The sequence below is a fragment of the Meiothermus taiwanensis WR-220 genome, from assembly GCF_003568585.1.
In the GTDB taxonomy this organism is placed as follows: Bacteria; Deinococcota; Deinococci; order Deinococcales; family Thermaceae; genus Meiothermus; species Meiothermus taiwanensis.
Map to the genome: position 1 here is coordinate 163,444 of NZ_CP021130.1, position 54,178 is coordinate 217,621.

The following is a 54,178-nucleotide window of genomic DNA, read 5'->3' on the forward strand; positions in this document are numbered from 1 at the left end:
AGGCCGATGGTTATCATCATCTATTCAAGGAAATTCTCGATAACGCGGTGGACGAAGCCCTGGCCGGCTTTGCTACCGAGATCATCACCACCCTGCACCCCGACGGCTCCATCACCGTGGAGGACAATGGGCGCGGGATTCCAGTGGACATCATGCCCGAAGAGCAGAAACCTGCAGTAGAGGTGATCTACACCGTGCTGCACGCCGGGGGCAAGTTTGAAGAGGGGGCCTACAAGGTTTCGGGCGGTCTGCACGGGGTGGGGGCCAGTGTGGTGAACGCCCTGTCCGAGTACACCCGTGTGGAGGTCTTCCGCGATGGCAAGCATCACCTGATCGAGTTCAGCCGGGGGGAGGTCACCAAGCCCCTGCAGGTGGTGGGGGAGGCCCCCAAGGGCAAGCGCGGCACCCGTGTGACCTTTCTGCCCGATCCCCAGATTTTCGGCAGCGAACAGAAGTTTGAGGCCAGCCGTCTACGGGTGCGGTTGCGCGAGGTCTCCTTTTTGGTGGCGGGTCTCAAGCTGGTTTTCAAGGACGAGGTTCACCAAAAAGAAGAGGTCTTCTACGACAAAGGCGGGGTGGCCTCGTTCGCTAAATTCCGCGCCGACGGCGAGGAGCTGCTTTACGACAAGCCGGTGCTGTTGCAGGGTCAGGTAGATTCAGTGGGGGTCGAGGTGGGCCTGGTGCACACCAAAGGCTACAGCGCCGACCTGGTGAGCTTTGCCAACATGATTCCAACCGTGGATGGGGGCACCCACGTTTCGGGCTTCAAAACCGCCTACACCCGCGCCATCAACACCTACGCCAAAAAAGCCGGCCTGGTCAAGGATCTGGAGCCCACTGGCGACGACCTGCTGGAGGGCCTGTCCTGCGTAATCTCGGTCAAGATTCCCCAGCCGCAGTTTGAGGGCCAGACCAAGGGCAAGCTCCTCAACCCCGAGGCCGGTACTGCCGTAAGCAAGGTGGTGTACGAGAAGTTTTCCGAGTACCTCGAGGAAAACCCCCGCATCGCCAGGATGATCTACGAAAAAGCCCAGCGTGCGGCCCAGGCCCGTGAGGCGGCCCGCAAGGCCCGCGAGCTGGTGCGCCGGGCCAACCCCCTCGAGTCCGACGACCTGCCCGGCAAGCTGGCCGACTGCCAGTCGGAAGACCCCGCCGAGGCCGAGCTCTTTATCGTGGAGGGGGACAGCGCGGGCGGCAGCGCCAAGAGCGGGCGCGACCGCCGTTTCCAGGCCATCCTGCCTTTGCGCGGCAAAATCCTCAACGTCGAGAAGGCCGGCCTGAACAAAGCCCTCAAAAACGCTGAGGTGCGGGCCATGGTGGCGGCCATTGGGGCGGGTATTGGCGGCAAGGACAACGAAGAGGCCCACTTCAACATCGAAGACCTGCGCTACCACAAGATCATCATCATGACCGATGCCGACGTGGACGGCTCGCACATCCGCACCCTGCTGCTCACCTTCTTCTACCGTTACATGCGCCCCATCATCGAGCGGGGCTACCTGTACGTGGCCCAGCCCCCCCTGTACGGCCTGCGGGTGGGTAAGAGCAAGCACGTCGAGTACATCTTCGATGATGAAGCCCTCAAGAAAGCCCTGGCCAACATCGGCGACAAACCCTACGAGATCCAGCGCTTCAAGGGCTTAGGCGAGATGAACGCCGAGCAGCTCTGGGAGACCACCATGGATCCGGCAAGGCGGGTTTTGAAAAAGGTGGATATGAAAGACGCCTCCTACGCCGCCCAGATTTTTGACGATCTGATGGGCTCCGACGTGCAGCCCCGCCGCGAGTTTATCGAGGAGAACGCCCGCTTCGCGCAGATTGAAATTTAGCCCCAACCGCGCGGTAAGTGGGTTCCGCTGGATGCATGGGCCGGGAAGTGGTGGTGGGTTGCGATCCTAAAGCAAGCGCTCCGGATTCCGCCACACGATAAACACCCCGTAGTTGCCGCAGCTGGGGTCGTTGAGGTAATCCGGCATAATGCCCCACACGCAGTAGCCCCGCTTGAGCTGCACCGAGAGCACCGGGTCGAACATCTCGCCGCGCACCACCTTTTGCACGTACTGCTCGATGCTCAGGTCGCGCTGGTAGGGGGCGTAGCCCTTGGGCATGGCCCCGGCCACGTGGCCCTTGAGGCCCAGGCGGCGCACCAGGTTCTGCCGGGCGGTGTAGAGCAGGGTGGATAGCCTAAGCCCGCGAAACTCGGGGTGGACGCCGATGTCGGCGCCGTAGAGCCAGTCGCCGGAGGGGTTGTGGGTGGTGAGCCAGTTGCCCCCCACGGCCTCGAGGTAGCGGTGCTGGTAGTGGCTAAAGTCCACCTGGGTGCGCAGGTCGGTGGAGCAGGCCACCACCCTGCCGCTCTGGCGCTCGAGCACGGCGTGCTGCCCTTCGGGGAAGACCTGCATGTGGGCCCGGTACTGCTCGGCGCTGATGAGCTCGTGTTGGGCCAGCGAGGGGAAAGAAGCCCGCTGGATGGCCTCGAGCTCCTGGGCCATCCAGGGTTCGGACTGCACCACGACAAAGCGCTTATCGGGGCTTTGAAGGAGTTCGGTCATCGGCGGTTTACCTACAGCTTTTCCGTCAAAATACTGTGTCTGCGGCTCCCGCGCAACTAACACAACACCGTTTGCAGGGCCGATAGCCCGATGTTGGCCCCGCAGATAACCACCACCACCCGCTGCCCCCGGTAGCGCGCGGCCTGTTTGAGAAAAGCGGCCAGGGCCACGCCGGCGGCCCCTTCCAGAAGCTGGTGCTGGGTCTCGATAAAAAGCCGCATGGCCGCCCTGATTTCCTCCTCGCTCACCGTAACCCAGTCGTCCACCAGGGTTCGGCACAGCTCGAGGGTGATCGCGCCAGGCTCGAGGCCCCCCGCGCTGCCATCCGAGAGGGTGGGCCTGGCCTCTACCTTTACGATTTTTCCCGCCCGCACCGAGGCCAGCATGGCCGCGTCGTTTTCCGGCTGGCAGCCGACGATTTTGACCTTCGGGCTGACCGCCTTCAGATAGGCCGCCACCCCCGAGACCAGCCCCCCACCGCCCACCGTCACAAACACCGCGTCCGGCGGGTTGGCTATCTGCTGGGCAATCTCCACCCCGAGGCTGCCCTGCCCGGCGATCACCTCAGGGTCGTTGTAGGGCGAGATGTAGGTCAGGCCGTGCTGGGCGGCGTAGCTCCGGGCGTAGGCTTCGGTGTCGTCGCCGCTCTGCCCGTAGAACCGCACCGCTGCCCCATAGCGCCGGATGGCCTCGAGCTTGGTGGGGCTGGCCCCCTCCGGCACGAACACGATGCCTTGTGCGCCCAACTTGGCCAGGCCAAAGGCCACCCCTGCCCCGTGGTTGCCGCTGCTGGCCGCCACCACGCCTTTTTGCAGTTCCTGGGGGGATAGCGAGAGCAGCTTGTTCAGGGCCCCCCGCACCTTGAAGCTTGCGGTGTGCTGGAGATTTTCCAGCTTCAAGTAGACCTCGGCCCCGGTGGTTTGAGAAAGGGCCAGCGAAAGCTCCAGCGGCGTCTCGCGCACGTGGGGCCGCAGGCGGGCGTGGGCCTGCCGGATGACCAGGGGCCAGTCCATGCTGGCCTCAGGCCCCCACCGCCAGGGTCTGGTAGGTCTCGCGGATGGCCCCCGCCACCACCCCCAGGGCCTCGCGCAGCATGTCCTCGGGGATGTCGAGGGCGGGCAGGAAGCGGATGCAGTTGGTGTAGAGCCCGGCCCGGATCAGAATCACCCCGCGGCGGGAGGCCAGCTTGATGGTCTCCATGGCGAACTCCTGCCAGGGTTCTTTGCTTGTGGGGTCTTTGACGAACTCGAGCGCCATCATGGCCCCGAGGCCGCGCACGTCCCCCAGCACCGGAATCTCTTTTTGCAGCGGCTCGAAGGTCTCGCGGATGATCCGCTCGATGCGTTGGGCCTGCTCGAGGAAGCCCGGCGACTGCAAAATCTTGAGCGACTCCAGCGCGGCCACACAGGCCAGGGGGTTGCCCCCGTAGGTGCTGCCCACCCCGCCCACGTGGGGGCTGTCCAGAATCTCGGCCCGGCCCGTCACGGCGCTGATGGGCATCCCCGCCCCCAGGCTTTTGGCACTAATCAGCAGGTCGGGCACCACCCCGCTGTGCTCGATGGCCCAGAGCCTGCCGGTGCGCCCCGAGCCACTCTGGATCTCGTCGGCGATCATCACCGCGCCCGTGGCATCGCAGACCTCGCGAATCTTGCGTAAAAACTTGTGCGGCACCGGGATAAAGCCCCCCTCGCCCATCACCGGCTCGATCACGATGGCGGCCAGGGCCGAGGGGTCGATGTGCGCGGTGAGGGCGTTTTCCAGATTCCAGCAGGCCCAGTCTACGTACGCCTCGGGGGTCATGCCCGGCGGTGTGCGGTAGAGGTTGGGCACCGGCAGCCGGTAGACCTCGGGGGCGAAGGGGCCAAAGCCCTTCTTGAACAGGCCCCACTTGCTGGTCATGGCCATGGTCAGGTTGGTGCGCCCGTGGTAGGCCCCCTCGAAGACGATAATCCCAGGGCGTCCGGTATAGCGGCGGGCAAACTTCACGGCGTTTTCCACCGCCTCGGCCCCGCCGTTGGCCAGAAGGGTCTTTTTGGGGAAGTCGCCGGGGGTCAGGCGGTTCAGGGCCTCGCAGACCGCCACATAGGGCTCGTAGTTGGCCACGATGCTGCACATGTGCAAGAGCTCGTCGGCCTGGGCTTTGAGGGCTTCCACCACGCTTTGGGGGGTGTGCCCCACGGCCAGTACGCCAATGCCACCGGCCAGGTCAATGAGGGTGTTGCCGTCCACGTCCTCCACCAGCGAGCCGTGGGCTCTCTTAACCGCGATGGGATTGGCCTGGGCCAGCGCGCCCGAGACGGCGGCGGCCCGGCGGGCCTGGAGTTCCTGGCTTTTAGGGCCGGGGATGGGGGTTTTGAGCTGGATATACGCCATAGATTCCTCTAATGGTTGCTAGTCGCTGGGCCGACCCCTGCCTGGGTCGGCGCATGGTTGCTGAGCTTGTCGGAGCAAAGCCTACCGGAAGAGACCGGGGCTCACCAGGCCTGCGGGGGGCGGGATGCACGCCTTTTGCACATCCATCTGCTTCTAGCTTAGCAGACCGTACAGCGCGCTTAGAACCTGCTCTTCCCAGCGGGTGTAGGCCGAGTAGAGGCCCCTGTGCTGGGCGGGGTCACAGCCCTGGCCCCCCAGGATGTACACCAGCGCGTGCCCGGCCTCGAGGTCGAACAGCAGGCCGCTCAGAAGGCCATAGGCATCGCCTAAATGGCCGAACCAGGGCCGGGGGTAGCCCTGCACCGGGCAGTCCTGGCCCGGCTGGTTGGTAAAACGCCAGACCCCCAGCCCCCAGCTTTGGGCCTGGCCTTCCAGGGTGTCGCCGTTGGTGCCATCGAACGTCCATTGGGGCTGCAGCATCTGCTCGAGGGTGTGTGGTTTTAGCAACTGAACTTCCCCAACCCTGCCCTGGTTCATAAACAACCGCGCAACCTGGGCCAGCTCGAGGGCCGAGGCCCGCAAGCCCCCTTGCGGCGAGAAGAAGGTAGCGTTGGTTCCTGGCCGGTAGGTATTTAGATCGACGGTAATAAAGCTATCGTCGGGCAGCTCGGGGTTTTGGATGACGGGGCCCGCGGGAACCACCATGCGGTAATCGTCCACCTGGGCCACCCAGGGGCCACGGGGGTTCCATACGGCGCCGGTTCGCTTTCGGTATAGCACGGCTAAATTGCCGATCTGCTCAGGTGTAAACCGGCTCACATTGAACCCGCCCCCCATCCCCAGCGGGTGCAGGACTTCCTGTTCCATGAACAGGTCGAAGCGCCGGCCCGACACGCACTCCAGCAGGGTGCCCAGCACGCCGGTGTTGAGGTTGGCATAGCAGGCGTAGCGGCCGGGGGGGTGGGCCGGGTCGAAGTGGGCCCCGGCCTCAAAAAAACGCCCCTGGGGATGAAAAAAGTCCTGAAGTGTGTAGGGGCTGGGAATGGCGTAGCGCGAGCCGTCGCGCAACGAGGAGGTATGCGAGAGCAGATGCCGAACCCGAATGGGCGCCTGCGGAAACGCCGGGTTGCGCAGGGGAAAGCCCAGGTACTCGCTGACATCGGCCTCGAGGTCGAGCTTTCCTTGTTCCACAAGCTTCATCGCCCCCAGCGCCACCACCAGCTTGGAGATGGAGGCCACCCGGAAGCGGGTCTGGTTGTCTACTGGCAAGTTTTTGCTGGGGTCGTCGGGGTCAAGGTAGCGATGTCCAAACGCCTCAGCGTAGACGATTTCCCCGGCCCGGATCACCGCTACCTGCAGGCTGGGAACGGCGTGTAGGGGGTCGTCGAGCAGCGATTGAAGCACGGCGGTTGGCCTCATGGTAAAACAAGGACGCGGCGCAGAGCGCAAGGCACCGCGTTCCTACAATGCAACCCCAACTACCGGCTCTTGACGGCCGTCCAGACCTCGTCGTAGATGCGGGTGTCGCGGCCTAAGTCGAGCACGAACTCGAGCTTCTGCATGGTCGCAGCGTCGGGGTAGATGGCCGGGTTCTTGCGGTCTTCGGGGTTGATGAAGGGCAGGGCGGCCTTGTTGGGGGTGGCGTAGCGGTTGTAGTTGGAAAGCTGGGCTCCAATTTTGGCGTCCAGAATAAAGTTGATGAACTGGTGGGCGGCCTCGGGGTTGGGGGCCCGGGCGGGGATGGCCATGTTGTCGAGGAACAAAGCGGCCCCCTCTTTGGGCACCACAAAGCCCACGTTCTTGTTCTCGTCGGCGGCTTTGAGCGCATCGCCGTTGTAGACCACGGCGTAGGTGGCGGTACCGGCGACCAGGCGGTTCTTGGCCCCCACCCCTCCCTCGAAGCCCAGGAAGCGGGGGTTCTTTTTGGCGTTTAGCAGCACCTGGCCGGCAGCCCGTACCTCGGCGGGGTTTCTGGTATTGATGGACTTGCCCTGGTAGCGCAGCGCGGCCCCTAGCATCTCGCGGATGGAGTCCATCAGCACGAAGGGCTTATCGGCCCCTGGCCCCAGGATCACGCTCCAGCTGGTGGGGGTGGGGACGCGGTCTTTGCGGTACATGATGCCCGACATGCCCCACTGATAGGCTACGCTGTAGCGGTTGCCGGGGTCGAAGGGCGGGTTGGCAAACTTGGGGTCGAGGTTTTTCAGGTTGGGGATCTTGCTGTGGTTGAGGGGCTGGATTAGCTTGAGCTGGATCAGGGTGGGGATGATGTAGTCGCCCGGTACGATCACGTCGTACTGCGAGACCCCCCCGGCCTGGAGCTTGGCCAGCATGTCCTCGTTGGACTCGTAGAGGTCTATGCGCACCCGCAGGTTGAACTTTTGCTCAAAGGCTTTGATGATGGCCGGATCCATGTACTCCGACCAGATAAAAAGCCGCATCTCGCGGGGCTGGGCCAGGGCGAAAGAAAGAGCCAGCAGGCAGAGGGCAAACAGGCGTTTCATGATTCCTCCTGATTGGCGCCAGTTTACCGTAGTTTTCAACGCCGTGTAAGGCGCTCGGAGGCCAGCACCAGGAGCACCGTAACCAGGAAAATCAGGGTGGAGAGGGCGTGAATCTCGGGGGTGACCCCCCGCCGCACCGAGGCGTAGATGAGCAGGGGCAGGGTTTGCGAGGTGGGGCCGGCGGTGAAGAAGCTAATCACGAAGTCGTCGAGGGAGAGGGTGAAGGCCAGCATGGCCCCGGCCACGATGCCAGGGGTGAGCAGGGGTAAGAGGACGCGGCGCACGTAGTAGCCGTAGCTGGCGTAGAGGTCGCGGGCGGCCTCGTCGAGCTCGCGGCCCAGGCTTTTGAGGCGGCTGCGCACGGTGAGGGCCACAAAGGCGATCTGGAAGGTAACGTGGCCCAGAATCATGGTAAAAAGGCCGGGTTCGAAGAGGCTCGAGACCGCCCGGAAGGCCCCAAAGGCCACCACCAGGGCCACCGCGAAGATGATGTCGGGGGTGACCACCGGTAAGTAGAGCAGGTTCTCCAGAAAACCCTGGACTCGCCGGGGCCAGGGGTAGCGCTCGAGGGCGATGGCAAAAAGCGTGCCCAGCACCGTGGCGATGAGGGTCGAGACCAGCGCCAGCACGAAGGTGTTGCGGGCGGCCTCGAGGATCTCCGGGTTGTTGAAGAGCCGCACATACCAGTCCCAGGTGAAGCCCGACCACTGCAGGCCGTAGCGGGTCTTGTTGAACGAGAGCACCGCCACCGCCAGCATGGGCAGGTACAAAAAGGCCAGGGTGGCCAGGGCCACGCTGCTGATGAGGGGGTTCAGGCGCAAGCGTCCCTCCTGCACGCTTGTAAGCCAGGGCTGCGGGTCATACCAGGTCCACGTCCTTTCCTCGGCGGCGGTAGATGGCCAGCCCAATCAGGGTCAGAACCATCAGGCCCAGGCTGACCGCCGCCCCATAGGGCCAGTCGCGGCTGGCGTAGAACTGCTGCTGGATGAGGTTGCCCACCAGCAGGTACTTGGCCCCGCCCAGCAGGTCGGGGATCACGAACATGCCCATGGCCGGGATAAAGGTCAGGATGATGCCCACCGTGAGGCCCGGCAGGGTCTGGGGCCAGATGGCCTGGAAGAAGGTGCGGATGCGGCTGGCGTACAGGTCCTGAGCAGCCTCCACCAGGCTCCAGTCCAGCCGCTCCACGCTGGAGAAAAGCGGCAGCACCACAAAGGGCAGAAAAGCCGTAATCATGCCAATATAAACCGCCAGTGGGCTGGGGTAGAGGCCGCTGTCGGGGGCCAGCAGGCCCAGGGCCTGGGCCAGCCGGGCAAAGGGAAAATCGGGGGCCAGGAGCATCTGCCAGGCGTAGGTGCGGATGACCAGGTTGGTCCAGAAGGGGATGATCACCAGGGCCAGCCAGAGGTAGCGGGTGCGGGGTGGGCGGCTGGCGATGAAGAAGGCCAGGGGGTAGGCCAGCACGATGCAGATGAGGGTGGTGACGAAGGCCACCCAGAGGCTTCGCAGCAGGATCAGGATGGTGTCGGGGCTCCAGCCGAAGAGGCCGTAGCCCAGCAGGCGGCGGTAGTTTTCCAGGTTGAAGTTCCAGACCACCTCGCCGTACGGCCCCCGCTCGGCGAAGGAGAGGGCCACCAGCGAGAGGCCCGGAATGACCAGCAGGCCCAGGATCCAGATGGCGGCAGGCAGCAAGAACCACAGCCCCCGGCGGTAGAGCCGGGCCGGGGTGGTCAGCTCGCCGAACCAGACAAGGAGCCTATTCATCCAGCACCACCAGCGCATCTATCGGCAATTCGGCCCAGAGTTCCTGCCCGGCCTGCAAGGTGGGGTGGGGGGCGGTGCGCACCCGGATGTCGCAGGGCTCGAGCCAGGCTTCCTGATAAGCCCCGCGGTAGACCGCCTCGCGCACCCGCACCCGCAGGCCGTTCTGCCGGGGTTCTACCTCGGATAGCCGCACCCGCTCGGGCCGGATGGCCACATAGCCCTCGTCCCAGGGTGGGGTCTGGCCCAGGGCCAGTTTGCCGAAGGGGGCCTCGAGGCCCATGGGGAGCCGCTTGCCCCGGATCAGGTTGGCCGCCCCCAGGAACTCGGCGGCGTAGCGGGTGCGGGGCCGCTCGTAGACCTCGTCCGGGGTGCCGACCTGCTCGAGGTGGCCCATGCGCATCAGGGCGATGCGGTCCGAGACCGCCATGGCCTCGTCCTGGTCGTGGGTGACCAGGATAAAGGTCAGGCCCAGCTGCTGCTGGAGCCGCCTGAGCTGCACCTGCACCTCGGCCCGGAGCTTGGCGTCGAGGGCGCTCATGGGCTCGTCCAGCAAAAGCACCTGGGGCTCGTTGACCAGGGCCCGGGCCAGGGCCACCCGCTGGCGCTGCCCCCCCGAGAGCTGGTGGGGCAGCCGCTCGGCGAAGCGCTCGAGCTGCAGCATCTCCAGCCCGTACCTCACCCGTCGTTCCACCTCGGCCTTATCCATACGCCGACTCTTGAGGCCAAAGGCGATGTTCTCCCGCACTGTAAGGTGGGGGAACAGGGCGTAGCTCTGAAACACGGTGTTGACCGGGCGCCGATTGGCCGGGAGGGGGGTGAGATCCTGGCCCCTCAGCACCACCCGGCCCTCGGTGGGCAGCTCGAGGCCGGCAATAATCCGCAGCAGGGTGGTTTTGCCACAGCCCGAGGGCCCCAAAAGGGTGAAGAACTGGCCCGCAGGCACCTCGAGGCTCACCCCGCCCAGCGCGGTAAAGTCGCCGAATTTTTTGACCACGTTCTGTATGGAAAGGGACTCCCCCGTGGCCGGAGGCCGTATGGCGGCGGTCATGGTTGGCGAACAGATTACCAGAGGGGGCCGGGGGTTGACCAGGGAGGCGATCGAAAAAACACCCGCCCCCTGCAGGAGGCGGGCCAGGCAAACCTTGGGCTATCTGGCTTCACTCAGGGCCTGCTCGAGGCTGGCCTCCAGAATCTCCAGGCCCTTGCGGGCCTCGGCCTCGCTCACCACCAGCGGTACCAAGCAGCGGATCACGTTGGAGTGCATCCCGGCCTTGAACAAGAGCAGGCCCTTCTCGCGGGCGACCTCGAGCAGGCGGTTGGTGAGCTGCGGGTTGGGGCTCTTGCTGCTGGGATCCTTGACCAGCTCCATGGCGATCATGGGCCCCAGGCCGCGCACGTCGCCCACTGCCTGGGGGAAGCGGGCCTGAATTTTGCGGAAGCCCTCGTGCAGAAGCTCACCCAGCTTCTGGGCTTTCTCCAGCAGGTTTTCCTGCTCGAAGATCTCCAGCACGGCCAGCGCGGCGGCACAGGCCAGGGGGTTGCCCCCAAAGGTGCTGCCCAGCCCGCCCACCGCGGGCGCGTCCATAATCTCAGCCCTGCCCAGCACCCCCCCGATGGGCAGCCCGCCGCCGATGCTCTTGGCGAAGCAGATCAGGTCGGGCTCCACCTCGGCGTGCTCGATGGCCCAGAATTTGCCGGTGCGGCCAATGCCGGTCTGTACCTCGTCGTCAATAAACACGATGCCGTGTTTCTGGGTCAGGCTCCTGAGGGCCTTGAGGAAGGGCTTGGGGGCCGGTATAAAACCGCCCTCGCCCAGCTGCGGCTCGATGATGATGGCGGCCACCCGCTCGGGCTGAATCTGGGTATCGAAGACCTCGTGCAGGCCGTCCAGAGCCTTGCGGGTGTCTACCCCGTGGTACTCGCTGGGGTAGGGGGCGTGGTAGACCTCGGGGGCAAAGGGGCCAAAGTTCTGGCGGTAGGGGTTGGATTTGCCGGTGAGGGTCATGCCCATCAGGGTGCGCCCGTGGAAGCTGCCGCGGAAGGCGATCACCCCGGGCCGGTTGGTGAACGAACGGGCAATCTTGATGGCGTTCTCGGTGGCCTCCACGCCGGTGTTCAAAAAGAAGGCTTTTTTATCGCCGGAGATGGGCGCGGTGGCCGTGAGCCGCTCGGCCAGCTCGATGTAGGGCTCGTAGGCTGCTCCAGGAAAGCAGGTGTGCATGTAGCGGCGCAGCTGCCTTTCCACCGCCTCCACCACCCTGGGGTGGTTGTGCCCCACATTCAGCACCCCGATGCCGCCAAACCAGTCCAGGTACTCGTTGCCGTCCACATCCCAGATCTTGCCGCCCTCGGCGCGGGCCACCACGATGGGGTGCACCTGCGAAACACCGCGGGGGACAATCTTGTGCCGCCGCTCGATGAGGGCTTGGTTTTTGGATGGGGTTTGGGTCATAGGCTTCCTCCAGACGCTCTATAAAGTCTAAACCCCCAGGCAGGCCTTGTGTACCCCAGGTAGAATCACCCCATGCTCTACAAGATCCTGCAAACCCTGGGTGTGCTTTTGTGGACGGGTTTCCTGGTCTACTTTACCGCCTACCTCTTCTCACTCGGCTACCGGGTGCAGAACCTGGCCCAAGGCGCCTTGATTGCCCTGATGCTCCTGGCCTGGGTGGCGCTATGGATGGGGCATGGCCGCTGGCTGCTCTTGCTGGTGGGGCTGCAGCTTGGGCTGGTGGTGCTTTTGTACCTGCTGAGCCAGAGGCCTTAGATTAGGGCGAGGTGTCTTATGAACACATCCCCGGTGCAGATGCTCTGGCCCACGCCCATACTGGTTCGAAAGTTTGAAGATGCGGCGGCGGTGAACCCGGAGCTCCTCCGCCTTTTCTACCGCGAACTGGGCGAGCAGGGCTTGCAGGGAACCGTTTACAGCAGCTCCGACGACATCCTGCTGCGCTACCAACACCCGGCTTTGCAGGCTTTGTTCGGCTTTATCTCCGATGCGGTTTTCGAAATCGCCCGTACCCTAAACGGGGCCATCTGGCAGCAGGCCGGGGTCAAGAACCTGCGCATGGAGATTGTGGGGGCCTGGTTCCAGATTCAAAACCGCTACGGCTTCCACGATATCCACAACCACGGCAACTGCTCGTGGTCGGGGGTCTACTACGTGCAGCTCGACCCTGCCCAGAAGCGGCAGCAGCACCCGGTGCTGGGTGCGCTCAACGGCATCACCCGTTTTTACGCCCAGCACCTCAACCTGCTGGGCGGGGCCCACATGGACATGGGCAACGCCTACCTGCAGCAGACCACCTTCGATATAACCCCCGAGGAAGGGGTGCTGGTGGTCTTTCCAAGCTGGCTGCTGCACAAGGCCATGCCCTACGACGGCGAGCGCGACCGGGTGATTATCTCCTTCAACGCCCAGGTGCACGGCGAGCAGGGCAACAAGGCCTTCGAGTATGGCTTCCACTAGGGCAGGGGGAACTGCGAGGCGAAGGCCTTGACCTCGGCCCTGAGGGTTTCGGGGTTTTCGCCCTTCAGGGCCCGGTCAATCAGGTCGGCGATGATGGGCATGTGTTCTTCGGTCATGCCGCGGGTGGTGATGGCCGGGGTGCCGATGCGGATGCCGCCGCCGTGGATGATTTTCTCGGTGTCGTAGGGCAGGGTGCTCTTGGAGATGGTGATGTGCACGGCGTCGAGCAGCTTGGTGGCCTTGCTGCCGTTGAGGCCCTGGGGGCGCAGATCCACCACGAAGAGGTGGTTGTCGGTGCCGCCTGAGACGATGCGGTAGCCGCGCTTTTGTAGCTCGGCGGCCAGGGTCTGGGCGTTTTTGATGATCTGGGCCGCGTAGGTTTTGAAGGAGGGCTGCAAGGCCTCCCAGAAGGCCACCGCCTTGCCGGCAATCACGTGCTCCAGAGGGCCCCCCTGGGTGCCGGGGAAGATGGAGCGATCGAGGATGGCGGCTATTTCCAGGTCGTTGCTCAAAAGCAGGCCGGAGCGCGGCCCGCGCAGGGTTTTGTGGGTGGTGGAGGTCACGATGTGGGCATAGGGCAGGGGGGAGGGGTGCAGGCCCGCGGCCACCAGCCCCGCGATGTGGGCGATGTCGGCCATCAAGTAGGCCCCCACCTCGTCCGCAATTTCGCGGAAGGCCTTGAAGTCGAGGGTGCGGCTGTAGGCGCTGGCCCCGCAGATGATCATTTTGGGTTTGTGCTCCAGGGCCAGAGCCCGCACGTCCTCCATGTGCAAAAGCTCGTCCTCCGGGCGCACCTTGTACCCGATCACCTTGTAGTTGAGGCCGGAGAAGTTGACCGGGGAGCCGTGGGTGAGGTGGCCGCCGTGCGACAGATCCATGCCCAGCACGGTATCGCCGGGCTTGAGCAGGGCCGTGTAAACCGCGATGTTGGCGCTACTGCCCGAATGGGGCTGCACGTTGGCCCAGGCCGCCCCAAAAAGCTGCTTGGCCCGCTCGATGGCCAGGGCTTCCACCTGATCCACCACCTCGCAGCCGCCGTACCAGCGCTTGCCGGGGTAGCCCTCGGCGTACTTGTTGGTGAGCACGCTGCCCACGGCTTCACGCACCTGGGCCGAGGTGAAGTTTTCCGAGGCGATGAGCTCGAGGCCGTTGCGCTGCCGTGCTTCTTCCTGGCGGATCAGGTCGAAGATCAGTTCGTCGCGCGGAGGGGTTTCGGGAGCCTTGATCACGTTTCAAGTATAGCAATTAGGACTTACGCAGTTGGGTGAAGGATGTGTATGGGATTGGCCAGGTAACTTCGTATCGCCTCGCGGATAATACTTGCCTTGGACTCATACCAACTCACCCCCGTTCGCAAGCGGTACACCTCCAGCCTCAGAAAAGCACGTAGGGACAGAAGAAGGTGGCCCAGGATAGAGGCCCTCTTTCTCACCTGGGCCCGCTCCACCCCGCAACACCCCTTGAGCCCCCGGTGGTAGACCTCGATACCCCAGCCTGCCCGCTCCAACTCCCCCCGCCGACCTTCAGTCATCCCCAGGTCGTTGGTCGCCCAGTGCTCCGCGTCCCCGTCTTTCGAAACCGTCCGGAACACCCTGACCAGACCAAAACCCCTCAGGTGCACCACCCGCCCCTCCGGCGGTATCTCCACCTCGCTCACCGGCCGAAGCCCCTCCCTATCCGGGTTCACCTGCCGGTTCCCCTTCAGCCGCGTGAGGAAGCGCCAGCCCAGGCGAGCAATCTCCTTCAGGTTCTCCAGCGAAGCGTACCAGCTATCCATTAGCACGTACGCTGGAGCAAACCCCCGTCCCTTGGCTACCCGCAGCATCTCCATAAAGTGCTCGTTCTTGGTCTTCCCTTCCCAGGGCTTGTCATAAATCCTGAAGTCGCAGGGGATGAGGGCCTGGCCCTCCGTCCACAGCAGGGTCATGAGGGCGATCCCCTTGACCACCCGCTGGTGCTTGCCGCTCCAGTGGTAGGTCACCAGCTCCATCCGCTGGGCATAGGGTTTATCCAGGGTGGTGTCGTCCAGGATCAGAAGCCCCCGGGTGGGCTCCACCACGGCCCTGGCCTCCTGCCACAGCGCCTCCGTGTCGGGAGGCTGTCGCTGGAGCAGGCGGGTGAAGGCGTCGTGGGCGGGAGCGCTGGGTTCCTCGGGTTGGCAGCGGGCGGCTTCGGTACAGGTGAAGACCTTCTGGGCGGCGATGAGGAAGTGGATATAGTCCAGGTCGGTGCACTTTGGGGGGTTCATAGCAGCTAACTCCTCTTGGCCTGTTTGCTTTGCAGAAAAGGGTAGCCGAGTAGAGGGGTGAGAGGCAACTGCGTAACTCCTAGCAATATCACAATGTCCGCTAAATCCGGTACACTGGGGCTATGAGTGTTTTGGGGCGCATCTCTTTGGTACTGGGGCTTGTCCTTCTGATCGTCGCGATTATCTTAGCCACCATGAATTTCATCACCATCCGCGACTACCTGGTGGCCCTCACGGCCCAGCGCAGCCGCGACTTTTACAATGTGAATCCGCGCCTTTGGATCACCTATCTGGTGGTCTTTGGCTCGGGCCTGTTCCTGGGGCTGGGCCTGGTCTGGAGCTGGATGGGCCGTCGTCGTAACTCCGTTGCCGAGTAGGCTGTGATCGGGTACCTCTACGTGCTGGCCGCCGCCTGCTTGTGGGGGCTCTTGGGGGTGGTCTCGCGCTGGGCCTTTGCGCAGGGGATAAGCCCCCTCGAGGTGGCCTTCTGGCGGGCGGCTTTGGGGGCGGTGTTGTTTGGGGCGCAGGCACTGCTGATGCAAAAAGTGCGCCTCGAGCGCGCCGACGCCTGGGCGGTGCTGGGCTTTGGCCTGGTGGGCATCTCGCTTTTTTACGGGGCCTACCAGCTCGCCATCGGGAGCGGCGGGGCGGCTTTGGCCGCGGTGCTGCTCTATACCGCCCCGGCCATTGTGGCCCTCTTCTCCTGGCTGTTTTTGCGTGAGCCCATGGACGCCCATAAGGTGGGGGCGGTGGGCCTGACCCTATTGGGTGTGGCCCTGGTCAGCCTGCAGGGGGGCGGGGTCAGGGTCACGCCGGCCGCGGTGTTCTGGGGCCTGCTCTCGGCCCTGACCTATGCCACCTACTACCTGTTTGGCAAGCTCTACCTGAACAAGTACGCCACCCCCACGGTGTTTTTGTACGCGCTGCCGGTGGGGGCTTTGGGGCTGCTGCCGTTTGTGCATTTTGTGCCCAAAAACGCCGAGGCCTGGACGGCCATCGCCTTTCTGACGGTGGCCTCCACCTTTTTGGCCGTCACCCTGTATTTTGCGGGGCTTCGGCGCCTGGAGGCCACCCGGGCCTCGGTGGTGGCGACTATCGAGCCGGTGGTGGCAGCCTTGGCGGCCTGGCTTTGGTGGGGTGAGCGCTTCAGCCTGCTGGGCTACCTGGGGGCGGGGCTGGTGCTGGCGGGGGTGGTGTGGATGGTGCTCAGGCCGCAGACGGGCGCTGCGCCTATTCGTCCGATTGCAAGGCCCGAACGTCCTCGAGGTCTTTAGGCGGCCCTTAGCGACCAGATCCTCGAGCGATACCTCTTCTACGTGAGTTTGCGGGTGCCCTGAAGGTTGTGTAGCCTGGGTGCGAGCGGAGGTAAAGGTGCGAGGACTCAAGTATTGGATGTGGTTGTTGCTCCTGCTTCTGGGCTTCTCCTGGGCCCAGCAGCAGATTGCCGTTACCTTCACCTACGACCCCCCCTACGGCCTCGAGGTGCGCTCGGTGAGCCTGCGCGGTAGCTTCAACAACTGGGCCGAGCTGCCCATGCAGAAAACCGAGGAGGGGGTCTGGCGGGTCACGGTGGAGCTGCCGCCGGGCCCCATCCAGTACAAGTTTTTCATCAACGGGCAGTGGCCCAAGGACATGTGCGAGGACGAGACCTTCGGCACCCCGCAGGTGGACGCCGAAGCCGAGGGCTGCACCGACGACGGCCAGGGCGGGAAAAACGCGCTGCGGGAGGTGGGGCGGGTGGCCGATGGGCCCACCGAGGCCGGTGGGCTGGCTTTGGAGCACGACCCCAGCCAGCCGCGCTTCGTCTCGCAGGCGGCGGGCCGCCTGTCGGTGCGCTTCCAGGTGCCGGCGGGTAGTATTCGCGCTGCGGTGCTGCGGGCCGAGCGCGACCACCCCTTTGCCCTGCAACTGACCACGCCCGAGGGGGAAACCTGGCGGGTGGCCCTGCCGCCCGGGCTCCGGCAGTACCGCATTGGAGTGGTGGACAAGGAGGGCCGGGAACACACCTTTGGCCCCTTTGAGGTGCCGGCCCGGGTCTTCCGGGCGGTGGACTGGGTGGCGGGGCGGGTGGGGTATCAGATCTTCCCCGAGCGCTTCTGGAACGGCGACCCCCGCAACGACCGCCAGGCCCTGGAAACCTCCCAGGCCCGCTTCGACCAGACCTGGAGCGGAAAACCCCCCTACCTTTCGCGCTGGATCGACCCGCCCGGCGACTACCACTGCTGCCAGCAGTACTACGGCGGCGACCTGGCCGGGGTGCTGGAGCGCCTGCCCCACCTGCGCGCGCTGGGGGTGAACCTGATCTACTTCAACCCCCTCTTCGACTCCGGCTCGGCCCATGGCTACGACACCCACGATTATGTGAAGGTCTCGCCCAAGTTTGGCGACAACGCCCTGCTCAAGCGCCTGCTGACCGAGGCCCGGCGCCAGGGCATCCGGGTGATCTTCGACTTCGTACCCAACCACACCGGCCTGGGGCACTGGGCTTTTCAGGACGTGGTGAAGAAGGGGCCTAAGTCGCGCTACTGGGACTGGTACTTCATCCGCCGGTGGCCCTTCACCCCCGGCGATGGCCGGGCGTATGTGGGCTGGGCCGGCCTGGGCAGCCTGCCCAAGCTCAACACCGCCCACCCTGAGGTGCAGGACTACCTGATCCGGGTCTCCCGCTTCTGGCTCAACTTTGGCTTCGACGGGATCCGGGTGGATGTGGCCAACGAGATCTCCACCGAGTTTGTGCGCAAATGGCGGGCCGCACTCAAGGCCCTGAAGCCCGAGGTGTATCTGGTGGGCGAGGTCTGGGACCTGCGCCCGCAGTATCTGCAGGGCGACCAGTTCGACTCGCTGATGAACTACACCCTGGGGCGCGGGGGCTCCCCCCCGGCCATGGGGGGCCTCCTGGGGTTTGCCAGGGGGGGGCCCTTGCAGAGCGGGCGGCGCGTGCTGGGCGAGCTGGCTCGGGTCTACGCCACCTACCCCGAGGCGGTGGCCGCCATGGGCTTCAACCTGATCGGCTCCCACGACACCCCCCGCGTCCTGACCGACCTGGGCGGGGGTGGCCTGCGCGACACCCCCAGCCCGGAGGCCCTGGCCCGGCTGCGGCTGGCCTCGGCCATGCTCTACGCCCTGCCGGGGGCCTCGGTGATCTTCCAGGGCGAGGAGTGCGGCTTTACCGGCGAGCGCGGGGTGTGGCCCATCAACGAGCTGTACCGCTACCCCATCCAGTGGGACAGGTGCCGCGCCGATGTCCTCCAGCACTACCGCTTGCTGGGCCGCCTCAAGGGCCAGCTTAAAGCCTTCCAGAGCCCGCTTTTCCGCACCCACCTGGGCGAGGGCCCGCTGATGGCTTTTCTGCGCGGCGAGGGTGGCCCTGGCGAGGTGCTGGCGGCCTTCAACAACGGCCTCGAGGCCGCCCCGCTGCCCCTGCCCCCCGGCCAGTGGCGCGACGCGGTGGAGGGGCGGGTCTACCAGGGGCAGGTGCTTTTAGCCGGGCTGGGGTGGCGCTACCTCGAGCGGGTTCGCTAGGGTATTAAAGCCCATCTCGAACCTGTCTAAATGCCAGATGTGTCGGTCTGGCCAGTAATCCAGTACCGCATAGCCCAGGTCGGCGAAGGAGAACCTGAGGTGGGGCGTACCGTTGCCGGGGGAGAGGCCAAAAATGGCCCACAGCGCACAGTTGAGGATTTTCCCGTGGGCCACCACCAGGTACGAGCCCGCACCCCGGTTCACCAGGTTCTGAACCGCTCTGGCGGCGCGGGTGTAGGTTTCCCACTCGCTTTCTCCAGTGCCGTCGAATGGCCTTTCGTAAGGGCTGCGAAAAAGGGGCTTGGGGAAGCGCTGCTCGGCTTCCTCGTAGGAAAGACCGGCAATCTTGCCGTTGTCCTGCTCCATCCAGTCGGGGTCCAGCTCCAGCGGCACCCCCAGCCCTTCGCTCATCAGCTCCGCTACGGCCCTGGCCCGCTGGAGGGGGCTGGAGATGATGCGATCGAAGTGTAACTGCTTGGCGCGAAACTCCTCCAGGCGCCGCTGGGCCTGGGCCCGGCCCACCTCGGTGAGGGGGGCGTCGTAGCGGCCTTCGTGCACCCGCAGGTCGTCGCCCAGTGAGCGGCCATGACGCAGGAATGTGACCAGAACCCGACTCATGGGAGACAGATTACCAGAGCTGGGGAAAAGCCCGCAGCCACAGGCCCAGAAGAGGGGTGCGCTGCGCTGGGATGGGGCCAGGGCCATCGAAAAGCGCGGGAAGTCGGTAAACTTTTCCTTGTGCGTCGAGACCTGCTTCTGGGAGTGTTCTACCTCAACCTGGCCACGCTGTTCTGGGGCAGCACCTTTGTCTTGGTGAAGGATAGCCTTCAGACCCTGGGGCCGGGGCAGGTCAACTTCGTGCGCTTTGCCATTGCCACACTGGTTTTCCTGCCGTTTTTGCTCCGCCGCGACCCCCGGCTCTGGGGGGCGGGCCTCGAGCTGGGCACGGTGCTCTTTTTGGCCTACCTGACCCAGACCGTGGGCCTGCAGTACACCACGGCCAGCCGCAGTGCCTTTATCACCACGCTGTATGTGGTGGCCCTGCCCATGCTATTAGGGCTGTTGGGGCAGCGCCTGGGCTGGCCCATCTGGCTGGCGGCCGGGCTGGCCATTGGGGGGGTGGGGCTCTTGTCCTACGATGGCTCCCCGCCCAACCTGGGCGACCTCTGGACGCTGGGAACCGCCCTGGCCTACGCCGTGTACATCTGGCGCTTGGAACACTTTGCGCGCCGGCACGCAACCCTGCCGCTGACGGGCATTCAGATGCTCACCGTGGCGCTTTTATCGCTGGTCTGGATGCTCTGGGAAAAGCCCGTATGGAACGCGGCTGGCTTCCCCTATTTTTCCCTTTTGTACCTGGGCCTGGTGGCCTCGGCGCTGTGCATCTGGTTGCAGGCCCTGGGGCAGCGGCGGGTGCCGGCCCCCCAGGCGGCGGTGATCTTTACCCTCGAGCCCGTCTATGCGGCGGCCTTTGCCTACCTGCTTCTAGGTGAGCGGCTGGGCTTGCAGGGCCTGATTGGGGCTGGCCTGATTATCGCGGCCACCCTGATCAGCCAGCTCAGAAGCCCCAAACCCCATCCCGAGCAGATAACCCCGGAGATGTGACCTGGCCCAGGTTTTTGCCTGGCGGCAGGGCCTGTATATTGTGCAGGATGAAACCTTCGTATCCCCCCGCCCCCACCGCCCCGGTGGTCGAGGAGCTGCACGGGGTGCAGATTCCCGACCCCTACCGCCCCCTCGAGAATCCCCAGGCCCCCGAGACCCAGGCCTGGATCGAGGCCCAGAACCGGCTTACCTTTGGCCACCTCGAGCAGATCCCTATGCGGGAGACCCTCAAGCGGCGGCTCGAGGAGCTCTGGAACTACCCCCGTGTGCTCAGCTTCTTCAAGAAAGGGGGTCGCTACTTTAGCCTGCGCAACGACGGCCTGCAGAACCAGAACGTGCTGTACGTGCAGGAGCACCTGGAGGCCACCCCCCGGGTTCTGCTCGACCCCAACACCCTCTCCGAGGACGGCACGGTGGCCCTGAGCAACTATGCGGTAAGCCGGGATGGGCGCTACCTGGCCTACGCCCTGAGCAAGAGCGGCTCGGACTGGCTCACCTGGCGGGTGCGCGAGGTGGAAACAGCCCAGGATCTGCCCGACGAGATCCGCTGGAGCAAGTTCAGCGGCGTGGCCTGGCTGCCCGATGGCAGCGGCTTCTTCTACAGCCGCTACGACGAACCCCGCGAGGGCACCGACTACACCGGGGCCAACTACTTCCAGAAGGTCTATCTGCACCGCTTGGGCACCCCCCAGCAGCAGGACGTGCTGGTCTACGAGCGGCCCGACCAGAAGGAGTGGGGTTTTCAGGTCTTCGTGACCCACGATGGGCGCTACGAGTGCCTGCACGTGTGGCGGGGCACCCACCGCGAGAACCTGTTTTTCTACCGGCCCCATGGCTCAGAGGAGCGCTTTGTTGAGCTGGTGGGCGAGTTTGTGGCCTCGTTCGAGTTCATCCGCAACCAGGGCTCCCGCTTCTACTTCAAAACCAACCTGGAGGCCCCCCGGGGCCGGGTGGTGGTGGTGGATGTGGCCCAGGGGGGGCTGGAAACCCTGGAGACCCTGGTGCCCGAGGGCGAGGACACCCTTAGCTTTGCGGTGCCTGCCGGGGACGGGCTGGTGCTGGGTTACCTGCACCACGCCAGCCACCGGCTGGAGCTGGTGGATCTCGAGGGGCGCCCCAGGGGCCGCCTGCCCCTGCCCACGCTGGGTATGGTGCCGCTGCTGGCGGGTGAAGAGGACGACCCCGAAATCTTCTACGGCTTCACCTCTTTTTTGTACCCCCTCACCCTCTACCACCACCACCTGAGCACCGGCCAGACCCGGCCTCTGTTCACACCGCCCCTGCAGTTCGACCCTGGCCTTTACGAAACCCACCAGGTGTTTGTGCCCAGCCGGGACGGTACGCGCGTACCCCTGTTTCTGGTGCACAAAAAAGGGCTCCGGCTCGACGGGCAGAACCCCACCCTGCTGTATGGCTACGGGGGCTTCAACATCCCCATGACCCCCGCCTTCAACCCAGGGCGGCTGGTCTGGCTCGAGCAGGGCGGGGTGTTTGCCCAGGCCTGCCTGCGCGGGGGCGGCGAGTACGGCGAAGACTGGTACCGGGCCGGCACTTTGGAGCGCAAGCAGAACGTCTTCGACGACTTTATCGCCTGTGCCGAGTGGCTCATCGCCCAGGGCTATACAAAGCCCCAACGGCTGGCTATTCAGGGGGGCTCCAACGGGGGGCTGCTGGTAGGGGCCGTCCTCACCCAGCGCCCGGAGCTGTTTGGGGTGGCGCTGCCGGCGGTGGGGGTGCTGGACATGCTGCGCTTCCACAAGTTCACCATCGGCTGGGCCTGGGTCTCGGATTACGGCTCGCCCGACCACCCCGAGCACTTCCAGTACCTGCGGGCCTACTCGCCCCTGCACAACCTGAAGCCCGGCACCCACTACCCGGCCACCCTGATCACCACCGCCGACCACGACGACCGGGTGGTGCCCGCGCACTCCTTCAAGTTCGCCGCAGCCCTGCAGGCGGCCCAGGGCGGCCCGGCCCCCATCCTCATTCGCATCCAGACCAAGGCCGGGCACGGGATGGGCAAGCCCACCCGCATGCTAATCGAGGAACAGGCCGACATCTACGCCTTTACCCTGCATCAGATGGGCCTGGCCTAGCCGAAGCGGCCTGCAGCAAAGCCAGCACCTCTTCGTCCGAGGTCTGGGGGAAATGCTCGTACCACAGGCCAACCGCTTGAAAGAAAGCCGGGGTTTCCAGGCAGACCACCTCGTCTACCAGCGCCTGGATTTCCGCCACCGTATCGGGCGGGGCCACCGGCACGGCCACCACCAGCCGGGCGGGGTGGTGCTGTCGGGCGGCGGCGATGGCGGCCTTCATGGTAGCCCCGGTGGCCAGCCCATCGTCTACCAGCAGAACGGTTTTGCCCTTCAGGTCGGGGAAAGGCCGGTTGCCGCGGTACAGCCGCTCGCGGCGCTGCAGCTCGGCGAGCTGCTCTTGTTCGACGGCGGCCAGGGTGTCGGCCGAAACCTGCAAACTGTCCACAATCCCCTGGTTGAGCACCCGCCCCCCGCCCGCGGCGATGGCCCCCATGGCCAGCTCCTCGCGGCCGGGGGTGCCCAGCTTGCGCACCACCCATACCTCCAGGGGTGCGCCGAGCCGCCGGGCCACCTGAAAGGCCACCGGCACACCCCCTCGAGGCAGGCCAAACACCCACAGGTTGGGCTGCCGGTCGTAGCCCAGCGCCACCAGCCGCTCGGCCAGCAGCGCACCGGCCTGGTTGCGGTCTTTGAAGGGTTTCATTGCGACCTCCTCAGCCATCACCCTACTGCTTTGCCATTACCGGTGGATTACACCCCGGATCAGCCCCACCCCGGCAGGCTATACTGCTTCAGGTGAGCCAGATTCGGGCCGAACACCTCTTCAAGTTCTATCCGGTGGCCCTCAAAGAGCCTGGTTTTGTGGGCACCCTCCGGCACTTCCTCAAGCGCCGGTACCGGCAGGTCGAAGCCGTCAAGGACGTCTCCTTCCAGATTGAGCCGGGGGAGGTGGTGGGCTTTTTGGGGCCCAACGGGGCCGGCAAAACCACCACCCTCAAGCTTTTGTCGGGCCTGATTCACCCCAGCGCGGGGCGGCTCGAGGTCGCCGGGCACCAGCCCTTCCGGCGGGAGTACGCCTTCTTGCGCAAGATTACCCTGGTGATGGGCAACAAGCAGCAGCTCATCTGGGATCTGCCAGCGGCCGACAGTTTCCGGGTGAACGCCGCGGTGTACGAGATCCCCGAGGGCGAGTTTAAGAAGCGGGTGGCCGAGCTGAGCGAGATGCTTGCACTGGAGGGCAAGCTGAACCAGCCGGTGCGCAAACTGAGCCTGGGGGAGCGCATGAAGGCCGAGCTGCTGGCGGCCCTGCTGCACCGGCCCCAGGTCTTGTTTCTGGACGAGCCCACGCTGGGGCTGGACGTGAACGCCCAGGTGGCGGTGCGGGAGTTTTTGCTCGAGTACAACCGGCGCTACCGGGCCACCATCCTGCTCACCAGCCACTACATGGCCGACATCACTGCGCTGTGTGAGCGGGTTCTGATGATTCACCAGGGCCGGCTCATCTACGACGGGGGGCTGGCGGGTTTGCTCGAGCGCTTCGCCCCCTACCGCGAGGTGCACATTCAGCTGGGAAAGCCCATCGAAAAAGACCGCCTGGAGCAGTTCGGCGAGGTGCGGGCCTGGGAGGGGCTCGAGGCCCGGCTGCTGGTGCGGCGGGAAGACCTGGTGGGCCGGGTGAGCCGGATGCTGCACGAACTCCCCATAGACGACCTGGAAGTGCGGGAACCGGCCATCGAAGAGGTGATCGGGCAGGTCTTTGCCGATACCCGGCTGGTGACCGACGGTTAGGCGGGTTTGCTCCTTTGAGCGTTGGCCCGGCCTTCCGGGTCTGGGTTAGTCTGATGGTGCTATGGAGCGCACCCAACTGCTGGAGAAACTCGCCTCGGAAACCTTCGACGTGCTGGTGATTGGGGGTGGGGCCACCGGGGCCGGGGTGGCCCTGGAAGCGGCCAGCCGGGGCCTCAAAACCGCCCTGGTCGAACGCTACGACTTTGCCGAGGGCACCTCGAGCCGCAGCACCAAGCTGATCCACGGGGGGGTGCGCTACCTCGAGCTTGCCATCAAAACCTTCGACAAAGTACAGCTCAACCTGGTGCGCGATGCCCTGCACGAACGGGCCATCATGCTCAGGAACGCCCCCCACCTGGCCCGGCCCCTCTGGCTCCTGACCCCTTTGTACAGGGTGTGGGAGGTGCCCTACTACTACACCGGGCTGAAGCTCTACGACCTGCTGGCCGGCAGTGCGCGCCTGCAACCCGCGCAGTACATCAGCGCCAGGGGAACCCTGGCGCGCTTCCCCGCGGTCAACCCCGAAGGCCTCAAGGGCTCGGTGGCCTACCAGGACGGGCAGTTCGACGATGCCCGCTTCAACGTGGAGCTGGCCCTAACCGCCATGCAGCAGGGTGCGGTGGTGCTCAACCACCTGGAAGTGACCGGGTTGCTCAAGCAAAACGGCAGACTATCGGGCGCTGCTGTCAAAGACCGCCTGTCCGAAAAGGAAATTGAGGTTTCTGCTCGGGTGATCGTCAATGCCACCGGCCCCTTTTCGGACCATATCCGGCACCTGGACGACCCCGAGGCCCCCCCCTTGCTCAAGGCCAGCTCGGGTATTCACATTGTGCTGGACAAAAAATACAGCCCCTCCGATACCGGCTTGCTGATCCCCAAAACCGAGGATGGGCGGGTGGTGTTCGTGCTGCCCTGGCTGGGGGGCACCCTGGTGGGCACCACCGACGACCCCGCCCCGATTGTAGATCACCCCAGGGTGAGCGAAGCGGAGGTTGAGTACGTGCTCAGACAGGTAAGGCCCTACCTAGGAGCGATCCCCAGGGAGGCGGTGCGCGCGAGCTGGTCGGGCCTGCGCCCGCTGATTGCCCGTCCTGAAGCCGATACCGCCCGGCTGGCCCGCGACCACCTGATCCAGGAGAGCGCCTCGGGCCTGCTAACCCTGACCGGGGGCAAGTGGACCACCTACCGCAAGATGGCGCTGGATCTGGTGAACTACGCGGTCAAGAAATTTGGCCTGACGGCGGGCGAGTCGCGTACCGAGCGGCTCCCGCTGGTGGGCGGACAGGGCTTTGAACCCGAGGGGGCCCGGAAGCTCGAGCAGATGGGATTTTCCCCAGATGTGGCGCGGCACCTGCACCGGGCCTATGGCGCCCGCGCCCAGGCTGTGGCCCAGCTTGCAGCCGAGGGCTACGGAAACCGGCTGGCAACGGCCTGGCCCTACCTCGAGGCCGAAGTGGTCTACGCCGTGCGTCACGAGATGGCCTGTACTCCCATGGACGTGCTGGCCCGTCGCACCCGGCTGGCCTTCCTCGACACCTCGGCGGCGCTGGGTGCTGTGCCCCGGGTGGCCGAGCTGATGGGTCGCGAACTGGGCTGGGACGCAGATAAAGTGTTGCTCGAGCAGGAGAAGGCCAGATCGCAGATACTCGAGGCGGTATAAGGGGCTTGCTGATATGCCGCTGCAGATTTTCAACCAAGCCTGCAGGCCTGCATCTCACCATTTGATGGGCACGTACTGGATACCATTAAGCCCAGATGCCAGAAACGGAAAAGGCCACCCTGCACTACCAGAACATAGCGATTCGCTATACCATCCGCCGCAGCGCCCGTCGCCGGACGGTGGGAATTACCATCGATCCCCAAGGGGTGCGGGTGGCTGCCCCTGAGCGGATGCCCCTTGAACAAGTTGTGGCCCTGGTCGACACCAAAGCCCGTTGGATTGCCGAGAAATACGTGGAATTCAGGAACCGCCTGGGGCCAAGAAAGCGTTTCGTGAGTGGGGAGGAGTTTTTGTACCTGGGTCGCCGGGTCAGTTTACAAGTACAAACCGGGCCTTCTGCCTCGGGTGGAGGCAGGCGCGATGAGCAGGGCTTTCTCCTCCCGCCCGGGCCATTCGACTTTGACTTTCCCTGCAGGAGCCGACCAAAGACCGCGGTGGCCCTCAAAGGCAATGTGTTGCTGGTGCAGGCTGCCTCCAGCACGCACAGCCAGGAGGTGCGCGAGATGCTGGAGCACTGGTACCGGTCGCGCGCCGAGGAGATTATTACCCGTCGGGTTCAGCACTACGCGCTGCAGCTTGGCTGGCCCATGCCCAAGGTGCTGATCCGCAACCAAAAAAAGCGCTGGGGAAGCTGCAACGCCAAGGGGGAGCTGCGCTTCAACTGGCGGCTGGTGATGCTGCCCTTGCGGGTGCTGGATTATGTGGTGGTGCACGAGATGGCCCACCTCAAGGTGCTCAACCATGGCCCTCGCTTCTGGGCCCTGGTCGAGCGGATCATGCCCGATTACAAAGCCCGCCACCAGGCCCTGCACGAACTGGGGCTGGGCCTGTACTGGTAGGCCTCTCAAGGGGCCAGCCGCTCGATTTTCCAGCTTCCATCCGGCTGCAGGCGGTAGACCAGCCGGTCGTGCAGGCGGCTGGGGCGGCCCTGCCAGAACTCGAAGGTGTCGGGTTTCAAACGGTAGCCGCCCCAGTGGGCCGGACGGGGCACGGCCCCGGGGTAGCGGGCCCTGAGCTCCGCGACGCGCTGCTCCAGTTCCTCCCGGCTGGCAATCACCTGGCTTTGTGGGCTGGCCGCCGATCCGATCTGGCTGTCGTAGGGGCGGCTGGCAAAGTAGGCATCGGACAGCTCGGGCTCGGCCTTCTCGACCCGTCCCTCGACGCGTACCTGGCGCTCCAGGGGGGGCCACCAGAAATTGACACAGGCCCAGGGGTTGGCCTCGAGCTCCCGTCCTTTACGGCTCTGGTAGTTGGTAAAAAACACCAGCCCCCTTTCGTCCAGCCCCCGTAGCAAGACCACCCGGCTGCTGGGCCGCCCGCCGGGGCCTACCGTGGAGAGGGTCATGCCGTGGGGTTCGTGAAGCTGGGCCTCGAGGGCCTCGGCCAGCCAGCGCTCGAGCTGCCGGAAGGGGTTGGGGTCGGCCTCCTGCTCGCTGAGGGTGCCGTAGGTGTATTCGCTACGAAGATCGCGCAGCATGGCTGTATTATGCGCTTTTGCTCAGCGCCAAAAGGGGTCTTCCACTAGATTGGCCGGAAGGGACGGATAACCCTAGCCAAGCCGGTTTTTGCACGATATGGTAAGGGTGTCGGCGGGTAGATGTTACAAGCAAACTCAGGAGGTGAGGATGTACAAACGCATGCTGCTCCCAGTAGATGGCTCCCCTCCCAGTGAGCGCGCCGCGGCCTTGGGGTTGGCCCTGGCGAAGCGTCTGTCGGCTGCGGTGGTGTTTGTGCATGTCATAGAGCCGCACCGCTACCGTGAGCTGCGCGATAACCAGGAAGCCCTCGAGCGCGCCCGCACCGTAGGGAAAGCCCTCCTGGAGCAGTGGGCGCGCAAAGCCGACCAGGCCCAGGTGGCCTGTTTGACCCAGCTCACCAGCACGCAACCAGAAGGCCGCCCGGGGGTGGCCGAAGCCCTGATGGACGCGGGGGTGGCCCATGGCTGCGACCTGGTGGTGATGGGCACCCACGGGCGCACCGGGCTGCCTCGAGTTTTGCTGGGCAGTGTGGCCGAACGAATGGCCCGCCTGGCCCCTACACCGCTCCTGTTGGTGCGGGGGGACGGGCTCGAGTCCACCTTATTCAGGCGCATCCTGGTCGCCTTTGATGGCAGCGCTTATAGCGAACTGGCCCTGCAACACGCCGATGCCCTGGCTGGGGCCCTGGAGGCCAGGCTCTCGGTGGTGTACGTGGTGCCCGACCTGACCCAGCTATACCGCAGCGCAGGCCGGGCCTGGATGTTCACCGATCAGGCCCAGCTCCAGACCCGGCTTGCCCAGGAACAGGCCCACCTGCGTAAGCAGGGCGAGCTCATCCTGCACGAAGCGGCCGGGCGTTGCACCCACGCTCCGGCGGTGCACACCGTCCTGCGGGAGGCCGGGCGGCACCTGATTGGAGAGCGCATCCGCCAGGTGGCCGAGGAGGAGCAGGCCGATCTGATTGTGCTGGGTACCCACGGACATACCGGGTTGCGCAAGTTTTTGCTGGGTAGTGTGGCCGAGGATGTGGCCCAGCAAGCCCGTCAGCCCATTTTGTTGGTACGCAACCCGGCCGCCCTGACCCACCCCGATGCGTCACACCTCCCCCCACCGGGGGAGCGCTAATGCAACGCGAGGAGGAGCCATGTACAAACGCATTCTGATTCCCACCGATGGCAGCGCCCCCAGCGAGACCGCCGTTAAAGCAGGCCTCGAGCTGGCCAAAAGCCTGGGGGCCGAGGCCACCTTGCTGTATGTGCTGGAGCCGGTGGTGCCGCGCATTCTGATTGGCCCCGAAACCATCCCCTACTACCCCGACCTGACCCGCGACCTCGAGGTGGCCGGCAAGCAGGCCCTCGAGCGGGCCGAGGGCTTCGCCCAGTACCTGGGGGTTCCGGCCAGGGCCGAGCTCAAGCAGGGCAACGCCGCCCAGGTCATTGCCGAGGAGGCCGCTGCGCACGACCTGGTGGTGATGGGCACCCACGGGCGCAGCGGGCTGGATCGGCTCCTGCTGGGCTCGGTGACGCAGAGGGTTCTACAGCGCAGCAGCAAGCCGGTGCTGGTGGTGCGTCACCCCGGAGAGGGATCTTGATGAAGCGCACGGGGCTCTCCCAACGGGAGGCGGCGGATCGATTGGCCCGTTATGGCCCCAACACCCTGCCCGAGCAGCCGCCAGAACCCCTCTGGCGGCGCTTTCTTCGTCAGTTTAGAAGCCCCCTGATCTATATCCTGCTCTTCGCCCTGCTGGTGGAGCTGGCCCTGTGGTTCTACGAGGGCCGCCAGGGAGCCCCTTTTGAAGCGCTGGCGATCCTGATTATCCTGCTCTTCAACGCAGGACTGGGGGTCTGGCAGGAGCGCCGGGCGGAAAACGCCCTGGCCCGCCTCAAGGCCCTGGCAGCTCCGCAGGTATGGGTGCTGCGCCAAGGGGTGCTGTCCCGCGTTCCCAGCCAGCAGCTAGTGCCAGGCGATCTGGTGCGGCTCGAGGCCGGAGAGCGCATTCCCGCCGATGGCCTGCTGCTGGAGGGCCAGGGCCTTATGGTAGACGAATCGCTGCTGACCGGCGAAAGCGTGCCGGTGGACAAGGGCCCGGGGGAGGAGGTGTTCTCTGGAACCCTGGTGCTGCGGGGCACGGGCTGGATCGAGCTGACCCGCACCGGCCCCCACAGCGCCATGGGCCGCCTGGCCGAGATGCTGGGCAGTATCCGGATGGAAAAGACCCCGCTCGAGCGGCGCCTGGACGCTTTTGGGCATCAGGTTGCCCTTTGGGTGGGCCTGCTGGCCCTGGCGTTGCTGCTCGGTATCCTTCTGGCGGAGGGCACCGCCCATTTTTCGAAGGCATTCCTGTTCACTGTGGCCCTGGCGGTGGCGGCTGTGCCGGAGGGCCTGCCCGCCGTTCTGACCCTGGCCCTGGCCCTGGGGGTAGAGCGCATGGCGGGACGCAAGGCCGTGGTAAGGCGGCTTTCAGCGGTGGAAGCCCTGGGCTCGGTCACGGTGATTGCCACCGACAAAACCGGCACCCTAACCCAGAACCAGATGGAGGTGCGGGCCACCGACCTGCCAGATCCGTTGCGGGGTCATCGGGCCATGGCGCTGGCCTCCGACGCAGAGCCGGGCAGCCCGGTGGGAGACCCCCTCGAGCTGGCCCTGCTCGAGCACCTACGCAAGGCCGGGATGGATGTGCCGGCCCTGCGCCAAGCGCACCCCCGCCTGTCCAGCCGCCCGTTCGATAGCGCCTGGAAGTACATGCGGGTTACGGTGGAGGAGGCCGGTCAGGTGGTGAGCTATCTCAAGGGTGCGCCCGAGGTGCTGCTGGCCCGTTGCCAGCTCGAGCCCCACGAGCGGGCCCTGTGGCAGGAGAAAATCGAGGCTTACGCCCACCAAGGCTACCGCTTGCTGGCCTTTGCCTGGGGGCCAGGAGAAGGGGAAGACCATCTGACCTGGCTTGGGCTGGCCCTGCTCTGGGATCCGCCCCGGCCCGAAGTACCCGAGGCCATCCGCCGCGCCCAGGCAGCGGGCATTCGGGTGCTGATGATCACCGGCGACCACCCGGCTACCGCCCTCGCGGTGGCGCAGCAGGTCGGTATTCCGGGCCAGCGGGTGCTGACCGGTGAAGATATTGAAAGCTACACCCCGGAGGGGCTGCAACGGGCCCTGCAGGAGGTTAACGTGTTTGCTCGAGTCTCCCCCGAGCACAAGCTGCACCTGGTCAATCTGCTCAAGGCTCAGGGGGAGATTGTGGCTATGACCGGCGATGGAATCAACGATGCCCCAGCCCTCAAACGGGCCGATGTGGGGGTGGCGATGGGGCAGCGCGGCTCCGATGTAAGCCGCGAGGTGGCCGACCTGGTGCTCTTAGACGACAACTTCGCCACCATTGTGAACGCCGTCGAAGAAGGGCGCAACATCTACGAAAACATCCGCTCCTTCATCCGCTTCCTCTTTTCCACCAACGTGGCCCTGGTTCTGTTGGTGGCCGGGGGCGTAATTGGGGCAGCCTTGCTGGGTTTGCGCGATGCTGCCGGCGCGCTGCTGGTGCCGCTCACGGCGGTGCAGCTGCTGTGGATCAACATCATCGCCGACGGGCCACCGGCCCTGGCGCTGAGCCTGGATCGGCATCCCGAGGTTATGCATCGTCCGCCCTACCACCCCCGCCAGCCCCTGCTGGATCGCTTCTCATTGGCCTTTATTCTGGGTACTGGGGTGGTCAAGGCCGGGCTGGGGCTGGCCTTGCTGGCCCTGCTACCGCTCTACCAGCTGGCTCCAGTGGCGGTACGCTCGGCACTTTTTCTCTACGAGTCGCTGGCCCAGTTGCTGTTTGCCCAGCCCTCGCGCCTGACTACCAGCCGCCCCCTAGGCAACCCTATTTTGCTGCTGATTCTTCTGGCAAGTGCCGGGTTGCAGATCCTAACCGTGACGCTGGAGCCCTTGCGGGCGGTGCTGGGACTCGCCCCCCTACCCGGGCCGGCCTGGGGTCTGGTGGGGGCTGCGCTCTTGCTGAGCTGGGCTTTTGCCATGCTTTTTGTGGTCTGGTTGCGCCAACACAACAGCCCTCAAACCCATCCCCTGCGATAGCAGCCGGCCTCCAAGGGCTCTGTACTGTCTAGCCGCGCAGCAGGCGCACGGCCTCTACGATGGCTTTGGTGTCCCCCTGGCCTTTGGCTAGGTCGGCCCGGCACTCCTCCAGGTAGGTCTCAAAGATGAGGTCGCCGGTGGCTTCCAGGGCGCTTCTGATGCCAGCCAGCAGCGTTAGGATTTCGCGGCAGTCGCGGTCTTCTTCCACCATCTTTTGCAGGCCCCGAACCTGCCCCTCCAGCCGCTTGAGCCGGTTCAGGATGCGGGTGCGGGCCTCGAGGTCGTGTTTTTTGACAGTGCGCATGGCGTATCCCCAGGGGGTATCGTACCCCAAGGTGCCCGCTCCTTCCAACAGCGGGGTTTTTACTCCAGCCGTCGCAAGAGCTGCTCGAGCTGGGCCCGGTTCACCGGCCCCAAGTGGCGGGCCAGCACCTTCCCATCGGTGCCAATCAGCAGGGTGGTGGGCAGCCCGCTTACCTGGAAGGCCCGCTGCAAGCCGGCGCTGTCCAGGAAAACCCGGGCCGAAAGCCCGCTCTGGGCTAAAAAGCCCTGGATGGCCCCTACGTCCTCGCCGGCGTTGAGCAGCACGATGGGGTAACCTTTCTGCTGGTACTCCACCAAAAGGGGCATCTCGGCCCGGCAGGGGGGGCACCAGGTGGCCCAGAAGTTGAGCAGCATGGGTTTGGGGAGGTCGGCAAAGCGCACTTCCAGGGGCCGGGTCTGGCCGGGCTCGAGGTACTGCAGCACGCGGCTGGCCTCCGCGGGCAGGGTGGGGATCTGGGCAGGCCGGGTCAGGCTAAACTGCACCCCCAGGGGCAACAAGGCCAGCGCCAGGGCCGCGCCGCCCGGTAGCAAAAGCCGTGGGCTTTCTTGGCGCAAGAGCCAGACCGCGGCCAAAGCCCCCACCGGAAGCCCCACCCACCAGTTCCAGCCCCCGCTGCGGATGTCCACAATGCCCAGGAGGGCGGCCCCCAGGCTGGGCCAGGTGGAGAGGTGGGCCATCATATAGCCCGTCCGGGCGGCCAAAAGCGCTGCCAGCAAGACCCACCAGGCTTTGCTTTCCAGGCCTTGCCGGGCAGCCAACCAGATAAAGGCCAGAATGCCCACCAGCAGGGCCAGGTTGGGCCAGCTCAGGGCCAGAGGCCCCAGCACGAGGGCATCCGGGGTGAGTTTCATCGGCTATGCACCACCCATCCCAGCGCCAGCAGCGCGACCCAGGGGGCTACCCGGCATAGTGAAAACCCACGCAAACGGCAGGCCAGCCCGCTATGCAGGCGCTCCACCCCAACTTTTATAAAGCGCGCCATATCCGGGGCCATTATACCCCAGGGGGATATTATGTGCAAATGACCTTCTGAATAGAGAAGTACCGAACCAATTTTTTCGTAATCGAGAGGGTATGCATCGCGGTAGGCTGGGTTGCATGGGCGAGCCAATGTTGTGGGCGTTGAACCCTGGTGTACGAACGGCCTAGCGCATCTGGGCGGTGAGAGTAAAGGTGAGGGTGGCCCCACCCTCGAGCCTCAGGGTTATCGGCACCTTCTGCCCCTCCTGCAAGGGGCGGGGGTTCTTGTCGCGCAGGCCGTAGAGCATCAGGTGGTACTTGCCGGGCAGGATCTCCAGCCGGCCTCGAGCGGGCACGGTGAGGGTTTCCACCCGCTTCATGGCCGAGATGTCCAGGTGGTCGTCGTGGCCGGCGTGCGTGGTCTGGTGGAACTCCACCCGGGTGGCGATAGGGGTGCTGGCCCCCAGGATGCGGATGGGCTGGTTGCTGGGGTTGTAAAGCACCAGGTAGGCCGCGGTGATGTTGCCCGGCACCCGCCGCACCCAGCCCTGCTCGAGCTTTAGCGTGGGCTGGGCCTGGGCTAAGCCGATGAGCACAAAGAGAACAGAAAGAAAAAACCTTTTCATGCCAATCACCATTGTGAGCGCAGGCTAGGAGCGCATGTGTAAGAAGCCGTACAGCCCTATCTGTCCCGTCTGGCAAAGCGCCAGCCCGCGCCCACAAGCCCCGCGCCGACGCTCAGCAGACCCACCCCCAAAGGGAGTAAACCGCCGGTAAAACCCAGAAACTCCCTGAGCAAGTATCCGGTGGGCCCCACCAGCACCGGGGCCTCGAGGGCATAGAGAAGCCCTACCCGGAAAAGCTCGAGGGGGTTTAGGAGCACCGCCGGCAGCAAGAACCTTTCCAGGGGGTATTCCCGCAGGGCCACCGCTATTCCCACCACCAAGGGGTCGTAAGCCAGCACCAGCAGCCCCCAGACCAGGAGGCCTACCCCCAGGGCCCGGGCGGGCTCGAGGCCGGCCCCCACCCAGCCGGCCAGGGCCACCCAGAACCACAAAAGCCCCAGGCCGCTCAGAAGCAGCAGCCCGGCGGCCTTGCTCCCCAGCCCCAAAAGCCCGGCAGCCAGGGCCAGCCCCCCCAGGATGGGTAGGCTCAGCCCCAGCCCCACCCCCAGCACCCCGCCCAGGTAAAGCCGGGCCGGGCCTTGGGGCAGGCCCGCCCAGAAGGCCCAGTCTTCCCGTGGGGTGAGCATGGGAAGGGCCAGGGCCAGTACCAGAGGGGGCAAAAGAAGCGAAAGCGCGGCGAAAAGCGAGACCACCGCCACCGCCTCCCCCCGGCCCTGGAAGGCCAGGGCCAGCAGGGGTAAAAGCCCAAACGGGGCGAAGGCCCAGGGGTTGCGCAGAAGGGCCCTGGCGTAGAGGGGCAGCAGGGCCATCCCTACCTTCCGTAACCGGGCACCCAGGCCCGCTGGCGGCCCCTGGCTAAAAGGTTGTTCCAGCGTAGCTGTTCGCCGGCGTGCTGGGGTTTTTCCCGAAGGTAGGCCTCGAGGGCCCCTGGGCTGGCAAAGGCCAGCAGGCCTGTCCCCATGGGGGTACGGATGCGCTCGTGGTAGAGGAAATAGGCCTGCTGGGCGGGGAGGAAGCGGGCCGCCTGGCGCTCGGAGGCGGCAAAGTCGGCCACGTAGACCTCCCGCGGGGTGGCCTTAGGCCCGCCGTAGCCCAGCAGATGGTCCAGCAGGCAGCCCACGTCGTCGTAGTGGTAGACCCGGCCGGTGCTGGTTACCATCTGGGCCGCATAGCGGGCATCCAGGAGGGTCATATTGCAGTAGGGGCAGGCATCCACCCCCACCCGCAGGGGGCGGGGTGCGGCCAGGGTTGGCTGGAGCAGGCCCAACCCCAGGGGCAGGCCCAGCAGGCTTTTTATAAGGGTACGTCGCTTCATTGCAGGGCTCCTCCAAAAGCGGGGGCAGACTCTGCCCCCGCCCAGACTATAGCGCTTATTTCAGCAGCCCGGAATGCTTGGCCAGCAGGTTCACCAGGCCCATCTCCGGCAGGGGGGCCAGGTCCAGCAGGGTCTGCCAGTCCAAAATGCGGGTGCGGCCCAGATCGGGGATGCCCTTAGCAAAGGCCATGGCGGCCTCGGGGGTCTTGAAGGCGGCGATCTTTGCGTCCATCACCACCCAGCCGCGCTTCTCACCCCACAGGTACACGGCCTGGCGGGCTGGGATCAGGCTCACTGCAGCCGGCCCCTTGGCCGGGTCGTAGGCCCCCCGGTCGGTTACGTAGAAGGTGCCCTCCACCCCATCGCGCAGGCCGTAGACCCAGGCGTAGTTCACCATGCAGGCGATGGACTCGAAGTGGTGGGCTTCCCGGCCCTTGGCCGGCTCCTTGAGGGCTATCTGGCTATAGGTCTGCTCGAAGAAGCCAGGGGCAAAGGTGCGGCCCATCCAGGCCCCGGGGGCAGGGGTTTTGAGGGGCATCTCGCAGAAGTCACAGGTGCCGTTCTCCCAGGGGATGGGCTTGGGGGCGACGGTCACGCCCATGGCCTGGGACGTAGAGGGGCTGTGCTGATGGTTCTGGTGCATGTGCTGGGCCAGGGTCTGGGCCAGCGCGCTAGAAGCTCCTAAAGCCGTAAGCAACTTGACCACTTCACGACGGTTCTTGTGCATACTCAATCCTTCCTTGTCGAACCACCCGGCCGTTTTCCAGGTAGATGTACCGCTCGGCCAGGCGTGAGATTTCCTCTTGTCGATGGGCCGAAAGTATCACCAGTCCGCCCATGGCCAGGTGGGCCGCAAGCCAGTCCTGTAAGCAGGCCAGGCCCTCGCTGTCCAGGGCCGAGGCCGGCTCGTCCAACAGCCACAGCGGGGGATACCCCATCAAGCCAGCGGCCAGGGTCAGGCGCTGCCGCCAGCCCCCGGATAGCTGGGCAACCGGTTGTTTGAGGCGGTCTTGCAGGCCCATGCGCCAGATGGCCTCCTCCTTGCTGGCCGGGCTGGCCCCTTTGAGCCGACGGGCGGCTTCCAGCACCTCCTCGGCCCGTAGGGTGGAGGGGAAGGTCAGGTGCTGGGGGATGTAGGCGCGCACCCGGGCCGCCGCCAGGCTGCGGGGGGGGTGGCCGAAGAGGCGCACCACGCCGCCATCGGGCCTGAGCCGCCCGGCCAGCAGGCCTAAAAGGGTGCTCTTGCCTGCCCCATTGGGGCCCAGAAGGGCCAGGCTGCCTGCGGGTAGATGAAGGTCTACGCCCTGCAGACGCCCTTTTTTAGACAGGTCTATGACCTCAACCATACACCTCCCCACAGGCTGAGCAAAGCCAGCCCCAGCCAGGCGGCCGAAAGGCCAGGCCGGGGTGGGGGCAGGGACTGGGCCTCGAGATCGGCCAGGGCCAGCAGGCGCAGGCCGGGCACCCGGGCCTCGGCGGCCTCCCAGAGCAGCACCCCGGGCGAGAGGGCAAAAAGGCTCAGGTCGGGCTGCCGGGCGCTCAGCAGGGCGAAGCTGCTGCTGGGGAGGTGGGGCACCGGCAGGGGGGCGGCGCGGTCGAAGGCGTTGCCCCGGAGGGCCACCCTGGCCTGGGGGTCGTCCACCGCCAGGTCGTGGAGGTTGCCCACAAAGGTGTTGCGCTGGGCGGTGAGGGTGTTCCGGTCGGTCTCGCGGGCGAAAAGCAGAGCGGTGCCGTTGGAAGTAAAGCGGTTGGTCTCGAGCCAGACCTCCCGCGAGTCCAGGGACAAAAGCCCAATGGTGTTCCCCTCAAAGCGGTTCCCCCGCAGCACCGCCTTCCACTCCTCCTGCAACAACAGCCCGTAGCGCAAAGGCCCTACCTCCCGGGCGAAGAGGTTGCCCTCCAGGCGGTTCTCTGCCCCGTGCATGACCGCCGAGCCCACCCGGTTGCGCTGGCTCTGGTTGTCCCGCACCCGCGCCCGGTAGGAGAACATCAGGTGCAGCCCGTAGCGTTTGGCCCCCTCCAGCCGGTTCTCCTCCACCACCACCCGCTCGCCGTATTCCACATAGAGGTTGTCCAGGAAGTTCGCAATACGGTTGGCCCGGAAGACCACGTCGTCGCTGCGGTAGGCCTGGAGGCCGGGGGCGGCCTGGGTGCCGGTCAGAAGGGAGTGTTCGACCCGGGCCCGGTGGGACTGCTCGACCCGGATGCCCGCGGTCACCCCCTGGGCCCGCAGCCCCCGCACCAGGCAGCCCTCGCAGCGGTAGAGCACCACCGCGGCGTCGGGCTCGTAGAAGTCGTCGCCCGGCCCAACGTTTCGCACCTCGAGGCCCTCCACCACAATCCCCGGGGCCGAGAGGGTGAGGGCACTGCCCTTGCCCCCCCCATCCAGCACAGCACCGGGACGGGCCACCAGGCGCACCCCAGGGGCCGTGATGACCCAGGGGCCGCGGTACAGGCCGGCCTCGAGCACCACGGTCTGGCCGGGGGGCAGTGGCGGCAGGGTCGCCGGGGGATGGAGTATCAGCATGGCTACAGGAAATACGTCTCGTCCTGGGAACGAGCGGACAGCAGCAAGCAGCAGGTTTTGAGGTAGTAGGCCCAGGGCTACCTGCGGGCCCCAACCTTGGGCGGCGGTTGTGCTAGTCCAGCAGGGGCGGCCCCCGGTTGAACAGGGGAAAGACCGGCTGCACCGGGGGCTGGGCGGTCTCGAGCGGCGCCAATCCTGCTGCCCTCGGCGGCACGGGCAGCGGCAACGAGACCAGGGGCGCCACCCCGTCGCTGAACCCCCCCATCACGCAGAGGGGGCAGTGGGGCTGGTGGGTGTGGGTGGGGGAGGGGGTGGGCTGGGTGTGGGAAGTCCCTGTGGCAAAGGTACAGACATCGGCACCCGCCAAAAAACTCACCGGCAGGGCCTGGCTGCGCGGGTCGCGCAGGGCGTACTGGCTCGAGACCAGGAGCACCAGCCCCGCCAGGAATAAAGCCCAGGGGGTGCGGTGGACTCGAGCCGGGGCCGGCCACATATCTGGAACCAGTATAGCCAGGCCCCCCCTAGGGGCAAACGTCCCGCAGTACATATCCCCCAGGGGTATGTTATACTGACCCATGAAGAGCCGGCCTTAGGCTGGCACAAGGAGACCAAGCATGAGCCAACTCTACGACGTGGTGATCATCGGGGGCGGCCCCGCCGGGCTGACCGCAGGCATCTACACCGGACGGGCCAACCTCAAAACCCTCATCCTGGAAAAAGGCCTGCCGGGGGGCCAGATCGCCCAGACCGAGGAGGTGGAGAACTACCCCGGCTTCCCCGAGCCCATCAGCGGGGCCGAGCTATCCGAGCGCATGGTGCAGCAGGCCAAACGCTTTGGGGCCGAGATTGTGATGGACGAGGCCCGGGCCGTGGAAAAAGCCCCGGAGGGCTTTGTGGTGCGGGGCTACGAGCAGGACTACCGCGCCCGCACGGTAATTCTGGCCACCGGGGCCAACCCCAAGAAGCTGGGCGTACCCGGCGAGGAGAAGTTTTATGGCCGGGGTGTGAGCACCTGTGCCACCTGCGACGGCTTCTTCTACCGGGGCAAGGAAGTGGTGGTGGTGGGTGGGGGCGACGCCGCGGTGGAGGAAGGCCTCTTCCTCACCAAGTTTGCCAATAAGGTCACCCTGGTGCACCGCCGCGACACCCTGCGGGCCAACAAGACCGCCCAGGCCCGGGCCCTGGCCCACCCCAAGATGCAGTTCATCTGGGATACCGTGGTCGAGGAGGTGCTGGGCGAGGAGACCGTGACCGGGGTGCGCCTTAGAAACCTCAAGACCGGCGAGGTCTACGACCACCCTACCGACGGGGTCTTTGTTTTCATCGGGCATGAGCCCAACACCGGCTTTTTGCAGGGGGTGGTGGAACTCCGACCCGACGGCTACGTGGCGGTGCGGGACGAGATCTTCACCTCGGTGCCGGGGCTGTTTGCCGCGGGCGATGTGGCCGACCCCATCTACCGTCAGCTTTCGACCAGCGTGGGGGCCGGCACCCGTGCGGCCATGATGGCCGAGCGCTACCTGGCCGAGCAGGAGCAGGCCGCCGTGCACTAAGGAGCCCCCGTGGAAGCGGCCGTTCCAGCAGCGCCCAGCATGCGCTACCTGAACCCCGCCTGGTTTGCCGCGGTGATGGGTACGGGGGTGCTGGCCCTGGCCCTGGCCCAGTTCGGCCTGGTGGGGCTGGCCCTACCGCTTTACGGGCTGGCCCTCCTGGCCATGGCGGGGTTGCTGGGCCTCTACCTGGTCAAGCTCCTGCGCTTTCCCCAGGCTGCCCTGGCCGACCTGCAGCATCCCCTGCTATCCCAGATGCTCCCCACCCTGCCCATCGCCCTGCTGGTGCTGAGCCTGGCCACCCGGGCGCTGCCTTTAGGGCCCTGGGCAGTTCCTCTGGGCCAGGGGCTTTTTCTGCTGGGGACGCCGCTTATTTTTGTGGTGGGCCTGTTGGTGGTCTACTGGGTGAGCACCCGGCTCAGGCTGCCCATTGAGGCCGCCAGTGGAGCCTGGTTTATCCCGCCGGTCTCGGCTTTGCTGGTGCCCATGGCCGGGGGGCTCTGGCTTTCCAGTTTTCCCAAAGCCTGGCAAAAGGAGCTTTGGGTGGTGAGCGGCCTGTTCCTGGGGATTGGGCTTTTTCTGTTCTTGTTCGTGCTGCCGAGCTTTTTGCAGCGCTTGTATGGGTATGGCCGCCTCGAGCCCCACCTCCTGCCCTCGGTCTTCATCGGGCTGGCCCCGGTGGGCCTCTTGGTGCTGGCCCCCTGGCGCTGGCTCGAGGGCGGGGTGCAGGCCGGGTTCATCCCGGAGAGCTATGGGGCGGCCTGGCCGGTGATCGGGCTGGCGGTCTGGGGGCTGGGTGTATGGTGGCTGGCCTACAGCCTGCTGCTGCTGCTGGATACCCTGCTGGTGGAGTGCCGCCGGATGCAGTTTCACTTTGCCCCCGGCTGGTGGGGGTTTGTCTTCCCCCTGGGGGCTTTTACCCTGGCCACGCTGGCGCTGGCCCGGGCACTGGACTCGGCCTTCCTGGGCGGGCTGGCCTGGGGGCTGCTCGGGCTGTTGGGGGTGTTCTGGCTGTGGGTCGTGTTCTATTCCATTAGGGCCTGGGCGGGCCTGGGGGCCTTGCGCCCTCCCAAGGGACCGTAGAAACAAGCCAGACATGGCCTCAGGGCTGCGAATGCCCGGATATGCGGGTCTGGGTGGGCGCCTGTTGCCCGTGGGCATTTGACGCCGGATTCAAATGATCACCCAAAGCAAAGACCTCCAGAGGCTGGCTTTTTGCATTCCAGAGCGCACCCCCTCGCTACGCTTGGCGAAGAAGGCGTATCCCTTTGGTTGGGCTGGTTCGGGGTGGGCTAACCCAATCCAGTATGATAAGTTTTCTTTATCAAAAAAACAAAGAAAGGGATTGATGGTTTGGGTTTGCCGTGCCTAAACTGGCCTCGAGGCCCGTCGTGTGAAAGGAGACACATGATCGGTGCCCTCGGATCGACTGCAACCCAGGCCCTTATAGCTAGCCGGCGGTTGGTGAGGCCGACCGGGTTTTTCTTGGGTGATGGAGGGGATTTTGTATGGGGCAGGATAAGGTGATGGTGCGCGAGGCTGGCCTGCTGCCGCCCGACGACCCTTTGCGCCACGAGCTCCACAACGAACTGCACGCCCGCCCCACCCCCCGCATCCGCCTCCCGGCCCTGGTGGTACAGGTGGCGGTGCGGCACGAAGGGTTCTCGCGCGAGGAGGAGTACGAGCACCTGCGGCGGCTTTCGGGGTTGGGGGAGCTCGAGCTCGACCAGCTCGCCGGCATCTACCTGCGCCTGCATCTGCCAGGGGGCTCGCTGCGCTGGGAGCGTCATACCGAGTTCAGTACCTATACCCTGATCCAGCCCTTGCCTGCGCTCGAGGCCAGCCCCGAGGCCGACCTGCTGGGCCACCTGATTGTGGATGCAAGCTGGCTGCGCAGCATCCCCGGCCGCACCCTCTCGGCGGTCAAGCTGATCATGCTGCACGGGGCGGTGGAGGAGGCCCTGACCCTGGCCTGCCCCTGGCTGGGTGTGCACAGCGTGGTGGCCTCGCTGATGGGCCGGAATGGCCATAGCTGCGCTGTGACCGACTTCCTTCTTCGGCCGGACGGCTTTGAGCAAATGGTGGTGGTGGCCCCACCGGGCACCAGCGAGACCCGGGCAGGCCGCATTGCAGCCCGGCTTCTGGAGATGGAGGCTTACCGCATGATGGCATTGCTGGGCTATCCGCTGGCCCGGGCTTTGCGTCCCATGCTGCTGGAGTCAGAGCGGGCCCTGGCCGGGATGACGGCCCGCATTCGCGACACCAACCAGGCCGATGCTGGTTTGCTGGACGAGCTCGAGGCCCTGGCCGCTCGGGTTGAGCACGCCATGGCCGAGCACAGCTACCGCTTTAGCGCCAGCGCAGCCTACCACGCCCTGGTCAAAGCCCGGCTAGCCGAACTGCGTGAGGCCCCCATCCCCGGCATCCAGACCATCGGTGAGTTCTTGCAGCGCCGCTTCAGTCCAGCCATGGCCACAGTGGAGTCCACCGCCCAGCGCCTGGCCGCCCTTTCCCAGCGCATCGAGCGGGCCGGGGCCTTGCTGCGCACCCGCGTGGACATCGCCCTCGAGACCCAGAACCAGGAGCTGTTGCACAAGCTCAAACGCGGCCAGGAGATGCAGTACCAGCTCCAGCGCACCGTGGAGGGGCTTTCCATTGCGGCCATCTCCTACTATGTGGTGGGCCTTCTGTACTACCTCTTCAAGGCCGGTAAGGAGGCCGGCCTGCCCATCTCGCCCGAACTGGCGGCAGGGCTGTCCATCCCTGGGGTGATGGCCGCGGTCTGGTGGCTTACCCGCCAGATTCACCACCGGCTGGCCTCGCAACAGAACCGGGTAGACTAGAGCGTTTCCCACCAATATTCCGTACAGCGTATTTTGCTGTACTGGGTGAATTGCCTGCCAACGTGGGGCCGGCCATTGTGGTAAACGCGATCAGGAAAGCAGCGTGTTTTTTAGCGCCTCGGCAGCGGGGTTGCCCAGCTCTTTGGGGTAGAACAGCCAGAAGAGCCGGCGCAGCTCCAGCCCCTTCAGGCGCAAGGCTCGCAGGTTGCCTACCCGGACGTTGGGCCGCACCACCACACTCGAGACGATACCCACCCCGGCCCCCTCGAGCACCAGCCGCTTGGTGACCTCGTGGTTGTCGGTGTAGAAGATGGGGTTGACCTCGAGGCCGGCCTGCTCCAGCGCCGATCCCAGCACCCGGAAGGTCATGGCCCCCGGCTCCCGCACAATCAGCGGAACCTCGGCCAGTTGTTCCGGGGCGATCTCTTCCTTTCGGGCCCAGGGGTGCTCGGGGGGGACGATCACCACCAGCTCGTCCTCGTAGAAAAGCTGCCGCTCAAAGCCCTCGAGGTGCTCCACGGCCTCCACCACGGCCAGCTCGAGCTCGCCCTGCAACAGCCGCTGCGTGAGGCGCTCAGAACTGCCGCTCTCCAGTTTGATGCGGATTTCCGGGTAAAGTCGTTTGAACTCGGTCAGGTAGCGCGGCAGCACGTACACCGCCATGGTGGTCGCGGCCCCGATCTCCACCCGCCCCCGCTCGAGGCGCTCCAGGGCCTGGGCGGCCTGCACAAACTCCTCCAGGGCCTGCACCACCCGGCGGGCCTGGGGTAGCAGATCCTGCCCCGTTTTGGTAAGCACCAGCCGGCGACCCTGGCGGTGGAACAGGGCCTGGCCGATCTGGGTTTCCAGCGCCTGCAAGTGCTGGCTTACCCCCGGCTGGGTCATGCCCAGGCTCAGGGCCGCGCGGCCCACGCTGCCCTCCTGGGCCACGCACAAAAACACCCGCAGGGCCTGAGGGTTGGGGAAGGGGCGGCGTCCATTCATAAGTAGATATTATAAAAAATGATAAAATCAGGCCTTTCGCTGCTACAACACTGTCCAGGCTTCCTCGGGGTGGTGGGATCGGCCGTTGCTGGGATGGGGCCGCCCACCGGGTCATCGCGTATGATTGGGTAGTTATGCCTAAACTCCTGGTAGCCCCCTCCATCCTCACCGCCGATTTTGCCCGCCTGGGCGAACAGATCCGCGAGGCCGAGGCCGCGGGGGTGGACTGGATTCACCTGGACGTGATGGACGGGCGCTTCGTGCCCAACCTGACCTTTGGCCCGCTGGTGGTGGAGGCCATCCGCAAGGTCACGGCCTTGCCCCTGGACGTGCACCTGATGATCGTGGAGCCTGAGCGCTACCTGGCCGACTTCGCCCGGGCCGGGGCTGACTGGATCACGGTGCACCACGAGGCCACCCCCCACGCCCACCGGGCGGTGCAGCAGATCAAGGAGCTGGGCAAGAAAGCCGGTCTGGCCATCAACCCTGGCACCCCCCTCGAGGCTTTGCTACCCCTGCTGCCCGAGCTCGACCTGGCCTTGCTGATGAGCGTGAACCCCGGCTTTGGTGGGCAAAAGTACATCCCTGCCAGCACCGAGCGCATCCGCCGGCTGAGCGGCCTGCGCCAGCAACTGAACCCGGCCTGCCTGATCCAGGTAGACGGGGGCATCAAGCCCGAGAATGTGGCCGAGGTCTACCGGGCCGGGGCCGATGTGGTGGTGGCCGGGAGCGCCTTGTTTAATAACCGGCCGGTGGCCGAAAATATGGAAAAACTGATGGGAGAGGTATATGCCGCTGGCTCTAGGTAAAGACGTTCTCGACAAAGCACGGCGTGAAGGCTACGCCGTGCCCAGCTTCAACACCAACAACCTCGAGATCACCCAGGCCATCCTCGAGACCGCCGAAGCCCTGCGCGCCCCGGTCTTCATCCAGGTCTCGGATGGGGCCCGCAAATACGCCGGACTGGAAAACCTGTCCAACCTGGTGCGCGATATGGCCAGCCGGGTCAGCGTCCCGGTGGTGCTGCACCTCGACCACGGGGCCGACTACAAGATGGTCTTGCAGGCCCTCCGGGCTGGGTTTACCAGCGTGATGATCGACGCCTCGCACCACCCCTTCGAGGAAAACGTGTGCGAGACCAAAAAGTGCGTGGAGGCGGCCCATGCCGTGGGGGTGAGCGTGGAGGCCGAGCTGGGGCGCCTGCAGGGCATCGAGGACAACATCGTGGTGGATGCCAAAGATGCTTTTCTCACCGACCCCGAGGAGGCCGCGCGCTTCGTGGAGGCCACCGGAATTGACTACCTGGCCATCGCCATCGGCACCTCCCACGGGGCCTACAAGGGCAAGGGGCGGCCCTACATCGACCACGCCCGCCTCGAGCAGATCGCCGCTAAGGTATCCATCCCCCTGGTGCTGCACGGCTCCTCGGGGGTGCCGCAGTGGCTCAAGGACAAGATGGCCGCCACCGGAGCCGACCTGGGCGACCCCACCGGCATCCACGACGAGGACATCAGGAAGGCCATTCCCAACGGCATCGCCAAGATCAACATCGACACCGACCTGCGCCTGGCCCTGACCGCCGGGATCCGCGAGGTGGTGGTGGGCAGCCCCAAGGAGTTCGACCCGCGCAAGATCCTGGGCAAGGGGCGCGAGTACCTCAAGCAGGTTATTCGGGAAAAGTTCGAGCTGATGGGCACGGTGGGCCGCGCGTGAACCGCCTCGAGCAGGCCTGAAAAAGCCCTACAGATCCTTGGCTGCCGGCATTTTGTTTGGCAGATAACCTCTGGTTATTCGCAAAATAACCAAAAGTAGCTTGCAAATCGATTTTTTGGGCACATACTATGACCTCTGAGGTGATGCAACTTGATCAAGCGTAACATCTCGCTCTTTCTTTCTTCAGCGGTGGTACTGCTAGGTTTGGGCGCTTATGTCTTCAGTGCACAGACAGCCATTGCCCAGGCCAGTCCCCTTTACGCCCAGTGCCAGGGCTGCCACCAGCCCAACGGCGCTGGTATCCCTGGGGTCTTCCCCCCGCTGGCCGGCCACGTACCCGAAATTCTGGCGGCCAAGGGTGGCCGCGAATACCTGATTCAGGTGCTCCTCTATGGCCTGCAAGGGCAGATTACCGTGAAAGGCACCAGGTACCAGGGGGTTATGCCGGCCTATGCTCAGCTCAAGGACGAAGATATCGCGGGCCTGCTCAATCACATCTCCACCCAGTGGGGCAACAGGTTCCCCGCCGGCCAGCAGCCCTTTACCGCAGCAGAGGTCAGGGCCCAGCGCGCCAAGACCCTCACCGCGGCGCAGGTGCTCGAGGCCCGCAACAAGCTGGGCTTGAAGTAATACCAGATTCGGTTAGTTCGGCGCCGGATGGCGGCGAACTAACCCGACCGACGGGAGTGCTCTAGGATTCAAAAAGATAGCCTCTGAATGTTTCTTGTTTGAAGATTATCTTTTTGAATCCGGTATAAACCCCACAAGCCAAACACCCAGGCCAATAGGGTCTGGGTGTTTTTCTATCGAGATGCCTTGGCCTTCAAATTATCTTGCGCAGAATCATGGCGATGTGGCCCTTGCTCATCTCCGTGTCGTCCGCTGCAGCCTGGGCCTCCCAGGCATTCAGGTATTCCTCCAACACCACCCCGGCTACCGCGTCCATGGCTTTGCGGGTTGCGTTGATCTGATCCAGCAGTTCGCTAAAGGGCCGCCCTTCCTCGGCCATCCGCTGCAAGCCCCGCACCTGGCCCTCAATGCGCTTGAGCCGACGTAGGAGGCCTTCCAGGGCCTCGAGGTCGGTAAAGGTGCCATCCAGCTTGGGCCTGCTTGGCTTCATCTGTTCCTCCGCTCACAGCAGTTTTTGCAGCCACTCGGGGGTGATTCTGAGGAAGAAGCTATTGAGCTGGGTAAAGGTGCCGGTGATTAGGAGAACGCCCACGGCGATCAGCACCACACCGGCCACCAGCTCCACCGCATGGGAAAGGCGGGCGGCGCGCCTCAGGAAGGCTCGAGCCCGCTCGGCAAAGAGGGCCACCAGCAAGAAAGGTACGGCCAATCCCAGGATATAAGCCACCAGCAGGTGGATGCCCCCGCCGGTGGCGGTGAGGGTGAGGATGCCCCCCAGAATAGGGCCAATGCAGGGTGTCCAGCCCAGCCCCAGCACGATGCCCAGCACAAAAGCCCCCCAGGGCCGGTCGGTGGGGCCCTCATAGCGCAGGTTCACCCCCCACCGGGGCCTGAGGCCCAGCATATAGAGCCCCAGCAGAATCAGCACCCCACCCCCAATGCGCGAAAGCAGGTCGCGGTACTCAAAGAGCAAGCTCCCCAGCAGGGTAAAGGGCAGGCCCAGCAAAAAGAAGATGGCCGAAAAGCCCAGCACAAAGAAGAGGGCGTTGCGGATGGGGCGGCCCTGCTGCCCCCCCAGGTACAGCAGGTAGGTGGGCACCAGGGGGAGCACGCAGGGCGACAGGAACGAGAGAACGCCGGCCAGGAAAGCGATGGGGAGGCTCAGGGTCATGGTCTGGGCTCGAGGGCTACCCCAGAACCGGGCAGGTGGTGGGCACCCTGGTGTGCTCGGCGTAGGGGATGACAGTGGCTTTGCTTACCTCTTCGCGGGCCCGGGCGGTGGTGCGGAATAGGTCGCGCAGGGCCTGGCTCTGGGCCCGGAAGAAGCCATCAAACTGGGGGTTGCCCAAAAAGCCCACGGCGTAGGCTTCGTCTTTGGCAGCGTCGTACTCGAGCACCACCGCAGCCAGGGCGTGGGGGGCGGGCCCTCCTTTGACCTCGCCGCCCCGGGTCACATCGAAGGACGAAAGGTGGGCGCAGCAGACCATGCGGGGGCCGCGGTTCCCTTCGGGCTTGTAATAGCCCATGGCGCCCAGGTTGGGGGCGGCGTAGCTGTAGCCGTGGGGGCAGATGCTGGTGTAGGCCACGATGCTCCTGCCCTTGCCCACCCCCCCGGGCCAGCGGTAGTTCTTGCCATCCGGCATCTTCACGTCTACCGGGGAGAGCTCGGCGTCCACATTAACCAGGATATTGGGGGTGGCTGCAAAGGGGTAGGCAAAAACAAAGGGCTCGTGGGGCTTGAGGGTGCTCAGCTTGAAGGGGTTGCCAGCCTTGTCTACCAGGAGCGCTTTTTGAAAGCTGGTGGCACTGGACTGGGCCCGTACAAACTCGAGCATCCCCAAGGGCGAAAGCTTGAGCAGCAGGCCCAGCGAGGTGCCTTTAGCCAGTAGGTCAAGAAAATTGCGTCGATCCATGCTTAACCTCAAGGGAGCTTGATCCAGGGGAAGCGTTTCTGGGTGTTGGGGTCGAGCTCCAACAGGGCGCGGGCGGGCATCTGTACTTTGGGTAGGGTCTGGGCGTTCATGGGTTCGCTGCCGTCGATGATCCCGTTTTGATAAAGGATATAGGCCACCACTGCGTACACCTCATCGTCGCTGAGGATGCCCGGTGTGGCAAAGGGCATGGCCCGGCGGGTGTAGTCGAAGAGGGTGGTGGCGTACTGCCAGTAGTTCCCGATGGCAAAGTCCACCGAGTCCACATCTTTGGTGATGGGGAAGGGCTCGGAGACCAGCCGGGTAAAGGCCCCCCCTTCGCCGGTGGCCCCGTGGCAGCTCGCACAGTGGGTGGCATAGACCCTGGCCCCCTCGTCTACCGTGCCCTGGCCGGGGGGCAGACCCACCCCGTTGGCCAGGATGGAGGGCCGGATGTTCCACTGCTGCACCTCCTGCTCGCTTAAGGGGGTGCCGATCTGATAACGCCCCTGGGCCAGCACCAGAGCCGAGAGGGCCAGGGCTGAAAGGGCTAGGTAGAACCACTTGCGCCGCATCACGACTCACCTCCACAGCCGCCCCGGCCCACCGCGCCGAGCCGGGCGGGGGCCCCGGCCAGGGTCTTGTCGCCGTTGACCACCTTGCCATCGGCCCCGATCCGCCAGGCCTGGATGGCGTTGTAGTGGTAGCGGTTGTTGCGGGCCCACTTAGCAAAAAACTCCTCCTGGGTGGGCTGGGTGTTGCCTTTTTCGTCCCAGGCCCGGCTCATGATCACCGTTTCGCGGCCATCCCAGACCCAGTTGTACTTGAAGCGCACCACCGAGAGCGCGTCGGGGGCGGGCTCGAGGCTGGCCTGTTTCCAGGTCTGGCCGCCGTCCAGCGAGACCTCCACCCGGCGGATGCGCCCGTGGCCGCTCCAGGCCAGGCCGCGAATCTCGTGGAAGCCCCGCGAAATCTGCTGCAACCCCGAAGGATAGGTGATGATGGACTCCGGATCCATCACCCAGGTAAAAGCATAGATCTTGCCATCGGCCATCACGTCGGTGTACTCCGAGGTCTCGTCCTTGCTCATCACCGGGGTGTCGGTCACCTGAATGCGCCGCAGCCACTTGACCTGGATGCTCCCCTCCCAGCCCGGCACCACCAGGCGCACCGGGTAGCCCTGCTCGGGCCGGATGGCCTCGCCGTTCTGGGCGTAGGCCACCAGCACATCGTCCAGGGCCTTCTCTAAGGGCAGGCTGCGGGTGTAGGCGGCGGCGTCCTGCCCCTCGGGAATCAGCCAGCGGGCACCCTCCTTGAGGCCCGCCTCCTTGAGCAGGATGGAGAGGGGTACCCCCGTCCAGGAGGAGTTGGAGACCAGGCCCCGGCTGCGGGTGGCGGTCAGGGTCATATCGGGGGGGTTGCGGTAGCCGTTCTGCCCGTTGCCGGCGCACTCGATGAAGTAGGTGCGGGTCACCGAGGGGAAGCGCTTGAGATCCTCCAGGGTGAACATCAGGGGCCGCTCGACCATCCCGTGGATCACCAGCCGGTACTCGGCCGGGTTGACGTTGGGCACCCCGGCGTGGTGCCGCTCAAAGTGCAGCGAGCTGGGGGTGACGACGCCCTCGAGCTTCTCCAAGGGGGCAAAGCTGGCCCCGGTGTGGCGGCTGCGCAGGTTGGGCGAGATGTAGCGGATCACGTCCTTTTCGAATTCACTGCGCTCGCCGTACTCGCGCAGGGTGGTTCCCAACACCTTCATGGTCTCGGTAGCGCCTTGGGGAATTTTGCTCTGGGCCAGGCCCCCGGAGAGCTTTACAAAGGCTCCGGCGGCCGCTCCTTTGCTCAGAAGTTGCAGCAGTTTTCGACGGTTCATTCGATGCGTTCTCCTTGGATGGGGTGGGGTAGACGCGGCCCCCACCCCGTGCCGCAGGCTCAGGCGCCTGGGCCAAACATGTCGCTCCACAGGCCCCGGGCCCATTCCAGCGCCAGGGCTCCGTTGGGCTTGGAGCGGTTGTTGTCTACAGTGGATTGCTGCCGAACCTGCCGGGCGGCCTCGTCCCAGTTGTGCTTGTGCGAGACCCAGATGGACTCCTCGTTGCTCACGAAGCTGTAGCAGATGTTGTCGGGCAGCGGGTTGGCAATCTCATCCAGGCGCTTACCGGCGATGCGCTGGGCGATGTGCTCGGCGATGATCTTACCGTCGTTGTAGGCCACCTGCCCGCTCTTGGGGTAGGGCACGTTGCCGATCACGTCGCCGATGATGTAAACCCGGTCGTCCCGCTCGGAGAGGAAGGTGGGCAGCCGCACGTTGGCCCAGCGGTCGCCCAGCCCTGCGGTGCGCACAATTTCCCCGGCTTTCATGGGCGGGATGATGTTGGCCAGGTCGAACTTGAACTCACCCAGGGAGGTTTTGACCTCCTTCCTGGCGTAGTCAATGGCCGTGACCTCGGCCTGGGGGATGTACTGGATGTAGTCCTTGTAGAGATCGTTGTAGGCCGCAGTGAAGCCGGGGCCTTTGGAGATGGGGCCGGGGTTGGCGTCCAGCACGATCACCTTGCCCTTGATCTGGTTGGTTTTGAGGTAGTAGGCCAGCATGGCCGCCCGCTCATAGGGCCCTGGGGGGCAGCGGTAGGGGGGCCTGGGAATGGCCAGCACCAGATCGCCGCCTTCGAAATTGTCAAGCTGGCGCTTGAGGGCGATGTGCTCCCAGGGTTTGAAGCCCACCGGCAGGAACTGCTTGACCTCGCTATAGCCCTGGATGGCCTCGTACATGTAGTCGATGCCGGGTGAGACCACCAGGTAGTTGTAGAAGACCAGGCCGCTGGTGGTGCGCACATAGCGGCCCGCCCGGTTGACCTCAATGGCCCGCTCGTTGATGATGGTGACCCCGGCCCGGGCCACGTTGGCGTAGTCGAAGACGATAAAGTCGAGATCCTTGACCCCGCCTAGGTACAGGTTGCTCATGGGGCAGGACATAAAGGCGGGGTTCTTCTCGATCAGCACCACCTCGATGTTGGGGTTCTTGCGCCGCAGATGCCGGGCGGTGCTCACCCCGCCCCAGCCGCCGCCAATGATCACCACGCGGTTGCCCCTGGCCGGCCCCAGCACGCTGCTGGGTTTGCTGAAAAACTCCTGGGCAAAGGCGCTGCTGGCTGCCGCCGCACCTGCTGCTGCACCTGCTTTGAGAAGCTTACGACGTGTTACCTGGCTCATACTTCCTCCCAAAACCCGAGCCACTTCGGGGGCTTTCCCTCGATAACCTCTGTGAGCTTGGGTTTAAAGACAAGTTTATCAGATTTTGTCCAAGCCCACGAAAGCCATAACAGCGGGTTATAACGCCTATTGCCCGGGGCGATAAGGCTGGCCGCCCACCCCCTCCAGGATCTGGCTCATCACCCGTCGGGCCTCCTGGAGCATGCCCATGGTGGCCTGGTTCTGGGCCACGCCCGGCATGATGCCCATCAGCATGGGTTCGATGGCCCCGACCAACACACCGCCGGGCACGGGTGCTACAAAGAAGCGGCACGGCGCGGCAAAACCGCCCGCGGGCTGGGTCATGAACATCTGGTAAGCCCACTCGCTCTTGCAAGGCTGGATGCCCACCACCTCGCCCATCCTGACCGAGGGCAGCACGTTGAGGCCGTTATTCCCCAGCTCGCTTTCGATCAGGAGGGTGAGTTCATCCACGCTGCCCCCTTCAACTTTGTACATCATGGCGGGCATCATGCCGGAGCTGGGGTCGGGTATCATGGCCGGGGCCACCTTACGGGGCAGCCCCAGGCTGGCAATGATCGCTTTGAGCTTGGCCCCCAAGAGCCGGCTCTTGGTGTTTTTGACCCCCAGCATGGCAAACATCAGGTCGGGGTCGAAGGTGCCCACCGTGACCATCCCGGGCCGGGCGGCATGCACGTAGATGGTGGGGGGCAGGATGATGGCGCTCATCAGGTTTTCCTCCACCGCTGCCAGCACCCCGGCCTCGGGCTCGAGCACCATCAGCAGGTAGTCGGGGAAGTCGGCTTTGAAGTTTTTGACCTGCCCACCCAGGTTCAGGGTGCGGGCCACCTTGAGCCCCTGGGCGCCAACGGCGGCCTCGAGGCGGGCCTGGGCCTCGGCCAGACTAACCCCGCGCAGGGTGGTTTCCAGCGACTGGGCCAGGGCCGATAGCGAGAGAATGAAACCCAACCACAGCGTCCACTTGATCTTCATAGGTCTCCTTTAGGGTCTTTGTACCGGCAGGCCCAGCTCGAGCCAGGCCCGAAAACCCCCATTCAGGTTCTTAACTTCGCGGTAGCCTAAGGCCCGCAAATAGGCCGCCGCCACCGCACTGACATGCCCGGTGCCGCAGTAGACCAGGATGGGCTTGTCTTTTTCTTTGGGTAGCTCGCCCAGGCGGTCGGGTAGCTGGCTGATGTGGATGTGCACCGAGCCGGGCAGGAAGCCCCTCGAGCGCTCCTCGGCGGTGCGTACGTCCAGGATAAAAGGCTCGAAGACCTCCACAAAATCCTTGGCCTCGGCGGCGTAGAGCAGGTAGCTGGCGGGGTTTGTTTTCTTGATGAAGTTGCCCATCTCCTGCAGCGAGGCCGGGCTCATCTCCTGGGCCAGGCCCAGCCCACCCAGCAGCACCAGCACAATCCAGCCCTTCCGCATAGACACCTCCTTTAGCGGGTGAAACCTGGTAGTTCGGTGAACTTGTTCTTGCCCTTGGTGGCCTCGGCCAGCATGTAGATAGAAAGCGCGATGTAGGGTTCGGAGTAAAACTCGGGCGCGGCGATACCAATGGACTCGTAGCAGAAAGCGATGCGATCCTGCAGGGTGTAGAGCTTGTCGGCCTCGAAGCGGTAGGCGGGCCACTCGTTGGACAGGCCCTGGCGCGGGCTGCGCACCGGCGAGAGCCGCACCCTGCCCCCGGCGTAGGCATCGTGGCAGATGGCGCAGTTCATGTCGCGGTCACCGGCCCGGTGGTACCACAGCTCGCGGCCCAGGTTGTACAGGGCGATCTCCTGGGAGGTTTTGGGCACCACATTGATGGGCATCTCACTGGACTTGGAGGCCACATACGCAGTGAGCGCCTTCACGTCCTCGCGCTTGATTTCTTCGGGTTTAAAGCCCTGGAGCCGCACCATGCAGCTCACGATGCGGGTCTCGAGATCCTCCACCCGCCGGGTATCGGCAAAATAGCGGGGGAGCTGGGTCAGGGCGCCCTCGAGCTTCCCCGGCCCCAGGCCAAAATCACAGGCCTCGAGGCTGGCCTGCTTGGGCCCGCGCTTCTGGTAGAAGAGCTCCTCGCCCTGGGCGGCATACAGCTCGCCGGGCAGAATGCCGGCAGTCTGGCGGAACAGCTCCCGCTGCCGCTCGGCTTCTTTGTAGGGGTCTACTTCTTGCTGCTGGGTGAGGGCGATGCTCAAGCCCAAGCCCAGCGCCAACAAAAATCCAATCCACAGGCTGCGGTTGCGCATGGCATCACCTCTTGGCATTGACCGGCGAGGCCGGATCGAGCAGGAAGGCGGTTACGTGGGCGGTTTCCTCCGGGGTCAGAATGCCGTGGTAGCCGGCCCGGTACATCAGCGAGCAGGGCATGGTGGCCCAGGCGTTGTAAATCTTGTCGTAGGTGTACTTGACCACCGCCTCGCTGGTGCCGCGCTGTCCGTAGTTCACCAGCCCCGGCCCCATCCGCCCGGCCCCGGGCTCCCGGGGGTCGCCGGTGTGGCAGGCGTAGCAGTTGCCTTTGCGGGGGTTGGTGAAAAGCTCCTCGCCCTTCTTCCAGTCCCCCATCAACTTGCCGTCGGCGGGGTACTTGATCAGGGCCCGCTGGCGCTCGAGGAAGGCCCCTACCAGCTCTGGGGGTAGTTTGTCGCGGTACTGCGAACACAGGGCCTGATCGGGGTCTTGCTTCATGCTCTCGGCAAACCTGCTGCCACCGTTCTGGATGGCCTGCTGTACCCGCTGCTGAAAGGGGCTGGGTTGCGACAGGGTAAGACCGGCCAGCAGCACAGCTAAAAGTCCTAATGTGTACCTTTTTTTCACTGCCACTCCTCCTGGTTATCCGGGTAATACATAGCGTTGATCCAGCACCCGCATGCTGGGGCGTGGGGGGATGTTGACGGTCTTGACCTGTTTGAGGTACTCAGCAATCAGCTCGTAGATGGGCCGGGGGGTGTATTTCTCTACCAGGGTGCCGCTGCGCTGGAGGCGCCCCCCAAAGGAGGCCAGGGTGTACTCCCGGTTGGGATCGAGCCGGCGGCCCTGGATGGCCACGTTGCGGATGCGCTGGCCGGTGGGGGCGTTCACCGCTAGTTCGTAGGTGAGACCGAAAACCCGGCTCATGTCGCCGCCCTGCTGGTAGAAGGGGTCGGGGTTGAAGGTGTTGGCCGCGACATCCTCGAGCACGGCCTGTAGGCGTTCGCCCTTGAGCTTGAACACGTAGACCTCGGGGTAGGTAAAGCCGGTGAAGGCCAGGATTTGATCCATGGTGATGGGCTGGCCCGGCAGGATGGCGGTACCCCAGCGGGTGCCGGGGCTGAAGGCCACCTCCACCTCGGGGTAGGCCGCCCGAATCGCCCGCCCGGCCAGCTCGTCCAGGGTGGAGTAGGTGGAGTCGCGCTTGTATAGTAGGGTCTCGGTGGTGCCCAGCACCTGGTCGAGGTAGTTTAGGTGCGGGGCGTAGGCTTCGCGGATGAAGGCCTCGAGCCCAGGGTCGGGCTTGATCAGGCGGGTGGCTACCGGCAGGGTCTTGGCCCGTATATCGGCAATCCCCCCTTTCTTCATCTGCAGGTCTACCCGCACCACGGCCTTGCCCGCCGAGCCCCCGGCCACCAGCCAGGTGTTGCCCACCCGGATGGGCCTGGGCGTAAAGTCGTGGGTGTGGCCGGTCAGAATCAGATCCAGGCCCTTGATGCGCCCGGCCAGGGCCAGATCCAGCGGCACACCGTTGTGGGAGAGCATCACCACCGCGTCCACGCCCTTGCCCCGCAGCTCGTCCACGTATTTCTGCAGCTCGTTTTCCCGGATGCCAAAAGACAGCCCCTCGGAGAACTCCTCGGGGTGTGAGACCTTCACATAGGGGAAGGTGGAGCCAATCAGGCCCAGGGTGTAGCCGCCAATCTCGTGGATGACGTAGGGTTCGTAGATGGGGTCACCAAAAAGGTCATCCACGATGTTGAAGCTGATGATTTTGGCCTTCAGGGCCTGCACCAGCTCCTCCACGCGCGCACGCCCCAGGGTGTACTCCCAGTGGAAGACCATGTGGTCGAAGCCCACCCGGTTCATCCAGTCCACCATGACCTGCCCCTTGGTCAGAAGCGAGATCCCGGAGTTGGTCCAGGTATCGCCGCCGTCCAGCACCAGGGTGCGTTTTTCACCAGCCTGTGCTCTTTGCTGCTGGATGAGGGCCCCGATATAGGCCCCACCCCCCATCGGCCCAAACCGCTGGGCCAGGGCGACAAAGTCCACCGAGGCGAAGGTGTAGGCCTCGAGGCTGCCCCGCCGGATGCCGTAGTAGCGCAAAAAGGCCTCGCTGGTGAGGTAGCCCGGCTGGCCCTCCAGGGCCTTGGCCGCCAGCAGGTTGGGCGGCTCCATGAAATAGTGGGGCCGCAGCTGCCCGTGCAGGTCGGTGTTGAAAAGCAGGGTGATGTTGCCAAAGGGGGGCAGATCGTAAAGGGTCTCGGGGCG

The 54,178-nt window shown here is 65.1% G+C and carries 56 protein-coding genes (2 of these 56 running past the window's edge); 20 read left to right on the top strand and 36 right to left on the bottom strand.

The window, feature by feature from the left end:
- Window positions 1-1,829, top strand: the 3' portion of a protein-coding gene (locus MTAI_RS00890) for a DNA topoisomerase subunit B (RefSeq protein WP_027886614.1). The gene continues 103 nt to the left of window position 1, outside the view; 1,829 of the gene's 1,932 nt are visible here — the last part of the coding sequence; the start codon falls outside the window, past its left edge; the stop codon is at window positions 1,827-1,829.
- A 66-nt stretch (window positions 1,830-1,895) separates the two neighbouring features.
- On the opposite strand, the gene MTAI_RS00895 is transcribed toward MTAI_RS00890, so the two are convergent.
- The 9 genes from MTAI_RS00895 to gabT all read right to left on the bottom strand — a co-directional run bounded on the left by MTAI_RS00895 (window position 1,896) and on the right by gabT (window position 11,645).
- Window positions 1,896-2,552, bottom strand: coding sequence for a GNAT family N-acetyltransferase (locus MTAI_RS00895; RefSeq protein WP_027886613.1), 657 nt, complete (start codon window positions 2,550-2,552; stop codon window positions 1,896-1,898).
- A gap of 56 nt (window positions 2,553-2,608) precedes the next feature.
- Entirely contained in the window at window positions 2,609-3,565 is a 957-nt protein-coding gene (locus tag MTAI_RS00900) for a threonine/serine dehydratase (RefSeq protein WP_027886612.1), read from the bottom strand.
- Window positions 3,566-3,572: 7 nt separating this feature from the next.
- Window positions 3,573-4,925, bottom strand: coding sequence for an aspartate aminotransferase family protein (locus MTAI_RS00905; protein ID WP_027886611.1), 1,353 nt, complete (start codon window positions 4,923-4,925; stop codon window positions 3,573-3,575).
- Between the two features lie 153 nt (window positions 4,926-5,078).
- Entirely contained in the window at window positions 5,079-6,329 is a 1,251-nt protein-coding gene (locus MTAI_RS00910) for a serine hydrolase domain-containing protein (RefSeq protein ID WP_223299727.1), read from the bottom strand.
- 74 nt (window positions 6,330-6,403) lie between these two features.
- Window positions 6,404-7,429: a polyamine ABC transporter substrate-binding protein gene (locus tag MTAI_RS00915; RefSeq protein WP_027886609.1), complete on the bottom strand. Its 1,026-nt coding sequence runs from the start codon at window positions 7,427-7,429 to the stop codon at window positions 6,404-6,406.
- Between the two features lie 35 nt (window positions 7,430-7,464).
- Window positions 7,465-8,250 carry an ABC transporter permease gene (locus MTAI_RS00920; RefSeq protein WP_027886608.1) on the bottom strand — a complete coding sequence of 262 codons (786 nt, stop codon included), beginning with the start codon at window positions 8,248-8,250 and terminating at the stop codon, window positions 7,465-7,467.
- Between the two features lie 37 nt (window positions 8,251-8,287).
- A complete protein-coding gene (locus MTAI_RS00925) occupies window positions 8,288-9,193 on the bottom strand; it encodes an ABC transporter permease (RefSeq protein ID WP_187388565.1) in 906 nt (301 codons plus the stop codon).
- A complete protein-coding gene (locus MTAI_RS00930) occupies window positions 9,186-10,241 on the bottom strand; it encodes an ABC transporter ATP-binding protein (protein WP_027886606.1) in 1,056 nt (351 codons plus the stop codon). The genes MTAI_RS00925 and MTAI_RS00930 overlap by 8 nt, the downstream gene beginning before the upstream one ends.
- Before the next feature lie 99 nt (window positions 10,242-10,340).
- Window positions 10,341-11,645, bottom strand: a complete 1,305-nt coding sequence (gabT, locus tag MTAI_RS00935; RefSeq protein WP_027886605.1) for a 4-aminobutyrate--2-oxoglutarate transaminase — start codon at window positions 11,643-11,645, stop codon at window positions 10,341-10,343.
- A gap of 72 nt (window positions 11,646-11,717) precedes the next feature.
- On the opposite strand from gabT, the gene MTAI_RS00940 reads away from it, so the two are divergent.
- Together MTAI_RS00940 and MTAI_RS00945 are read left to right on the top strand one after the other, a co-directional pair.
- Entirely contained in the window at window positions 11,718-11,960 is a 243-nt protein-coding gene (locus MTAI_RS00940) for a hypothetical protein (protein WP_027886604.1), read from the top strand.
- An 18-nt stretch (window positions 11,961-11,978) separates the two neighbouring features.
- Window positions 11,979-12,662, top strand: coding sequence for a TIGR02466 family protein (locus MTAI_RS00945; RefSeq protein ID WP_027886603.1), 684 nt, complete (start codon window positions 11,979-11,981; stop codon window positions 12,660-12,662).
- Here MTAI_RS00945 and glyA read toward each other — a convergent pair.
- Together glyA and MTAI_RS00955 are read right to left on the bottom strand one after the other, a co-directional pair.
- Window positions 12,659-13,891, bottom strand: coding sequence for a serine hydroxymethyltransferase (gene glyA, locus MTAI_RS00950; RefSeq protein ID WP_027886602.1), 1,233 nt, complete (start codon window positions 13,889-13,891; stop codon window positions 12,659-12,661). The genes MTAI_RS00945 and glyA overlap by 4 nt on opposite strands.
- A 23-nt stretch (window positions 13,892-13,914) precedes the next feature.
- The gene (locus MTAI_RS00955; RefSeq protein WP_187388538.1) at window positions 13,915-14,910 is read right to left on the bottom strand and encodes an IS701 family transposase; all 996 of its coding nucleotides are present in this window, start codon (window positions 14,908-14,910) and stop codon (window positions 13,915-13,917) included.
- A 122-nt stretch (window positions 14,911-15,032) separates the two neighbouring features.
- Between MTAI_RS00955 and MTAI_RS00960 the strand changes: the two genes are divergently transcribed.
- From MTAI_RS00960 to MTAI_RS00970, 3 genes are all read left to right on the top strand, one after another.
- Window positions 15,033-15,287 carry a hypothetical protein gene (locus MTAI_RS00960; RefSeq protein ID WP_027886601.1) on the top strand — a complete coding sequence of 85 codons (255 nt, stop codon included), beginning with the start codon at window positions 15,033-15,035 and terminating at the stop codon, window positions 15,285-15,287.
- A gap of 6 nt (window positions 15,288-15,293) precedes the next feature.
- Window positions 15,294-16,184, top strand: a complete 891-nt coding sequence (locus MTAI_RS00965) for a DMT family transporter (protein WP_241768755.1) — start codon at window positions 15,294-15,296, stop codon at window positions 16,182-16,184.
- A 97-nt stretch (window positions 16,185-16,281) separates the two neighbouring features.
- Window positions 16,282-18,432: an alpha-amylase family glycosyl hydrolase gene (locus MTAI_RS00970; RefSeq protein WP_027886599.1), complete on the top strand. Its 2,151-nt coding sequence runs from the start codon at window positions 16,282-16,284 to the stop codon at window positions 18,430-18,432.
- Here MTAI_RS00970 and MTAI_RS00975 read toward each other — a convergent pair.
- Window positions 18,391-19,050 (bottom strand): histidine phosphatase family protein, encoded by a 660-nt coding sequence (locus MTAI_RS00975; protein WP_027886598.1) that lies wholly within the window; start codon window positions 19,048-19,050, stop codon window positions 18,391-18,393. The genes MTAI_RS00970 and MTAI_RS00975 overlap by 42 nt on opposite strands.
- 120 nt (window positions 19,051-19,170) lie before the next feature.
- Between MTAI_RS00975 and MTAI_RS00980 the strand changes: the two genes are divergently transcribed.
- Both MTAI_RS00980 and MTAI_RS00985 read left to right on the top strand, forming a co-directional pair.
- Complete coding sequence (locus tag MTAI_RS00980) at window positions 19,171-20,037, top strand: DMT family transporter (RefSeq protein WP_027886597.1); 867 nt, start codon at window positions 19,171-19,173, stop codon at window positions 20,035-20,037.
- Window positions 20,038-20,084: 47 nt separating this feature from the next.
- Window positions 20,085-22,133: a prolyl oligopeptidase family serine peptidase gene (locus MTAI_RS00985; protein WP_027886596.1), complete on the top strand. Its 2,049-nt coding sequence runs from the start codon at window positions 20,085-20,087 to the stop codon at window positions 22,131-22,133.
- Here MTAI_RS00985 and MTAI_RS00990 read toward each other — a convergent pair.
- Window positions 22,105-22,776 carry a phosphoribosyltransferase gene (locus MTAI_RS00990; RefSeq protein WP_027886595.1) on the bottom strand — a complete coding sequence of 224 codons (672 nt, stop codon included), beginning with the start codon at window positions 22,774-22,776 and terminating at the stop codon, window positions 22,105-22,107. The two genes, MTAI_RS00985 and MTAI_RS00990, sit on opposite strands and share 29 nt — an antisense overlap.
- A 92-nt stretch (window positions 22,777-22,868) precedes the next feature.
- On the opposite strand from MTAI_RS00990, the gene MTAI_RS00995 reads away from it, so the two are divergent.
- From MTAI_RS00995 to MTAI_RS01005, 3 genes are all read left to right on the top strand, one after another.
- Window positions 22,869-23,861: an ABC transporter ATP-binding protein gene (locus MTAI_RS00995; protein WP_027886594.1), complete on the top strand. Its 993-nt coding sequence runs from the start codon at window positions 22,869-22,871 to the stop codon at window positions 23,859-23,861.
- A gap of 61 nt (window positions 23,862-23,922) precedes the next feature.
- On the top strand, window positions 23,923-25,521 hold the full coding sequence (locus MTAI_RS01000; RefSeq protein WP_027886593.1) for a glycerol-3-phosphate dehydrogenase/oxidase: 1,599 nt from the start codon (window positions 23,923-23,925) through the stop codon (window positions 25,519-25,521).
- Between the two features lie 95 nt (window positions 25,522-25,616).
- Window positions 25,617-26,420 (top strand): M48 family metallopeptidase, encoded by an 804-nt coding sequence (locus tag MTAI_RS01005; protein ID WP_027886592.1) that lies wholly within the window; start codon window positions 25,617-25,619, stop codon window positions 26,418-26,420.
- Between the two features lie 5 nt (window positions 26,421-26,425).
- Here the strand turns inward: MTAI_RS01005 and pdxH are convergent, their stop codons facing one another.
- Window positions 26,426-27,058, bottom strand: coding sequence for a pyridoxamine 5'-phosphate oxidase (gene pdxH, locus MTAI_RS01010; RefSeq protein ID WP_027886591.1), 633 nt, complete (start codon window positions 27,056-27,058; stop codon window positions 26,426-26,428).
- A gap of 148 nt (window positions 27,059-27,206) precedes the next feature.
- Between pdxH and MTAI_RS01015 the strand changes: the two genes are divergently transcribed.
- The 3 genes from MTAI_RS01015 to MTAI_RS01025 are packed head-to-tail and all read left to right on the top strand — an operon-like array spanning window position 27,207 to window position 31,130.
- The gene (locus tag MTAI_RS01015) at window positions 27,207-28,184 is read left to right on the top strand and encodes a universal stress protein (RefSeq protein ID WP_036196770.1); all 978 of its coding nucleotides are present in this window, start codon (window positions 27,207-27,209) and stop codon (window positions 28,182-28,184) included.
- Window positions 28,185-28,203: 19 nt separating this feature from the next.
- Entirely contained in the window at window positions 28,204-28,650 is a 447-nt protein-coding gene (locus MTAI_RS01020; RefSeq protein ID WP_027886589.1) for a universal stress protein, read from the top strand.
- Window positions 28,650-31,130, top strand: coding sequence for a cation-translocating P-type ATPase (locus tag MTAI_RS01025; protein WP_027886588.1), 2,481 nt, complete (start codon window positions 28,650-28,652; stop codon window positions 31,128-31,130). Before MTAI_RS01020 ends, MTAI_RS01025 begins: the two co-directional genes overlap by 1 nt.
- Window positions 31,131-31,158: 28 nt before the next feature.
- Here MTAI_RS01025 and MTAI_RS01030 read toward each other — a convergent pair whose 3' ends face one another.
- The 10 genes from MTAI_RS01030 to MTAI_RS01070 all read right to left on the bottom strand — a co-directional run bounded on the left by MTAI_RS01030 (window position 31,159) and on the right by MTAI_RS01070 (window position 37,376).
- Window positions 31,159-31,434 carry a metal-sensitive transcriptional regulator gene (locus tag MTAI_RS01030; RefSeq protein WP_027886587.1) on the bottom strand — a complete coding sequence of 92 codons (276 nt, stop codon included), beginning with the start codon at window positions 31,432-31,434 and terminating at the stop codon, window positions 31,159-31,161.
- Between the two features lie 59 nt (window positions 31,435-31,493).
- A complete protein-coding gene (locus tag MTAI_RS01035; protein WP_027886586.1) occupies window positions 31,494-32,306 on the bottom strand; it encodes a TlpA family protein disulfide reductase in 813 nt (270 codons plus the stop codon).
- Window positions 32,303-32,437, bottom strand: coding sequence for a hypothetical protein (locus MTAI_RS15560; protein ID WP_280938738.1), 135 nt, complete (start codon window positions 32,435-32,437; stop codon window positions 32,303-32,305). Before MTAI_RS15560 ends, MTAI_RS01035 begins: the two co-directional genes overlap by 4 nt.
- Before the next feature lie 163 nt (window positions 32,438-32,600).
- Entirely contained in the window at window positions 32,601-33,041 is a 441-nt protein-coding gene (locus MTAI_RS01040) for a copper chaperone PCu(A)C (RefSeq protein ID WP_027886585.1), read from the bottom strand.
- Window positions 33,042-33,097: 56 nt separating this feature from the next.
- The gene (locus MTAI_RS01045) at window positions 33,098-33,850 is read right to left on the bottom strand and encodes a hypothetical protein (RefSeq protein ID WP_241768718.1); all 753 of its coding nucleotides are present in this window, start codon (window positions 33,848-33,850) and stop codon (window positions 33,098-33,100) included.
- Window positions 33,851-33,852: 2 nt separating this feature from the next.
- Window positions 33,853-34,356 carry a nitrous oxide reductase accessory protein NosL gene (locus MTAI_RS01050; protein WP_027886583.1) on the bottom strand — a complete coding sequence of 168 codons (504 nt, stop codon included), beginning with the start codon at window positions 34,354-34,356 and terminating at the stop codon, window positions 33,853-33,855.
- Window positions 34,357-34,411: 55 nt separating this feature from the next.
- Window positions 34,412-35,083 (bottom strand): nitrous oxide reductase accessory protein NosL, encoded by a 672-nt coding sequence (locus tag MTAI_RS01055; RefSeq protein WP_027886582.1) that lies wholly within the window; start codon window positions 35,081-35,083, stop codon window positions 34,412-34,414.
- Window positions 35,064-35,702, bottom strand: coding sequence for an ATP-binding cassette domain-containing protein (locus MTAI_RS01060; protein ID WP_027886673.1), 639 nt, complete (start codon window positions 35,700-35,702; stop codon window positions 35,064-35,066). The genes MTAI_RS01055 and MTAI_RS01060 overlap by 20 nt, the downstream gene beginning before the upstream one ends.
- Entirely contained in the window at window positions 35,687-36,883 is a 1,197-nt protein-coding gene (locus MTAI_RS01065; RefSeq protein WP_052488372.1) for a NosD domain-containing protein, read from the bottom strand. The genes MTAI_RS01060 and MTAI_RS01065 overlap by 16 nt, the downstream gene beginning before the upstream one ends.
- Window positions 36,884-36,995: 112 nt before the next feature.
- On the bottom strand, window positions 36,996-37,376 hold the full coding sequence (locus MTAI_RS01070) for a hypothetical protein (protein WP_245453122.1): 381 nt from the start codon (window positions 37,374-37,376) through the stop codon (window positions 36,996-36,998).
- Window positions 37,377-37,497: 121 nt separating this feature from the next.
- On the opposite strand from MTAI_RS01070, the gene trxB reads away from it, so the two are divergent.
- From trxB to MTAI_RS01085, 3 genes are all read left to right on the top strand, one after another.
- Window positions 37,498-38,436: a thioredoxin-disulfide reductase gene (gene trxB / locus MTAI_RS01075; protein ID WP_027886581.1), complete on the top strand. Its 939-nt coding sequence runs from the start codon at window positions 37,498-37,500 to the stop codon at window positions 38,434-38,436.
- Between the two features lie 9 nt (window positions 38,437-38,445).
- Window positions 38,446-39,516: an SLAC1 family transporter gene (locus tag MTAI_RS01080; protein ID WP_027886580.1), complete on the top strand. Its 1,071-nt coding sequence runs from the start codon at window positions 38,446-38,448 to the stop codon at window positions 39,514-39,516.
- A gap of 425 nt (window positions 39,517-39,941) precedes the next feature.
- Window positions 39,942-41,276 carry a DUF3422 family protein gene (locus MTAI_RS01085; protein ID WP_027886579.1) on the top strand — a complete coding sequence of 445 codons (1,335 nt, stop codon included), beginning with the start codon at window positions 39,942-39,944 and terminating at the stop codon, window positions 41,274-41,276.
- Window positions 41,277-41,366: 90 nt separating this feature from the next.
- On the opposite strand, the gene MTAI_RS01090 is transcribed toward MTAI_RS01085, so the two are convergent.
- Window positions 41,367-42,260 (bottom strand): LysR family transcriptional regulator, encoded by an 894-nt coding sequence (locus tag MTAI_RS01090; protein ID WP_027886578.1) that lies wholly within the window; start codon window positions 42,258-42,260, stop codon window positions 41,367-41,369.
- A gap of 134 nt (window positions 42,261-42,394) precedes the next feature.
- Between MTAI_RS01090 and rpe the strand changes: the two genes are divergently transcribed.
- From rpe to MTAI_RS01105, 3 genes are all read left to right on the top strand, one after another.
- The gene (gene rpe, locus MTAI_RS01095) at window positions 42,395-43,069 is read left to right on the top strand and encodes a ribulose-phosphate 3-epimerase (RefSeq protein ID WP_027886577.1); all 675 of its coding nucleotides are present in this window, start codon (window positions 42,395-42,397) and stop codon (window positions 43,067-43,069) included.
- A complete protein-coding gene (fba, locus tag MTAI_RS01100; protein ID WP_027886576.1) occupies window positions 43,050-43,973 on the top strand; it encodes a class II fructose-1,6-bisphosphate aldolase in 924 nt (307 codons plus the stop codon). The genes rpe and fba overlap by 20 nt, the downstream gene beginning before the upstream one ends.
- A gap of 150 nt (window positions 43,974-44,123) precedes the next feature.
- The gene (locus tag MTAI_RS01105; protein WP_081698340.1) at window positions 44,124-44,603 is read left to right on the top strand and encodes a c-type cytochrome; all 480 of its coding nucleotides are present in this window, start codon (window positions 44,124-44,126) and stop codon (window positions 44,601-44,603) included.
- A 193-nt stretch (window positions 44,604-44,796) separates the two neighbouring features.
- Here the strand turns inward: MTAI_RS01105 and MTAI_RS01110 are convergent, their stop codons facing one another.
- The 11 genes from MTAI_RS01110 to soxB form a co-directional block, all read right to left on the bottom strand.
- Window positions 44,797-45,093: a metal-sensitive transcriptional regulator gene (locus MTAI_RS01110; protein ID WP_043982128.1), complete on the bottom strand. Its 297-nt coding sequence runs from the start codon at window positions 45,091-45,093 to the stop codon at window positions 44,797-44,799.
- Window positions 45,094-45,105: 12 nt separating this feature from the next.
- Window positions 45,106-45,774, bottom strand: a complete 669-nt coding sequence (locus tag MTAI_RS01115; protein ID WP_027886573.1) for a cytochrome c biogenesis CcdA family protein — start codon at window positions 45,772-45,774, stop codon at window positions 45,106-45,108.
- Window positions 45,775-45,790: 16 nt separating this feature from the next.
- Window positions 45,791-46,516: a Rieske (2Fe-2S) protein gene (locus MTAI_RS01120; RefSeq protein ID WP_027886572.1), complete on the bottom strand. Its 726-nt coding sequence runs from the start codon at window positions 46,514-46,516 to the stop codon at window positions 45,791-45,793.
- A gap of 8 nt (window positions 46,517-46,524) precedes the next feature.
- A complete protein-coding gene (locus MTAI_RS01125; protein WP_027886571.1) occupies window positions 46,525-47,088 on the bottom strand; it encodes a c-type cytochrome in 564 nt (187 codons plus the stop codon).
- Window positions 47,088-48,383 (bottom strand): sulfite dehydrogenase, encoded by a 1,296-nt coding sequence (gene soxC / locus MTAI_RS01130; protein WP_027886570.1) that lies wholly within the window; start codon window positions 48,381-48,383, stop codon window positions 47,088-47,090. Before soxC ends, MTAI_RS01125 begins: the two co-directional genes overlap by 1 nt.
- 59 nt (window positions 48,384-48,442) lie before the next feature.
- Window positions 48,443-49,723 (bottom strand): FAD-dependent oxidoreductase, encoded by a 1,281-nt coding sequence (locus MTAI_RS01135; protein WP_027886569.1) that lies wholly within the window; start codon window positions 49,721-49,723, stop codon window positions 48,443-48,445.
- A 126-nt stretch (window positions 49,724-49,849) separates the two neighbouring features.
- The gene (locus MTAI_RS01140) at window positions 49,850-50,716 is read right to left on the bottom strand and encodes a DUF302 domain-containing protein (protein ID WP_027886568.1); all 867 of its coding nucleotides are present in this window, start codon (window positions 50,714-50,716) and stop codon (window positions 49,850-49,852) included.
- 9 nt (window positions 50,717-50,725) lie between these two features.
- The gene (locus tag MTAI_RS01145) at window positions 50,726-51,157 is read right to left on the bottom strand and encodes a rhodanese-like domain-containing protein (RefSeq protein ID WP_027886567.1); all 432 of its coding nucleotides are present in this window, start codon (window positions 51,155-51,157) and stop codon (window positions 50,726-50,728) included.
- Window positions 51,158-51,168: 11 nt separating this feature from the next.
- Window positions 51,169-51,966 carry a sulfur oxidation c-type cytochrome SoxA gene (gene soxA / locus MTAI_RS01150; RefSeq protein ID WP_027886566.1) on the bottom strand — a complete coding sequence of 266 codons (798 nt, stop codon included), beginning with the start codon at window positions 51,964-51,966 and terminating at the stop codon, window positions 51,169-51,171.
- 4 nt (window positions 51,967-51,970) lie between these two features.
- Window positions 51,971-52,534, bottom strand: coding sequence for a sulfur oxidation c-type cytochrome SoxX (gene soxX, locus MTAI_RS01155; RefSeq protein ID WP_051349780.1), 564 nt, complete (start codon window positions 52,532-52,534; stop codon window positions 51,971-51,973).
- 15 nt (window positions 52,535-52,549) lie between these two features.
- A protein-coding gene (soxB, locus tag MTAI_RS01160) for a thiosulfohydrolase SoxB (RefSeq protein WP_027886564.1) crosses the window boundary here: on the bottom strand, window positions 52,550-54,178 show its 3' portion. It continues 78 nt past the right edge of the window; the window shows 1,629 of its 1,707 coding nt (coding positions 79-1,707); its start codon lies off the right edge, out of view; it ends in the stop codon at window positions 52,550-52,552.

What these genes read in the sequence shown, in the direction of transcription:
- MTAI_RS00895 (WP_027886613.1), bottom strand. Translation starts at nt 2,552, where the DNA reads ATGACCGAACTCCTTCAAAGCCCCGATAAGCGCTTTGTCGTGGTGCAG.
- MTAI_RS00900 (WP_027886612.1), bottom strand. Translation starts at nt 3,565, where the DNA reads ATGGACTGGCCCCTGGTCATCCGGCAGGCCCACGCCCGCCTGCGGCCC.
- MTAI_RS00905 (WP_027886611.1), bottom strand. Translation starts at nt 4,925, where the DNA reads ATGGCGTATATCCAGCTCAAAACCCCCATCCCCGGCCCTAAAAGCCAG.
- MTAI_RS00915 (WP_027886609.1), bottom strand. Translation starts at nt 7,429, where the DNA reads ATGAAACGCCTGTTTGCCCTCTGCCTGCTGGCTCTTTCTTTCGCCCTG.
- MTAI_RS00925 (WP_187388565.1), bottom strand. Translation starts at nt 9,193, where the DNA reads ATGAATAGGCTCCTTGTCTGGTTCGGCGAGCTGACCACCCCGGCCCGG.
- MTAI_RS00930 (WP_027886606.1), bottom strand. Translation starts at nt 10,241, where the DNA reads ATGACCGCCGCCATACGGCCTCCGGCCACGGGGGAGTCCCTTTCCATA.
- gabT (WP_027886605.1), bottom strand. Translation starts at nt 11,645, where the DNA reads ATGACCCAAACCCCATCCAAAAACCAAGCCCTCATCGAGCGGCGGCAC.
- MTAI_RS00940 (WP_027886604.1), top strand. Translation starts at nt 11,718, where the DNA reads ATGCTCTACAAGATCCTGCAAACCCTGGGTGTGCTTTTGTGGACGGGT.
- MTAI_RS00945 (WP_027886603.1), top strand. Translation starts at nt 11,979, where the DNA reads ATGAACACATCCCCGGTGCAGATGCTCTGGCCCACGCCCATACTGGTT.
- MTAI_RS00955 (WP_187388538.1), bottom strand. Translation starts at nt 14,910, where the DNA reads ATGAACCCCCCAAAGTGCACCGACCTGGACTATATCCACTTCCTCATC.
- MTAI_RS00960 (WP_027886601.1), top strand. Translation starts at nt 15,033, where the DNA reads ATGAGTGTTTTGGGGCGCATCTCTTTGGTACTGGGGCTTGTCCTTCTG.
- MTAI_RS00975 (WP_027886598.1), bottom strand. Translation starts at nt 19,050, where the DNA reads ATGAGTCGGGTTCTGGTCACATTCCTGCGTCATGGCCGCTCACTGGGC.
- MTAI_RS00985 (WP_027886596.1), top strand. Translation starts at nt 20,085, where the DNA reads ATGAAACCTTCGTATCCCCCCGCCCCCACCGCCCCGGTGGTCGAGGAG.
- MTAI_RS00990 (WP_027886595.1), bottom strand. Translation starts at nt 22,776, where the DNA reads ATGAAACCCTTCAAAGACCGCAACCAGGCCGGTGCGCTGCTGGCCGAG.
- MTAI_RS01000 (WP_027886593.1), top strand. Translation starts at nt 23,923, where the DNA reads ATGGAGCGCACCCAACTGCTGGAGAAACTCGCCTCGGAAACCTTCGAC.
- MTAI_RS01005 (WP_027886592.1), top strand. Translation starts at nt 25,617, where the DNA reads ATGCCAGAAACGGAAAAGGCCACCCTGCACTACCAGAACATAGCGATT.
- pdxH (WP_027886591.1), bottom strand. Translation starts at nt 27,058, where the DNA reads ATGCTGCGCGATCTTCGTAGCGAATACACCTACGGCACCCTCAGCGAG.
- MTAI_RS01015 (WP_036196770.1), top strand. Translation starts at nt 27,207, where the DNA reads ATGTACAAACGCATGCTGCTCCCAGTAGATGGCTCCCCTCCCAGTGAG.
- MTAI_RS01020 (WP_027886589.1), top strand. Translation starts at nt 28,204, where the DNA reads ATGTACAAACGCATTCTGATTCCCACCGATGGCAGCGCCCCCAGCGAG.
- MTAI_RS01025 (WP_027886588.1), top strand. Translation starts at nt 28,650, where the DNA reads ATGAAGCGCACGGGGCTCTCCCAACGGGAGGCGGCGGATCGATTGGCC.
- MTAI_RS01030 (WP_027886587.1), bottom strand. Translation starts at nt 31,434, where the DNA reads ATGCGCACTGTCAAAAAACACGACCTCGAGGCCCGCACCCGCATCCTG.
- MTAI_RS01035 (WP_027886586.1), bottom strand. Translation starts at nt 32,306, where the DNA reads ATGAAACTCACCCCGGATGCCCTCGTGCTGGGGCCTCTGGCCCTGAGC.
- MTAI_RS15560 (WP_280938738.1), bottom strand. Translation starts at nt 32,437, where the DNA reads ATGGCGCGCTTTATAAAAGTTGGGGTGGAGCGCCTGCATAGCGGGCTG.
- MTAI_RS01040 (WP_027886585.1), bottom strand. Translation starts at nt 33,041, where the DNA reads ATGAAAAGGTTTTTTCTTTCTGTTCTCTTTGTGCTCATCGGCTTAGCC.
- MTAI_RS01045 (WP_241768718.1), bottom strand. Translation starts at nt 33,850, where the DNA reads ATGGCCCTGCTGCCCCTCTACGCCAGGGCCCTTCTGCGCAACCCCTGG.
- MTAI_RS01050 (WP_027886583.1), bottom strand. Translation starts at nt 34,356, where the DNA reads ATGAAGCGACGTACCCTTATAAAAAGCCTGCTGGGCCTGCCCCTGGGG.
- MTAI_RS01055 (WP_027886582.1), bottom strand. Translation starts at nt 35,083, where the DNA reads ATGCACAAGAACCGTCGTGAAGTGGTCAAGTTGCTTACGGCTTTAGGA.
- MTAI_RS01060 (WP_027886673.1), bottom strand. Translation starts at nt 35,702, where the DNA reads ATGGTTGAGGTCATAGACCTGTCTAAAAAAGGGCGTCTGCAGGGCGTA.
- MTAI_RS01065 (WP_052488372.1), bottom strand. Translation starts at nt 36,883, where the DNA reads ATGCTGATACTCCATCCCCCGGCGACCCTGCCGCCACTGCCCCCCGGC.
- MTAI_RS01070 (WP_245453122.1), bottom strand. Translation starts at nt 37,376, where the DNA reads ATGTGGCCGGCCCCGGCTCGAGTCCACCGCACCCCCTGGGCTTTATTC.
- trxB (WP_027886581.1), top strand. Translation starts at nt 37,498, where the DNA reads ATGAGCCAACTCTACGACGTGGTGATCATCGGGGGCGGCCCCGCCGGG.
- MTAI_RS01085 (WP_027886579.1), top strand. Translation starts at nt 39,942, where the DNA reads ATGGGGCAGGATAAGGTGATGGTGCGCGAGGCTGGCCTGCTGCCGCCC.
- MTAI_RS01090 (WP_027886578.1), bottom strand. Translation starts at nt 42,260, where the DNA reads ATGAATGGACGCCGCCCCTTCCCCAACCCTCAGGCCCTGCGGGTGTTT.
- rpe (WP_027886577.1), top strand. Translation starts at nt 42,395, where the DNA reads ATGCCTAAACTCCTGGTAGCCCCCTCCATCCTCACCGCCGATTTTGCC.
- fba (WP_027886576.1), top strand. Translation starts at nt 43,050, where the DNA reads ATGCCGCTGGCTCTAGGTAAAGACGTTCTCGACAAAGCACGGCGTGAA.
- MTAI_RS01110 (WP_043982128.1), bottom strand. Translation starts at nt 45,093, where the DNA reads ATGAAGCCAAGCAGGCCCAAGCTGGATGGCACCTTTACCGACCTCGAG.
- MTAI_RS01115 (WP_027886573.1), bottom strand. Translation starts at nt 45,774, where the DNA reads ATGACCCTGAGCCTCCCCATCGCTTTCCTGGCCGGCGTTCTCTCGTTC.
- MTAI_RS01120 (WP_027886572.1), bottom strand. Translation starts at nt 46,516, where the DNA reads ATGGATCGACGCAATTTTCTTGACCTACTGGCTAAAGGCACCTCGCTG.
- MTAI_RS01125 (WP_027886571.1), bottom strand. Translation starts at nt 47,088, where the DNA reads ATGCGGCGCAAGTGGTTCTACCTAGCCCTTTCAGCCCTGGCCCTCTCG.
- soxC (WP_027886570.1), bottom strand. Translation starts at nt 48,383, where the DNA reads ATGAACCGTCGAAAACTGCTGCAACTTCTGAGCAAAGGAGCGGCCGCC.
- MTAI_RS01135 (WP_027886569.1), bottom strand. Translation starts at nt 49,723, where the DNA reads ATGAGCCAGGTAACACGTCGTAAGCTTCTCAAAGCAGGTGCAGCAGCA.
- MTAI_RS01140 (WP_027886568.1), bottom strand. Translation starts at nt 50,716, where the DNA reads ATGAAGATCAAGTGGACGCTGTGGTTGGGTTTCATTCTCTCGCTATCG.
- MTAI_RS01145 (WP_027886567.1), bottom strand. Translation starts at nt 51,157, where the DNA reads ATGCGGAAGGGCTGGATTGTGCTGGTGCTGCTGGGTGGGCTGGGCCTG.
- soxA (WP_027886566.1), bottom strand. Translation starts at nt 51,966, where the DNA reads ATGCGCAACCGCAGCCTGTGGATTGGATTTTTGTTGGCGCTGGGCTTG.